Source organism: Pseudomonas sp. MWU318 (genome assembly GCF_016756945.1).
Classification (GTDB): Bacteria; Pseudomonadota; Gammaproteobacteria; order Pseudomonadales; family Pseudomonadaceae; genus Aquipseudomonas; species Aquipseudomonas putida_A.
The window spans coordinates 57,672-114,014 of record NZ_JAESJL010000008.1 but is presented as its reverse complement, the minus strand read 5'-3'; the positions used below and the strand labels follow the sequence as shown (position 1 = coordinate 114,014).

Sequence of the window (56,343 nt, the reverse complement as noted above, 5' to 3'; positions counted from 1 at the left end):
CATGGCCGGGGCGTTCCCTCTGCCACTGTCGGCGCGGGAAATCTCCGATTGGCTGGAATCGCATCCGTCGCCGCTGCCGCGCGATGAGGTTGACGATGTGATGTTTGCGTTGGATGCGGCGTGCCTTGCGACTGAGGATGAATGAGATGGGGCGTGAAATTAAGCAGAGTGAAATGGTGGTTTCGTTCTTAAGCGGCAGGGTAGGCGCGGCGTCCACCGAAATGTTTTTGAGCATCGTTGACGCGAATGAGCCAACGTTATTCCTCGACCTATGGAACAAAAGCTCCGGACGCATTGGTGTCGCAGAGCTGCGCCTGTGCGGGAGCGAGCCTTTCAGCTCTGGACGTACTGCAGGGCTTTATGAATTAGTGAGACTGCGCGGGGAGCATTTTCAAGCCCCAGGTCCAACAGTTTCTCTGAAAGGTGTTTTATGGCCTCGCCGGGAAGTTCTTTCACAGTTTGAAGAAGGCTGTTCTTCTCTTCCGCAGGTAGGTCGGAAGCCTGAATCTTCGACGTGATGAGTTGACGCAAGGTGTCTTCGTGAAGCTTTACCGTAACCACGCCCAAGATAGCGCTGAGACCTCCGTCATCAGCCAAAAAGTCCAAGCCATGATGGGTTATGCGTGCTTCCGCAGGGCGTTGGATTTTCTGCCCGAGCTCCTTGCTGAATACAACATTAATCAGCCCATGATCGGCTAAATAGTAGATATTCTTCAGCACCACATTTTCTGCAGTTTCTGTCTCTGTTCCTATCACCCAGTGTGGTGCCGAAACTGAGGCTGGATATTCCAACTCGAGGCGTCTGAGAATCTGATGTTGCAAGGCGCGATCAAGAGACATTGCCATTCCTTGGGCTTGAGTGGGTATTTGAGACTACTATCGGTGAGCGGAATGGCGTTACTGAGGATTCGTACAGTCGAGACTGTGTGCCTGACGTACAATGGCGAGAGAAATTTAAGGATGAAACCAATTGACCTACGTCGTAGCAATTTCCACGATTTTGATTCTTGCAGTATCTATTGCCCTGGGATTCTTAGATGACAACTGGTTCATCGCATTTGGATTGGCGATTGTAGTTGTATCCGCAGTCACATCGATGATCCTGGCTTTCAACGGCGGGCGCAAAGCAGCCAAAGCCGAGAAAATTTCATATGAGTCGTATGCGCCTGTGATTGATGATAAGACGTCACACTTCATCAAGTTTTCCGCGGGCATCATGGGGGTAGATACGCGAAACCCCACCAAGCACCTTCAAGATCAAATCGATGAACTCAAAAAAGCTTCGTTTCAAGATGAGAAGACATTTCGCTCTTTTAACAAGCTCGCGAATTACCGCATCGACATCTGCCTGGCACAGATCCGCTATCACGAAGATGTGACCCTTCCGAAAATTCTTGGACAGGGCTCTGGGGCAATCATCCTTGCTGGTATCCTAACCATCATAGGCTCTGCATACCTCGCTGTGCCGAGTTCGATGTACGACATTTTCTCGGGTATCGCGACCGTCCTGCGAGCGCTACTGATCAAGCAGTAGGGTTTTGGCGCTTCCTGCGGATGGTGGTAGATTGCTGCCATTACTCAGGGAGGGCGCATGAAGAAAATCTACGTAATCACAGCTGGTGCGTTTTTTTGTTCTGCTGCGATCGCTGCGGATCCGGTTACCACTGCCTATGACGAGGCATTTGCGTCTGCGAGGGTAACGTTAGATCTGCAGAAGGAATGTGAGGCGTCAGTCAAAAAGAACGATATCGGCCCATGTAAAACAGCGCTTAAAGCCTATGAAAATTTCCGTACCAAAGCGAAAAAATTTACGGCATCGGTTGATTCAAAAGATCTTTTCAACCATGTGACGCCGCAACAAATGGAAAACCTCACCGCGATGAATCAGAAAATTGGTGAGTCTATGGATTATGTGAACCAGTATTTAGAGGCAAGCAAGTAGCTCGCTTAGCCTAAGAACCACAGTGCAGACCGCCTTTCTTGGGCGGTTTTTTTCGTCTGGAGAAAATAATGACTCAGACATCCCGCCTAGTTTTGGAGATCGACAGTCGGGACGCCGAGCAAAAGGCTGCCGACACTCGAAAAGCACTTGAGGCGCTCGAGGGGGCAGGCCTTCGTGCAAAGCCGGTGATGGACAAGTTGGCCGACGGAATCGACAGCGTAGGTCAGTCCTCGGAACAACGGGCAAGAAGGTCAAAACGCAAAAAGAGCAGTTGGAAGAGCTGCTGGGCAGTATTGATCCTGTCACCCGAAAGCTGGGCGAGCTGGACAAGCAAGAGAAGGAACTGGCTAAAAACCGGAAGCTTGGATTGATCGACGCGGATACCTTTTCCGAGTATCAAGCGAAGATCAATACCACGCGAGCAGATCTGGGGCGATTCAACTCAGACCTTGGCAAAACCGGCATGACGGCGAAGGCAACCGCTGCTGCATTGCGGGGAGTTCCTGCGCAGTTCACTGATATCGCCGTATCGCTGCAGGGCGGTCAGGCGCCACTCACCGTTTTCCTACAGCAAGGTGGGCAGCTTAAAGATATGTTCGGGGGTGTTGGGCCGGCAGCAAAAGCGCTGGGCGGCTATGTCCTCGGCCTGGTCAATCCTTTCACCGTGGCTGCGGCAGCGGTAGGTGTGCTCGGTCTGGCCTACTACCAAGGCTCGAAAGAGCAGGATGCCTACCGCCTTTCCCTCGTAACAACCGGTAATGCTGCCGGCACCACAACGCTCGCGCTGTCTGAAATGGCCAAGCGCGTCAGTGGCACCGTCGGCACTACGGCGGATGCTGCCGCGGCGCTTGCGCAGCTCGCCGGTACAGGGAAGATCGCCAGTTCCAGCTTCGAGCAAATCGCAACTTCCGCCATCGCCTACGAGAAGGCGACCGGGAAGGCAGTATCAGAAACCGTCGCAGAGTTTGTGCGGCTGGCGGACGACCCAGTGAAAGCGGTCGCTGAACTCAACAACAAGTACAACTTCCTGACCGCTTCGGTCTATGAGCAGGTTCGTGCTGCGCAAGAAATGGGGGAGAAAGAGGCCGCAGCAGCGATAGCTCAAGAAGCTTATGCCAAGGCGCTGGGAGAGCGCTCGGCGACGATGAAGGCAAATCTCGGCAGCTTGGAAAGGGCCTGGAACGACCTTGCAGGCGCAGCAAAAAGCGGCTGGGATGCGATCCTGAACGTTGGCAGGGAGTCTAACCAAGGCCCAGATCTCACAAAGCTCCGTCAGGAACTGGCCTACAGGAAAAGCTTGCTTGATACCGGATTCGAGGACAACGATACCCGAGATCGAATAAAGGCTATCGAAACTGAAATCTCAACCTACGAAAAGAAAACGAAGGCTGAGCAGGATGCAGCTGATGTATCCGCCCGAGCAGCTCAAGTTCAGCGTGATGGGCAGGTGGCTTACGAGGCTTTTGAAAAGAGCCTTGAGCAGAACTTCACCAAGCGCCAGAAAATGAACAAGGCGCTTGAGGATGAGGAAAAACGTATCAGCGCTGCCCGCGCAGCCGGCTATTCGATTACAGCTGAGCAGGAAGCGGCAGCGCTCAAGGCAATTCGCGAGAACTCCATCTACAAGGAAGCCGCAGAGAAGAAACCGAAGGCTTATACCGAAAACGCCGGAATAAAGGCGCTCGATCAGGCCAAACAGCAATACGCCGTCCTTCAGCAGCAGACCTCACTGATCGGCGTGCAAAAGGGCGAGGTCGACAGGCTCGGAGCTGCCGGCCAGGCGCTTGTGAAGTGGGAGCAGGAACTCGCTGACATCAAGGGCAAGCAGACTCTCACGGCCGACCAGAAGTCGTTGTTGGCCAATCAGGAGCTGATCACCGCTCAACTGAAGAAGAACGCAGCGCTCGAAAAGGAAAACGCGCTGCGTAAGATCGCATCCGACGAGACGCAAAAGCTCGCCGTATTCCAGACCAACCTTGCGAGCCAGTTGGCGAAGGCCCAGTCCGGGCTGGACAACAATCTGGCCGGCATGGGAATGGGTGATCAGCAGCGGCAGCGTCTGCAGGAGCAACTCAACATCCAGCAGCAGTACCAGTCTCAGATGGACGCACTGGAGCAGCAGCACAACGAAGGACGGATCAGCGACAACCTTTACAACCAGGAGACTGAAGCCCTGCGTTCGGCGCTGCAAACTCGCCTCGCGATGCAGCAGCAGTATTACTCGGACGTAGACAAAGCCCAGTCGGACTGGTCGCTCGGCGCTTCGTCGGCGTTTCAGACCTACTTTGAGCAGGCCCGCGACGTTGCCGGCCAAACCCGCAACCTGTTCACCAATGCCTTCAGCAACATGGAAGACGGCATCATCCAGTTCGTGAAGACCGGGAAGCTGTCGTTCAAGGATCTGGCGGACGGCATCATCGCCGACCTGATCCGCATCCAGGTTCGCCAGGCTGCGGTGGGAATCTTCGGCACGCTGTTCAGCGGTCTTGCTGGTGCTGGTGCATCTGCTGCTGGCAACGGTTTTGCTGCCGGATCTGCTGCGGCGACATCTTCGAGCCTGGGAGCATCGGCGGCCGGTTACAGCTCGAAGTACGGCTTCTCCGATGGCGGTTACACCGGCGACGGCGGCAAGTTCGAGCCGAAGGGTGTGGTACACGGCGGTGAGTTCGTGGTGCGCAAGGATGTGGTCAGCCAGCCAGGCGCTCGGGAATTCCTCGAGCGCATGAACGCGAACTCGAAAGGGTACGCGGATGGCGGTTACGTCGGATCGGCTGCCGTAACCACGAAGTCCAATGTCGTGCCGATCTCCTCGGCGTCACCCGCTGCCCCGGTCATCCAGCAAAGCTTCAGCTTTCAAGGCACTCCAGATGACGCCACCGTCAACATGGTCAAGGAGGCCGCGATGCAGGGGGCTAAGGGCGGCTACGAGCTGGTCGTGCGCGACCTGAAACAAAACGGAACCATCCGCCAGCTGATCGCGCGGCGATAAGCCTTTAAGGAGTACCGCATGGCTCTCACGTGGCCGGCTTCGTTGCGCCCGTCAGAAATGACGTGGGGCATCGTCAACAACAGCAGGGCGTTCACGTCGACACTTTCGAACGCCCAGCAAATCATCGGCTACCCGGGCGCCTACTGGCAGTGCACGCTGACCTTCGGGCTATTGACGAGGGCTCAGGAGCGCGAGCTGTCGGCGTTCCTTGGGAGACTCGACGGCATGATGGGCACCTTCAACCTTCCGGCGTTCACCAGACGCCGGACGAACAGCGTCGGCGCACTGACGGTGGTCACCGGTAACGCTCAGGCGCGGTCGATGGTCATCGGCGGCGCAACGGCGAACGCCCCGGCTTTCAGCGCCGGCGACTACATCACCATCGCCGGTGAGATGTTCGAGGTCACTGATCCTGCATCAGCAAATGCGCAGGGTAGGGTGACCGTGCTGCTCAACAAGCGGATCCGCAAGACGCTCACGGCCGGTACCGCTGTCGAGTACCTCAACCCGTACTCGGAAATGCGGATGACCTCTGACACCTGGTCCATGTCCGTGCGCCCCGTGGTCGCGAATGGCAGCTATCAATTCAGGGAGGCTTTCTGATGCCCTCAGCATTCCCGTTCAGCCAAAACGTGGTGAACATCATTGCCACCGGCCGGTTCATGCCGGTGTACGCCGTGCAGCTCGATTTCGTCGACGGCATGGTCTTCGCGCACACCGGTACCGGCGACCTGGTGGTTGACGGCATTACCTATCAGGGGGTTGGCAATTTCGGCCAGGTCAGCCAGTCGCAGGAAAGCGACAACTCCGGTTCGCCGATGTCGGTCGAGCTGACCCTCAGCGGCCTGGATGCCTACATCCTCTCCGAGACGAACGTACGCGGTTGCCGCGGCCGGATGGCCAAGGTCCTGTTCGTGGTGTTCGACGAGGCTGGCAACTACGCGGCAGACATACTGTTTTCCGGCCGGATGGACGCAGCCAAATTCTCGTTCGCCGGCAACGGCCAGGACGGCAACAGCATCACTGTGCCTGTGGTCGACCGGATGGCCGAGTGGAGCCGCACCGGTACCGAACGCTTCACCGACGAAAACCACCGCGCGCGCCACGACGGCGACCGGTTCTTCTACGCCATCGCCCAGATGTCCGAGTGGCCCATTTACTGGGGCTCGAAGAAGGACGCGCCGACATTCACCTATGGAAGTTAGCCATGCGCTACCGAGACTGGACAACCCGTCTAAACGACGTGATCAAGGCCGCCCAAGAGCGGCCTTTTTCATGGGGCGAATTTGACTGCTGCCTGTTCGCTGCTGACTGCACGGCGGCGATTTGCGGCGTCGACCCGGCCGAGAACTACCGCGGCAAATACACCACGGAAACCGGCGCCAAGCGGCAGCTGAAAAAGCAGCACGGCAGCCTTGAAGCTGCATGGGACGCCCATTTTGTGAGGGTCCCGCTGACGTTCATCCAGCGCGGTGACGTGGTGCTGTACGACGCGCCCGGCGGCCGAAGCATGGCTGTTTTCTGGGCTGGCGATTATTGGGCAACAACCGACGACGGCGCAGCCCGTGTCGTATGCGAGCCACTGGCCGCGTGGAGGGTTGAATGAGCGGCGGCGTCAGAAAACTTGCCTCGGTCGTGGTTGGTGCGGTTGTTGGTTTTGCCCAAGGTGGCCCGTGGGGTGCGGTCGCCGGCGCTGCACTGGCCTTCTACGCATCGGAGCAGCAGGAAAAGCTCAACACCAAGTCGCCATTGCGCGACAACGAGCCGTCGGCGCAGACCGTTCGGTCGTCGAAGGCGCCTGTCCGTTTCATCCTCGGCCGCGTTTCCACCGGTGGCGTGCTGGTCTGGGCGCAGGAGCAGGCCGGCGCGCAGGGTGAGGGCGAATGGCTGCACCTGGTGTACGTGTTGTGCGAGGGCCCGATCACCGCGCTCGAAAATATTTACCTGGGCGAAGAAGAGATCGGCAGCTACGGTGCGCAGGCGACGTATGAGCTGGTGGTCAACCCGACCCAGGTGAACGCTTTCCTGAAGGCCAACTGCCCGGACTGGAAGGATAGCCAGATCGGCCGGGGCCTGTCGTTCGTTCGGGTATCGCTGCAATACAGCGCAGAGAAATTCCCGTCAGGCATCCCGGACACCCGTTTCGTGGTGCGCGGTCGCAATGACGTTTACGACCCTCGCACCGGTACCGCCGTCTACAGCGCCAATACCGCGTTGCATCTGCTTTGGTTCCTGCGCGCGCGTTGCGGTGTGCCGGACGACGAGATCGTGTTCGAAACCTTCGCCAGTGCTGCCAACGTGTGCGACGAGGCCCTGACCAATGCCGATGGCTCGACCAGCCAGCGCTATCGCAGCGGCTGCGTAATCGGCGCAGACGAGCAGCGCACGGGAGTGCTGCAGAAGCTTGAAGCGGCCTGCGGTGGCCACCTGATCCGTGTTGGCGGTCGCTGGATGCTTCAGGCGGGCGCGTACTACGGCCCGTATGACTTCGAGATTACCGAAGACATGGTGATCGGCACTGTCACCGGCAGCACCGAGCCGACCAACGACTCGGCGATCAACACTGTCCGGGGCACGTTCATTGACCCGGCGCAGTCGTGGACGGAAACCGACTACCCGGAGGTCAGTGTCGCCGAATGGATCGTTGAGGACGGCGGCGAGGCGGCAGAAACGCTGACCTATTCCTACGTCACCGATCCGTATCAGGCTCAGCGCCTGGCGAACATGGAGTTGCGCCGTCGGCGCGCGGGTGGGGCAATCAGCATTCCGATGAGCTTCGCCGGCTACAACTGCCGGCCGGGGCGCGTGGTGCGGGTAAACCTGCCGTCGCTGAACATCTTGGGCGAGTTCATCGTTTCGGACTGGTCCATGGGCGACAGTGAGGGCTGCACCGTCCAGGTCAAACAATACGAAGCGGCGATCTTCGATGATGCCGTGGGACAGCCGTACAACCCGATTGGCTTCATCAATCTGCCAGCCGGCGGTCTCGGCACACCGAGTGCGGTCACATGGACGCAAGACACCACCGCCGAGGTTACTCAGGGCGTGCTGTCGTGGCTGCCGCCGACGGGCATCGTCAAGGAATACATCGTCATCGTCCGACAGGGCGCTACCGCAGTTCAGTCGCACAACGTGCCGGCCACCTCGACGGAAATCGCCATCAACGGCCTGCCATCCGGCAATTACACAATGAGCGTGGCCGCGGTCGGGCCAATGGCGCGTTCCGGCGAGGCGACGATCACCGTCAGCATCAACGGGCCGCCCATTCCAGAAAGCTGCGTGGTGCAGTCCTCGATCGACAGCATCGTGCTGATCCCAAGCAATTCGCAAAATGGCCTGAACGGGGGAACCTACGAGTATTTCTTCAGCACTTCGCCAACGGCAACGTCTGCGGATGCCGAATATCTAGGGCAAGGCCTGACCTTCACCCACAACGGGCTGGGGTTCTGGACCAACTACTACTACTTCATCCGCTCATCGAACGCCTACGGGAAAAGCTCGTTCCTCTACGTTCCCGCGCAGACGTCAAACGACGTTTCCGCATATCTTGCAGCCTTGGCTGGAAAGATAAGTAAAACGGAACTTGGGCAGGATCTGGTAACCGAGATCGACAAGATCCCGGGCCTTCAGGATCAGATTGATGCGCTGGATGGCTTGAAAGGGTACGAGCCGGATCAGGTTTATCTGAAAGGGCAGATGATCGTCGATGACGGCCAGATCTATCTAGCGCTGCAGCCGGTGCCGGTCAACACCCCACCGCCTAACCCTCTCTACTGGGAGGATGTTGGAGATTTATTGGAAACGGCCAATGGCTTGGCCGAGCAGGTGGCCACGCATACAAGCGAGATCAGCGAACTCGACGGAGAGGTGACGGCTACCTCAACTGCGTTTAACGCTCTGCGCGCGTCTTGGCGTGATGATGACGGGCAGGGGGATTTGAATGGCGCGCTAAAGGAATGGGCAAGTACATCAGCCATTGCGAACGAAGATCGAGTCAGATCCTCCGAGAACCTGGCCAGCGCACAAAAGCTCACCACCCTTGACTCCAAGGTTGGTGAGAACGAAGCGAATGTGATTGATCTGCGCCGCACAGTGGCAACAGACAAGGAAGCAACGGCTCAGGCGATCACTCAGGTAAACGTCAAGGTCGGTGAGAACGCTGCTGCCATTCAGGAGACCTCGACCGCGTACGCGGATACCAGCGGCAAGCTGTCCACAATGTGGTCGGTGAAGATGCAGGTGACTCAGGATGGCAAGTACGTCGCGGCGGGTATTGGCCTCGGCATTGAAAACACGGGTGCCGGTCTCCAAAGCCAGTTCCTGGTGAGTGCTGACCGGTTCGCCATCGTCAACACGATTGCCGGCGGCGCCATCTCGGTGCCGTTTGCAGTGCAGGGTGGCCAGGTGTTCATGAACTCGGCGTTCATCCAAGACGGCAGCATCACGATGCTGAAGATCGGCCAGTACCTTCAATCCGACAACTATATCCCTGGCACACTTGGCTGGAGGCTGGATAAAGCCGGCAACCTCGAGTTCAACGGTCCAGCGCCTGGGGGAGGTCGTTTAACGATGACCAACCGAGCAATCAAGGTTTTCGACCAAAACGGGGTGAAGCGCGTGCAACTTGGAGACCTCGACGCATGACTTATGGAGCGAGAGTCTGGGACGAGAATGGCAATCTAGGGATGGACACTAACAGTTTCACCTATCAGGTGCTGTGGCAGGGCGTGATCGACTTCAGTGGTGCCACGCCCAGCTACACGCTGAACATCCCGGGGTTCAATCCAACCAACTGCGTGTTCATGATCATCCCGACGAGGGCGCAGGATGTGCAGTCATCTGAAACAGATGGGTCAGGCAACGCAAAGTCCTATCCATACGTCACTACGGCGGTGGGGCAAGTAGTGGTACGGCCCAAAAACCCTTCAGCCGGCGCTTCAACAATTCAGACGAGGATCGTCGCCAAAGGCTACGCAATCAGGTACGGGACATGAGTTACGGCTTTCAGAGCATCAATGACAACTCGTTTGTTCAAATTGATTCGGAGGCACCAAGGCTTTGTCTTCTCACCAAAGGCACCTATTCCGGCGTTGCAACCGCATCAGGAACGTTTGCCAGGGCGGTGACCAGCCAAGACCCGCCAATGGTGTTCATTCGTCCCGATCAGGGCGGCGCTATTCAGGTTCCCATTTCGGTATGGTTCACGGGAGGGCCAGGTAACTGGACGGGTTTTGCCATGAACGCCTCTCGGGTGAATGAAACTCTCAGCGGGCAGTACTTCGTGGCGGCTTGGGCTTCGATGGGCACCGCTGCGTATGGGATGCGGCTGTGGGATGGCGCTGGCGCGCTCGTTTACGACAGTGGCGCTCCGGCGGTGGTTGTGACATTCGCCGCCGGCAACTGGACGTATCTTGGAACCGAGCAGCTCAGTGTTGGGCGCCGGTACTTATGGGGTATCAACAAGAGCCTCGGGGTAGGTGAGTACGTGTCCCTCAATCCTTTCACGATGAACTGCCACAACGACGGTACCGGTGGCGGCTGCGCTCTTGGAGTCGATTACGCTGGCGGCCGCATCATGATGTACAGCCTTGCCTTTACAGCCTGGACCGATCAGGGCCATCGCCCATTTCTCTGCGCCAAATTGCTGGCCTGAGCCTCAACTTCTTCTGGAGAAATTCAATGCCCTGGTACAAAGCCGGGACGGTTTCTGTCGTCCAAAATTCCAACGTCGTGAACGGTACCAATACGGCGTTCTTTTCTAACGGCCGGGTCGGTGACGCCTTCCGCGGGCCTGATGGCGGTTGGTACGAAGTCATCAACATCCCGAGCGAGACTTCGCTCGCTATCTCGCCAAACTATCTGGGGGCAACCAATTCATCCGGCGCTTATGCTTTGGCTCCGATGCAGGGTTATGTCAAAGACTCGGCAGATGCACTGCGGGCGCTGGTCAATCAATTCGGCGGGGTGATGGCTGTACTGGGAGAAATTCCAACGCAGGCGGGCGTGCGCAACGCGCTGAATCTGACCAATACCGACGGACTGCCAGAGGGACCCACCAACAAATACATGACCGCTGCAGGTGTTCGCGGAACAACGCTGACCGGACTTGATTTGACAGTGAGGACACCGGTTGTCGCGACCGACAGCGTGCTGGCCGCCCTCGGTAAATTGCAGGCCTCCAAAGAAGACACGTCGAGCCTCACCGCGTTGATCGCTGGATTGATTCCCTCAAGGCCGGCCCCGACCTCTCTCACCTTCTCCAGCGGTACCGCCTACATCCCGGGCCTCGGCCGACGAGTTACGGTTTCCGCAGATATCACCCTGAGCGGATTGGCACTTCCTGCATCGGTTTGGTATTACGCGTATCTGTATGAGAACTCTGGCGCTGCTGCTATTGAACTGGTAACGACCGCTCCGGCGGCGCCGTATATGGGCTCCGCCAGAACGAAAGCGGGAGATACAACCCGCCGCTTCATCGGGGCTTTTCGTTCGAGCACCAATGGCGGGGTTCTTGGATTTACTGCTGGCAACGACGGGATGATCAACTATCGAGACAACCTGATCGCAGCGCCGTACCGGGTTCTTTCCAATGGAGCGGCAACTGCTCCAACCATAGTTGTTACCTCGGCCATCGTTCCAATCAACGTTACAAAAAGCGTCCGCTTGAGCATGAACAACAACGGCACCCCCGTGGCGAACCTCGCGCCCGGAAACTTCAACGTAACCATGGTTGGGGCGGAGCCGGGTGGGAAAGTGTCCTGTGACACAACCCTGGACGACTCGGGGAACCTCTGGTACTTCAACTCTGGTACCGGCGGATCGCTTTCAATCGATATTACCGGCTATGGGATGGACAGATGATGCCTTACGCAATCACAAGCTACGGCTGGCGCGCTGTTGGAGAGGGGTTCACTGATGCCGACCTGGCTGAAGGTGAAAGCCTTGTCGAGGAAATTCCCCAGTCGTTGATAGACGCAATTGCCGCTCAAGATCTGCTTCGCGAAACGATGGCCGATCTCAATGCGCGGACTCGCCTTGCGACTGCTCAGGTCACTGCTCTGCAGGGTCGGGTCGATGCGATCAACGACGCCATCGACGGCGATTACGCTTTGCCGGAGGAGGTTGAAGAAAAACCCCACCGAGTGGCAATGCTGGCCGAGTGGAAAAAGTACCGGGTGTTTCTCGGCCGCGTGACGAGTCAACCGATCTGGCCGACGGCGCCGACTTGGCCAGAACAACCGGCGCTCTATAACGATGAAACAACTGTCGCACGCGCTTAGACCGAACTGTTTTAGGGAGTCACCCCGAGGAACCCGCCATTGAGCGGGTATTTTTTTGCCTGGAGAAAACTGATGCCTGTAATCGAGAAAGACCGCGACATCCTCGCCCGCACGCTGTGGGGCGAAGCCCGCGGCGAGGGAACCGCCGGCCAGATCGCCGTGGCGTGGACGATCCGCAACCGCGTGAATGACGGCAAGTCCAATTCGTGGTGGGGCGAGGGCTACGCCGGCGTCTGCCAGAAGCCGTACCAGTTCAGTTGCTGGAACAAGACCGACCCAAACTATCAGTTCCTGATAGGCGTGAAGGAAATCCCGTTCCGCGAGCTGGCGCAATGTCGAATCGCTGCTGACCAGGTGATCGACGGCAAGGTGCCGGATCCCACCGGCGGCGCCACGCACTACTACGCCACCAGCATCAAGGCGCCGGCCTGGACCGCAAAGGCCAAGCAGACACTCAAGCTGGGCGGTCACGTCTTCTTCAAGGATGTGCCGTGATGGCCGTTCCGTGGAAAACGGTGGGCGTGGTGGCGCTGGTGCTGATCGGCGCCGGCTGCGCCTGGCAGTTTCAGGACTGGCGCTACGGCAAGCAGTTGGCCGAGCAGTCCCGGCAGCACGCCGAAACCCTCAATCAACTGACCCAGGCCGCGGCTACTGCACAGCAGGCTGAGCAGGACAAACGTCTGGCGCTCGAGCAGCGGCTGGCGGACAGCGAGCAAACCCACTTCAGGAAAATGACCGATGTTCAAAAGAACCAAGATCGCCTGCGCGATCGCCTTGCCACTTCTGATTTGCGGCTGTCAGTCCTCCTCGACGCAACCGACGCAACCGACGCAACCGACGCAACCAAAGGCTGCGGTGTGCCAGCCACCGCCGGCGCCGGCGGCGTGGATCATGCAGCCGTACGAGCCCGACTTGACCCAGCGCATGCTCAACGAATTATCGCCATCACCGACACCGGCGACCGGGGGCTGATCGCGTTGCAGGCATGTCAGGCCTACGTTCGTGCGCTAAATGATGGCTCGGCGCTATCGTTGCGAGGTCAGCACCGGTAAACCATCATTTATGTTCGATCTGGATGATGCGGGCACATGGACAAGCAACTGGCTGGTTACTCAATTGTGATGACGATTATCTGGGTTTCAGTCGTTCTTTCTGTCATTTATTGGATGTCGTAGTGAAGGTAATAGGTGGCTGATGTGGAAGGCGTGGTGCTGAGCGAGAAGCAGAAACGAGAGGCGGATCGGTTGCTGGCGCAAATCGTTCGTGCTGATTCGATGATCATCGCTGTGAAGGCGGGAGCACGGGCGGATGGCTTCGTGCTTGGACTGGAAACCGGAGGGGTTTTGCGCGCCGGCGATGCGGAAAGGCTGTACATCATTTTCGAAGCCGCCTTGGTGGAGCGGCTGAAAACGCTGACGCACAGTTGATCAATCGACGGGCTTTATCAGATCCGGGCCCTGATTTCGGACATTCCCCACGGCCCGGTCAACCTTGAACCACTCGAACACCTCTGTCGGTTCCCCCTGGTGCAGCACCATCTGTTCGGCGCGTTCTTTCGGCGTGGCCGGATCCAACCATTCCCGTGCGAGTTCAGGCGATAACGCGACCGGCCGCCGGTCGTGGATATCGACCATTCCCCCGGCGCTGTCGGCTGTAATGATCACAAAGCCGTCGTGCTCGCCCGGGTCGTGCTTTTCGTTCGGATATTGGCCGATGGCGGCACACAGGATTGGTGACTGGTCCCGGTGCCTGATCAAATAGGGCTGCTTTTTCGGCCCGCCTTCGTCGACCCACTCGAACCAGTTGTTGATCGCGATGATTGCCCGGTGTGGCCAAATCGCGCGGAAGAACGGGCCGTGGGCGACTTTCTCAACGCGAGCATTGATCGGCGCGGCGCGGTCTTTTGCCCAGTGCGGTCGCCATCCCCACCGAACCATGTCGGCGTGCAGGAACTGACCTTCCTGATGGAAGAGGGCGAGTTGCGCGGTCGGCGCGGCGTTGTAACGCTCGAAAGGCTGCTCCCCGGTCGAGTTGACCAGGGCGTTCGGCATGCTCAGCGCTGCCACGAAGTCGTGAATGCCACTGTACTGGGATAGTCGTCCGCACATTGCCCGATCCTCGCATGGTTTCTTCAGCGTAGACCCGCGGGCGCGGGCTTCGTCACAAAACCTTTTCCGGAGCAGGTTGGGCAGTCTTCCCGGGCGCCAAACTGATCGAGGCAGGCAGGGCACATGCAGAAGGCCGCCGACTCAATGTGAGGTCGCACCTTTTCAAAAGCGCGTAGGTCTCGCTCTTCTTTGGCGATTTGAGCCGCATCAACCAGAGCGCGGTAAGCGTCTGGATCATCCATTGGCTTGTAATCAACCCCGCGAACAACCCGCTCGGTTTCAACGAGCTGGTACCGGCGCCCATTCAGTTCCAGAAACAGGCCCGAGATTGTCCCGATCTTTCGGGAAAGCCCCAAGGTCAGCCGCACTCCGTCCGCGCCAGAGTAAACCTTGCCGTCATAGGGAAACGAGGCGCCGCGTGGTTCGTCGCTTTCGAAGTTGAATATCGACCGGTTTATTTTGCCAAGCAGCCTACCGGTGTCGACCTGCACGACATCGTAGGTCGACGCTCCGCGGTACTGGCCCGGCGAGTTTTGCAGCTCTTCTACAGAATGCCAGTAGGCGGCGTCTGCCATCTCGTTCATATCGAATTGCTCAAGCTGATCGATCAGTCCCTCTGTATGTAGCGCACCAGCCATTTGATGAAGCGTTTCCCGATGTGCCTCCGGGTTTTGCATGCGAAAGTCTTGGTCGTCGAGAGTCGAGCGCCATTGCTGGAGCCGGAGAGATCTGGCTTGGTCGAAATTCATGGAGGGAGGTTCGCTGTACAAGTGCTGTATGCATGTACAGTAATCGAGGTGCGCCGAGCAGGCGAGGGAAAGGCGACGAGCTGTCAGTCGGGCGCCATCAAAACCGCCAGGGTCATTTTGATGAACTCCTCGTTCTTGTCGATCGTCCAGAGTGCGCCGCGGATGTTCTCAGCGACATCTGCCGATCCACGCTGCTCGACCCAGTTGGACAGCTCCATGATGGCGGCTTCGAGGGCGAGCTGGTTTTCGTTGATCTTGAAGAGCAGGGAAGGGAGCAAATCGGAATTGGGCATTTTGGTTTCCTCCATAGACGAAACCAGCGTAGCAGGGGGAATTATTCATACGGCAGAACGCCGTGGAGATGGTGCGCAAAACCTCCTCTGGAGGCCGCGCGTTTCTGTTTGCATAATCACAAAAAACTGGATGTTTTGCTATAGCTAAAAAAGCATTTTGTTCATATAAAACAATAGTTTATGCCGCTACAGTCCCCAGCATGGGGTGCTAGGGGTCGAGTGTTCGAATCACTCCGTCCCGACCATATAATTCAATGACTTAGGCCAATGTTCACAGCATTGGCCTTTTTCATGCGAGTGAGCTTTGCGGGACCACTGAGCAGCCAGCGGCCACGCCTCAATGCAGAACCCTACGGCTCTCACCAATCCTGATCCGGTCCAGCGCCCGGTTCAATGCATCCAGTGCATCGAGAAGCGCCTTGGCTTCTGCCTCTCGGCCATCGCCCCATAAACGTTCCGCCATTTTGTTCAGGGCCTGGATCGAGCGTTCGATGTCAGCGGCGGTCGCTGATGTCTGGGGTTGCTCTTCTTTGCTGGGCATACGGTCATTCATCTGAGGGTATTGGCAATCCCCAGCATGATCGGCGTTCACTGCCGTTCAATCCAGTGGTTACTGTTTCGGCTTGGTCTGAATATCTTCCGAGTCGCTGGAGGTTGCCGCGTCTTTCTCGGTTTCTTTCGATTCTGCGCCCGAGTTCGAACCAGAAGCCTCTTCACCTTTCTTGTTGGCTTTTTCTTCGTTGGATTCGGATTTGTTGCTGGATTGATTCACGCCCGGGATGGCAGTGGGCGGGGCGGCGGAGCCGGCTTTTTCAGCGGCCAGTGAGAGACCCGAGCCAGTCAGCATCAGGCTTGCCAGCGCCAGGGTTGCAATTTTCTTGTTCATGTCCAGGCCTTCCGTACGGGGGATGTACCGCATTGGAGGCGTGGCCGGCGTCAAGGTGCAGGCCGCTGGACGAGCGGTATGCCCTCACACTGTGCGGCAAATTGCTGGCCCCCAGATTTTTCCTTACCGGGCAAAATCGCTTTTTTTCAAAAGGTTAGGTTGGCTATATGCGGACGATTGTCATAACCGTTGCAACGCTTTCCCTGGCTGCTTTCGCTTCGGCCATTGAAGCGAGGGAGTTGAGCAAGAGTCACCGGTTTGCCTGTACCTGGGGCTCGGACATCGCCGCCGGCGCACAACAGTCGAAGCTCTCGGGGATCTCGTTGTACGGCGCGCGCAAGCAGTTGCAGGTGCGCAAGTTCCAGCAACCGTGGATGCGCATGACGGCAATGGGGATTACCGAGCAGACCTACAACAGCACGTCGAAGCTCAAACCTGCAGCGGTCAAGCAGACCTATTACGAACAATGCGTGCGGCATGAGCTGGCCCAGCGATAAATCAAAAAGCCCAACCTGAAGAGGTTGGGCTTTTTCATGCCTGAAGAAACGTCGGCGTTACTTGTCAGTCTCGCAATTGATCATCCACGACACCCCAAAGCGATCGACCAGCATGCCGAACCGGGCGGCCCAGAACGTGGTTTGCAGCGGCATGTCGACGCGAGCGTCCTTGGCCAGCGCGTTAAACACTCGCTCGGCTTCGGCAATGCTGTCGACGTTGAGGGAAATCGAGCAGCCGCTCATTCCCCCGGTCGGGCGATCAGGTGTGGTGTCCGAGGCCATGATCATCTGGTCGCCAACCTTCAGGCAGGTATGGTTGACGAGGTTGTGGTGCTCTTTCGGTACGTGTTCGGCGGCGGGTGTTTCGCCGTAGGTCATCATTGCTTCGAGTTTGCCCTGCAAGGCTTGTTCGTAAAAGTTGAAAGCCTCGCGGCAGTTGCCGTTGAAGATCAGGTAGGGATTGATTCGCATGATGGCGTTCCTGGCAGTAGGCGCGGAGAGAGGCGATGTTCGCCAGGTTCCGCGAAAGGCGGTTAAACCATAGCAAAGCATTGGACGCCGCAACGGCCAGAGTTTTTCCAGATGTTTTTCTTCTGAAAACGCCGCGCTTCAGCACGGATAAAACCTGCGGAGTACCATGACACCCTGTATGACCTATCGAGCTTGTTCTGCCATGCCTTTGATTTCCCGCTTCAACGCCTTGATCGATCAGGCCCGGCGCGCCCTGTTGCTGGTCTGGGCGACTTCACGCGGTTTATTTCTGGGCCTGGTGCTGGCGACCCTGATTGCCGGCGTTCTGCCGGCGTTGGCAGCGTGGCTGGGCCAGCGCATTGTCGATGCGGTGGTGACGGCGATGCAGTTGCACGCGCAGCAGGGCGATGCACCGCTGTGGCCGGTGTTGCGTTATGTGCTGATGGAGGCGGGCGTGCTGGCGTTGTTGTCCGGTACACAACGGGCGCTCTCGGTGCAGCAGTCGTTGTTGCGGGTGCAGTTGGGGCAGAAGGTCAACACGCTGATTCTGGAAAAGGCGCAGACCCTGTCGCTGGTGCAGTTCGAGAACTCCGAGTTCTACGACAAGCTGGTGCGCGTGCGCCGCGAAGCCTCGACCCGGCCGCTGGCGTTGGTGATGAAGTCGCTGGGGTTGATCCAGAACCTGATCATGCTGATCAGCTTCGGTGTGCTGCTGGTGCATTTTTCGCCGTGGGCGCTGTTGTTGCTGGTGATTGGCGCGTTGCCGGTGTTCTTTGCCGAGGCGCATTTCTCCGGCGACGCGTTCCGCCTGTTCACCCGCCGGGCCCCGGAGAGTCGGCAGCAAAATTACATCGAAACCTTGCTGTCCCATGAGGCCTATATCAAAGAGGTCAAGCTGTTCGGCTTTGCGCCGTTGCTGTTGCAGCGCTATCGGGACACCTTCGCCAAGCTCTACGCCGAGGATCGGCGTCTGACATTGCGTCGTGATGGCTGGGGTTTCGGTCTCGGCTTGCTCGGTACAGGGGCGTTCTATCTGGCTTATGCCTGGGTGGTGATCGATGCGGTGCACGGCAATATCAGTCTCGGTCAGATGACCATGTACCTGGTGTTGTTCAAGCAGGGCCAGAGTGCGGTCAGCAGCAGCCTGAGTGCGATCAGCGGTTTGTATGAGGACGGTCTGTACCTGTCGAGCCTGTATGAGTATCTGGCCGAACCGGTGTTGGCTGATTGCGGTTATCTCACCGTTGGCGCGTATCCGGGTGATGGCCTGCGTTTTGAAAACGTCGGTTTCCGTTATCCGGGGGCCAGCCGTGCCGCACTGGAAGGCATCGACCTGCACCTGGTGCCGGGCAAGAGCGTGGCGCTGGTGGGGGAGAACGGCTCAGGTAAAACCACGCTGATCAAATTGCTGACGCGCCTGTATCGGCCCGATCAGGGTCGGATTCTGCTTGATGGCAGCGATTTGCAGGATTGGGAAGAGAACACCTTGCGGCGGCGTATCGGCGTGATTTTTCAGGACTACATTCGCTACCAGTTCACTGTGGGCGAAAACATCGGCGTGGGGGATACCTCGGCGTTCAACGATGAATCGCGCTGGCAGGCCGCAGCGGCCGAAGGCATGGCCGCGCCGTTCATTGAAGGCCTCGACCGTGGCTATGCCACGCAGTTGGGCCGCTGGTTTGCTGGCGGTCAGGAGTTATCGGGCGGGCAATGGCAGAAGATTGCCTTGTCCCGGGCCTATATGCGCCGCGATGCCGACATCCTGATTCTCGACGAGCCGACCTCGGCGCTGGATCCGGCAGCGGAAGCGGCAGTGTTCGAGCATTTCAGTCAGCACACTGAAGGGCGCATGACCCTGCTGATCTCCCATCGCTTTTCCAGCGTGCGCAACGCCGATCAGATCATGGTGCTGGAGGGCGGACGGATATTGGAACAGGGCGATCACGACAGCTTGATCGCCGCCAACGGACACTACGCCAAACTGTTCGATCTGCAGGCGCGCGGCTATCGCTAGGAGTCCTGCGCGCTGCGCACCAATGCTGGGCCGGCCACGCGCGGCGCGGGTTTGGACTGCATCAGCGCATCGATCGCCTTGCGATAATTCTGACCGCCCAACGCCATGCTGTTGTTGTGGGTGGCACCCGGCACCAACAGCAGTCGTTTCGGTTGTTGGGCAGCGTTGAACAGCTGCTCGCTGAAGCGCGGCGGCACGAACGCGTCGGCCATGCCGTGCACCACCAGCAATGGCATGTGAATCTCGGCGATCTTGTCGATGGAGTCGAATTTCTGCGACAGCAGCCAGCGCACCGGCAGCGAAGTGTTGGCCACCGCCGCCGCCACATCGGCGAGAGAGGTGAAGGTCGACTCGATCACCAGGCCCTTGACCGGCAGCGGGGTATGATCCCGAGCAGCGTCCTGGCCGAGTTCGGCGGCCAGATCAATCGCCACGGCGCCGCCCAGAGAGTGACCGTAGATCAGGCGCTTGCTTGGGTCGGGCTGCAGCAGTTTGAAGCGCTCCCACGCCACACGGGCATCTTCGTACACGCTGCTTTCCGAAGGCAGGTCACCCTTGCTCTGGCCGAAACCACGGTAGTCGATGGCCAGTACCGAGTAGCCGGCCGCGCGCAACTGCTCGATGCGGAACAGCTGTCCGGTGAGGTTCCAGCGCACGCCATGCAGATAGAGAATCGCCGGAGCGTTCGGTCGTTCCGCGGGCCACCACCAGGCATGAATATTCTGCCCGGCCTTGAAGCTCTTGGGCTGCAAGTCGAGTTCCTGCACGCTGCCCGGCAAGCCGTGATACCAGCCGGCCGTGCCCGGTTCGATGCGAAACAGCAGTTTGCGCTCGGTGTGCTCGAGCACCGCACAACTCGTCGGCACGCCAATGATCAGCGCAGCCATGCAGGCGAACGCCAGACGGCGACGACGCAAACGGGTCATGAAGGACAGGAACATTAAACGGTTCACCACAGCGCAGACAAAGAAGGCTTTTTACCAGAAGGCTCGGTCTGCGCGTGACTTTTTCGACCACCGTCTACTCGCAACGATTACAAAATGCTGCGGCTCACTCCACCCGCAGCACAATTTTGCCGATGTGGTCGCCACCTTCCATGCGCGCATGCGCCTGGGCGGCATCGTTCAGCGAATAAACCTTATCGATGATCGGCAGGCAGCGTCCGGCGTTAAGCGCCGGCCACACGTGTTCACGCAGTTGCTCGGCAATTTCGGCCTTTTCCTCTGCGGTGCGCGCTCGCAGCAAGGAGCCAGTGATCACCGCACGCTTGGCCATGATCGCCAGCAGGTCGATGTCGTTGGCCTTGCCGCCACCAAGAAAGCCCAGCATCACCAGCCGGCCATCCATCGCCAGCGCGCTGACATTTCCGTTGAGGTACGAGGCGCCCATGATGTCGAGAATCGCGTTCACCCCTTGGCCTGCAGTTTTTTCGGCGATGACCGTGGCGAAATCCTGCTCGCGATAATTGATCGGCTGCCCACCCAGTTTGCTGATTGCCGCGCATTTATCGGCACTGCCGGCGGTGGCGAAGGCTTCGATGCCGAACTCGCGGCACAGCATCAGCGCGGTGGTGCCGATACCGCTGGTGCCGCCGTGAATCAGCACGCGCTGACCGCGCTGAACGTCGCCGAGGCCGAACAGGTTGGCCCACACGGTAAAGAAGGTTTCCGGGATAGCGGCGGCCTGCACCCAATCCAGTCCATCGGGGATCGGCAGGGTTTGTCCGGCCGGGACGTTGCAGTATTCGGCGTAACCGCCACCGTTGGTCAGCGCGCAGACCTTGTCCCCCACGGCAAACTGACTGATACCTGCACCCAGCGCCACCACTTCGCCGGCCACTTCCAGACCGGGGATCGGGTTCATGCCCGGCTTCATTGGATACTTGCCGGCCCGTTGCAGGGCGTCGGGACGGTTGATCCCGGCGGCATGCACGCGGATCAGCACTTCACCGGCTGCAGCGACGGGCAGGGGCACACGTTTGGCTTGCAAGACTTCCGGGCCACCGGGTTGAGTGATTTCGATCCGGGTCATTTCGTTGGGCAAAGTCATGTCGATTCCTGTTGCTTGAGGTTCTGAAGATGGGAGCGTAGCCCGCGGGCAATGATTCCCTTCAATTTTCACAGACGCGTGGTTCAGTCGCCGAGGGCAGCCATTTCAGGGCGTGCTCCAGAAGGATCGCCACGGCAATCGCCCCTGCGGCGATCACGAAGAGCATTGCGTGCTGACCGCCCGTGGCATTGAACAGCGCCGAATAGGCAAAACCGGCCAGCGCCTGAAACGTGGCAAACGATACGGTGGCGCGACTCCAGGCGATTTGCTGGCGATGGTGATCCGGCACCAGTTCATGCACGCGGGCCAAGGCCAGCGGGACGATGCCGGGCGGGAATGAACCGACGATCACTGCCAGCACGGCCAACGCCATGAAAGAGTGGGAAACCGCCAGCAGTCCCAGCGCAATCGCCTGCACCACCAATACCAGCCGAATGCCCATTCGCGCGCCAAGCCGATCCGCGAGAAAGCCATAACTTACCGGACCGACAATTGCGCCCAGGCCATACATCACCCAAACCAGGGCACCAATCTGCGCCCCGGCACCGAGCCCGCGAGCCACGTAATCCACCAGAAACACCATGGCCGGTACCAGACCTGCGGCCATGAATGCGTATTGCCCGAACAGCAAATAGACGGCGGAGGGCGTTGGCTCAATCGCCGCGCCTGCGTGAGTGGCGGTCGGTTGCGGTAGATCAGCAGGCCAGCCAAACCAGCTTATTGCGGTCAGCAACAACGACAATCCGCCCAGTCCCAACCAGGTGGCGTGCAGGCCCATATTCAACAAGGGCGGGACGATGGTTCCGGAGGCGGCGATGCCCAGGCCGATGCCGAGAAAAATCGCACCGCTGGCCAGCCCTTTGCGGGATGCCGGCACGTGGGGCAGTACAGTCGCCGCCACCAGCACCATAATTGCGCCGCCGGTAATCCCCGACAACAACCGCCAGCCAAAGAACCAGCTCACCGACAATGGAAATGCACAGGCAAAAAACGCTGCGGTGACCAGCAACATCATCAGTCGCAGGGCGTTTTTATTGCCCAGTTGCCGCGCTATCGGCCGGCCGAGCAGGGCGCCGATCAGATAGCCGACCAGATTGGCTGCGCCGAGGTAGACCACGTCGTTGGCAGAAAACCACTGCGCCTGAATCAGCGAGGGAATAAGCGGTGTATAGGCAAAACGCGCCAGACCAATGCCGACCAGGCTGGCGCAGAGTCCCGAGAAAATCGGTAACGCTGAGGTGGATGTACGCATGACAGCATTCCTGAGGAAGGTCTATGGCGCTCAGGATATCGGCTATCTTTGCTGCGGTAATGCAGCGATTTGGCTTTATAGTGATGCAAATTCGCATCGGGTGAGTAGCATGAACTGGGATGATGCGCGGGTATTTCTCGCGGTATGCAGGGAGTCGACATTACGCGGCGCAGCGCGGGTTCTGGGGGTGGATCAGGCGACTGTCGGGCGACGGATCACGGCGCTGGAAAAGTCCCTGAGCGCGACCTTGTTCCTGCGCACCTCTGACGGCTACGCATTGACCGCGGTCGGCGAAGCCGCGCTCAAAAGCGTGGAGAAAATGGAGCAGTCGGCGCTGGAACTTGAGCGGCAGATTCAGGGCCTGGATGATCGTCTGACCGGCAACGTACGCGTCAGCACCACCGATTCATTGGCCATCGACTTCCTGATCCCGGCCATTAGCCGCCTGCACGCGCTGCACCCGGACGTGCGTGTGCAACTGGACGCCTCTACGCAGATCCTCAGCCTGGCCAAGCGCGAGGCCGACATCGCTGTGCGCAATACCCGGCCTGACAATCCCGATCTGATCGCGCGGCGGATTGCGCGCTGGCCCGTGGGATTGTTCGCATCACAGGCGTATATCGACGCCCATGGCATCCCGCCTCAGGGTACCGCGTTCGAAGGCCATGATCTGGTGGTCTACCAACCGTATTTGCAGACGCACAAGGACATGACGCTGGTTTGTGAACCGCTGCATCGCGGGCGGATTGTCGCCAGCCTGAGCTCCAGTCTGCTGGTACGGCGCTCGATTGCGGCTGGCCTGGGCGTAGGAGAAATTCCGGTGTACATGGGCGAGCGCGATGGCCTGATCAGGCTTTGGCCGGAGCGCAATCGCCCGCAACCGTATGAGGTCTGGCTGGTGACCCACGCGGACTTGCGCCACACCGCACGGGTCAGGGCGGTGATTGAGCAGATTGTCGAGGCGTTTGCACTGGAGAATGAGTGACGGCTCAAAGCGCTTTGGAGAAGCTACATCGTCTGACGAAACGCCCTACATCCACAGCAGAATCAGCCGGCTTGTGGGCTTGGAGCGCCAGCCCTATGGTGGATGCAACTCGCAGCGCCAGAAAATCGGCTGGTGAGTGATGCGCCAAGGAATTTATCGGTAACCCAAGGAAGGGGATCGGATTGAAAGCCAGGGAATTCGAGCAATATCAAACCACCGACATATTGAGCAAAGGTCGTAACACACAAGCCATGAACGCTATCAGTCGTGAAGAATTCAACGCCAGGATCGAGACCATCGAGGCAAGGATGGATGCTCGGGTAGAGCGAGTGCACGCCGATATCAGAGAGTTCCTTTGCTCGCAGGCAGAGCGAGACAAGGCTAATGAGCGCATCCAGTGTGAGCGAGATAAACGCTACGACTCGATGATTCAAGGCATTGCCATCGAGTCCAGAGAGGCGCTCAAAAAGGCGGGTTCCGTGAATGCCAACGTCTGGATGGCAACGGCTGTGCATCTGTTTGGTGTGGTCAGTATTGTCGTGGGCGGGTATTTCGCCAGTCAGGCCAACCTGTATGCAGCGATACAAACAACCTTGGCGGCGGTTCAGGCGGGCAAAGAAGTCGGCGCAGCCAAGCCTGCCGAGCAGCCATCACCGGTGTTGCCAAAATAAAAAAACGGCCTTCAATCGAAGGCCGTTTTTGTTGGCTTTGGAAACCCTGCCTCATGGCATTTGCGGCAGCTCTTGCGGACGCAAGTCAAACACCAGCACTTCGGCATCCACGCCATTGCTCAGGGTCAGTGCCTGTTCTTCACGAACCCGCACGCCGTCACCTTCCTGCAGCAACTGGCCATTGAGTTCAACACTGCCGCGAGCCACATGTACGTAGGCGTAACGGTTGGCCGAAAGTTTCAGGGTGGCGCTTTCCTTGCCGTCGAACAACCCGGCGTAAACCCGCGCATCCTGGCGCACTGTCAGCGAACCATCGCTGCCGTCCGGCGAGATGATCAGTTGCAGGCGACCGCGTTTTTTCTGCGCACTGAAGTGCTCCTGTTGATAGCGCGGTTCGGCGCCGCTGATCTCCGGCACAATCCAGATTTGCAAAAAGTGCACGGGCTTGGTGGCCGAATGATTGAACTCGCTGTGCGCCACGCCGCTGCCGGCGCTCATCAGTTGTACGTCGCCAGGGCGGATCACCGAGCCGGTGCCCAACGTGTCTTTATGTTCCAGTGCGCCTTCGAGCACGTAGGAAAAGATCTCCATGTCGCGATGCGGGTGCTGGCCGAAACCTTTGCCGGCGGCAACGCGGTCATCGTTGATCACCAGCAGGTCGGAAAAACCCTGTTCACGTGGGTCGCGGTAGCTGGCAAAGGAAAAGGTGTGGAACGACTTCAACCAGCCATGATTGGCGAGGCCACGATCGGAGGCTTTGCGAAGAGTCAGCATGATGAAATCTCCTTGGGGGACGTGAATTCGTCCGAGTGAGGAGAAGGTTACTATTTACTCTTTGGAGTAATAAGTAGATAGAAATTGAAATACTGTCCCTTTCTGGTTGACAGTTGTGTGCGCTCGATCACGCATTTTTTTCCGACGACTGTGCCGCAGTTGGCCATAATGCTCAGCCAGTCTTGTCCGTCCATTTTTCATTATCAGTGATGTGTACCCCATGAAAACCGTGGCCATGGTGTTGTTCCCCGACTTTCTGCTGCTCGACATGGCCGGGCCGCTGGAAGTGTTTTCGGTGGCCAATCGCTATTTGAAACCGGAGTCGCACTATCAGCTGACCACCCTTGGCACCGAGCGCGGGCCGTTGCGTGCGTCCAACGGTGTGCTGGTACACACCGACCGGCATATCGAACAAGCCCTTGAGCGCTACGATTTGCTGCTGGTGCCAGGAGGGCCGGGGGCCTACAACGAAAAACACCCGGCGTTGCTGGCCTGGCTGAAAGCGGCCGTGCCCTGTGCCGAGCGATATGGTTCGATCTGCACCGGCGCCTTCGTGCTCGGCCATGCCGGGTTGCTCGATGGCTATCGGGTGACCACTCACTGGAACTACACCGAACGCCTGATCAAGGCATTTCCAAAGGCGAGCGTCGCCACCGACCAGATTTTCATTGAGGATCGCAATCTGATCACCTCTGGCGGGGTCACGGCCGGCATCGACCTGGCGCTGGCGCTGGTGGCGCAGGATCACGGCAAGAAGTTGGCCCAGGACGTCGCCAAAGTGCTGCTGGTGGTGATGAAACGTCAAGGCGGACAGGCGCAGTTCAGCCCCTTGATGGCGGCAGTGGCGCCTCAGGAAACCCCGATCACCCGAGTACAGAATTACGTCCTGGACCATCTCGACGAAGCGTTCAGTGTCGAGCGCATGGCTGGATTGGCCAACATGAGTGCACGGCACTTCGCGCGGACGTTTGTCCGAGACATCAATATGACGCCGATGGAGTTCCTGCAAAGTGCGCGTATCGACTGCGCACGAAATCTTTTGGAAACCACTGACCTGCCTTTGAAAACTGTGGCCTACAAGAGTGGTTTTGGCAGTGTTCGGCACATGCGTCTGTTGTTCGCGGAAAGACTCGGCCTTACGCCTGTGCAATACCGCGAACAGTTCAGCTAGAGCGGTTCTGTCCGTTGTGCGCACCCGGATGTCCGTGCTGCGCCCTGTGTGAAGGTTGTGCCGTCATCGCAGGCTGCCAAGATTGTTGGCATGAACAGCCTCAACGATTTGCACTCGGCGTCAGTCCTGTATTTCGGCCCTTACGCCTTTCATTTGCGCCAACGGCTGATCCTCCACGGGGATCAGCAACTGCGCATGGGCGGGCGAGCGCTGGACATTCTGCAGTTGTTGGTCGAGCGCGCAGGCCGAGTGGTCAGAAAGGAAGAGCTGATTGCACGGGTCTGGCCCACTTCGGTGGTCGAAGAGATCAATCTTCGCGTCCACATTGCTGCCCTGCGCCGGGCGCTCGGTGACGGTGAGAACGGCCAGCGCTACATCGTCAATGTGCCGCAATGTGGCTACAGCTTCGTTGCTCCGGTGCACGGCGACAATTTCGAGCACGTGGTCCTGGAACACCTGCAAGCGCCACAACACAACTTGCCTGTGCGGCTGACGCCGATGACCGGTCGCGATTCAGTGGTGGGCTCGATGGTGCGGCAATTGCCACTGTGCCGATTGATGACCGTGACGGGGCCTGCGGGTGTCGGCAAAACCACGGTGGCGTTGCGTGCTGCAGAGTTGCTGTTACAGCATTTTCGCGACGGGGTCTGGCTGGTGGACCTGGCGGTAGTCAACGACGCCACGCCACTGCTCGATTATCTGTTGCACACCCTCGAAACCGATCTCGTCACGCTGGCAGCGCGTCACAGCTTGCTGGTGCTGGATAACTGCGAGCATCTGCGTGAAGCCTGCAAGGCTCTGGTTGAACGTTTACTGGAGGCCGCGCCACGGTTGTCGATTCTTGCGACCAGTCGCGAAGCATTGCAGGCCAGTCAGGAGACCGTGCAGATATTGCCGCCACTGGCCATTCCCAAGTCCTCAGCGTTGGGCAGTGTCGAAGAGACCATGAGCTATTCGGCCGTGCAGTTGTTTGTCAGTCGTGCCCGAGCCAGGCAGCAGGGTTTTACCCTGCGTGAACAGGATCTCAATGCTGTGCGCGACATCTGTCGGCGGCTCGATGGGCTGCCACTGGCGATTGAACTGGCGGCGGCGCACATTGATGCGCTGGCGTTGGTCGGCTTGCAGTCACAACTCGACAATTGTTTACAGCTGCTCAGCCATGGTCGGCGTACGGCCGTGCCACGCCATCAAACCCTGAAAGCCGCGCTGGACTGGAGCTACCAGCACCTGAATGAGCAGGAACAGCGGGTGCTGCAACGCCTGTCGGTCTTCAAAACGGCGTTTGCCATTGATGCGGCGATGGGTGTCATCAGTTGCGCGCAATTACCCCCATCGACGTTGGCCCTGATGATTGATCGGTTGGCGCAGAAGTCTTTGCTGGCGGTGGAGCGGGGCAGTGCCGGGTTGCGCTATCGCATGCTCAACACCACTCGTCGATACGCCCGCGAACAACTGGAACGCAGCGGTGAATCCAACGAGTACGAGCGTCGGCATGCGCGCTTCGTCAGCCGCAGTCGTTGGGTGTCAGGCTCGCAGTTGGCGGCCCAACTCGTCGAGTAACCAGCGCACCTTGCGCAGGTCCGGGGTGGCGTAGCCCTCGGTGAAGCGTTGATAGATCGGGTTCAATAACGCCAGTGCTTCGCGGTAGCGGTTCTGCCGTTGCCACAACTGCGCCAGCGAAGTAGCACTGCGCAGTTCCCAGGCCAGGGCGCCCTGGGTTTGCGCGATCGACAGTGCCTGGAGCAAGACCTTTTCGGCTTGCCGGGTGCTGCTGTCGGGGCAAGCCGATTGTTCAAGCAACATGCGATCGGCCCGAGCCCGCAGAATCTCCGCTGTGCTCCAGCCTGCAGCTCCGCTGTGTGCCCGCTCAAGCAACGCATCATCAACAAAGCGGCTGTCCAGGGTCACCATGATTTCCCTGATCAGGCCGCTGTCATCGGTCGCTATCGGCACGGCGGCATCGGCGTCGAGGACCTGCGCGTATTGCCGTGCCCAGCGATAGAACAGCAATACGGAATGCTTCTGCGCCTGCTCCAGCAACATCTGCAGCAAAGCACGGGCGTTTTGCGGGTCACCGTTGTAATGAGCAATCAGGCAACTGGCTAGCGCCAGGGTGTAGCAGATCGAGGTGCCGTGGTTGATTTGCACGGCGATGTCCAGTGCCTGCCTGGCCGTACGCCAGGCCTGTTCAGGGAAACCTTGCAGCCACAACACCCGGGCCAGCACCGTCAGCGAGGCGACGCTCTGGTCGTACTGCACGCCGAAGCCATGGGTGAAGCGGTTGGGGTTGCCGTTTTGCGCCATGCGCTGAATCACTTGCTCGGCATGCAGGCGTGCCTGCTGCTGGTCGCCGGCGTAATGCAGCGCCAGCACCCGCAGGCGATGTGTACTCAGCGACAGCTGCGGGTCGCCGTGCAGGCCGAGCCGATCAAACTGCTCGCTCTGTTCCAGCGCCGACCGATAGTGGCCACAGCTGAGGTTGACCGCCATGTGCCCGGACACTGCACGTAGTTGGCCAGCCACGTCGTCGTAGGCTTGCGCCAGCGCATGGGCATCGACGAATGCGGCGATGGTTTCCGGGGTACCACCCCAGGTGTGGTAGCAGGCGCTGCCGAGCGCCAGTTTCAGCGCGATCTTCACCCGAGGGCAAGGTTCGGCAGCGTTTTCCAGCAGGGCCAGCGCCTGACGCACGTAACCGCCGTATTCCTTGAGCAGCGACAACTCTTGCCACAGGGGCGCCGAGGTCGCGGCCAGATAAATCCCCACATCATTGGGGCCTGCACCGTTCAGGCTCCAGTCGAGCGCCGCGCGCAGGTCTTCCAGACCGCGTGCGTAGCGTTCGATCCACAGGGCGGTTGAGGTAGTTTCCCAATCGGTCTGCGCCTGATACATCAGCGCCAGACAACGTTCAGCGTGGCGTTCGCGGTTTTCGGCGAGTTCGGCGCCTTGCTCGAGTTTTTCCAGGGCATAGCGGCGCGTGGTGTCGAGCAACCGATAGAACACTTCTTCGTCACCGACTTCGACGTTGAGCAACGATTTGGCGACCAATTGTGTGATCGAACCGAACACCTCGCCGGGCTGGATCTGCTGTCCACCGATCACCGCAGCGGCGGACTCCAGCGTGAAGCCACCCCGAAACACGCCGAGCCGGCGCAGGCAGGTCTGTTCGCAATCGGTCAGCAGGTTGAAGCTCCAGTCCAGCGTGGCACGCAGCGTCTGGTGGCGCTCCACGCTGCTCTGATTGCCGGCAGCCGATACCGGCAGACGCCCTTGCAGCTGGCTGAGCAAACCCTGCAGGCCGAGTTCTCCAACCTGCGCCGCCGCCAGCTCCAGCGCCAGTGGAATGCCGTCCAGACGCCGACAGATTTCAAGCGCATCGGGCAACTCGGCGTCGCTCAATTCGAAGCCCTCGTGCGCGGCCAGGGCGCGTTCGGCAAACAGTTGCAGTGCCGAAAAACTCAACGCCTGCGCACGATCAAGCACGGCAATCGGCGGCGGGTAATCGAGGGATTCAAGGCGTTGCACATACTCGCCTTCGGCACGCAGGCTCTCGCGGCTGGTGGCCAGAATGTGGATCTGCGGCGCACCGCGCAAAATGCTTTCGCTGAGCAATGCCATGGCGTCGATCAGGTGTTCGCAATTGTCGATCACCAGCAGCATCTGGCGCTCGCGCAGCGCATTGACGAGGTGGGTCAGCGGATCGTTGTCATGCGGCACCACATCCAGCAGGGCCGCCAGGTGCGAGCAGATCATTCGTGCGTCGTTGATCGGCGAAAGATCCAGTAGCCGGATACCGTCCCGATAGTGGCCGATCATCTGCTCGGCAACGCGCAGGGCCACGGTGGTTTTGCCGATGCCGCCGGGGCCGACCAGCGTGATGCAGCGCTGGCGTGGCAACTGCCTGATCAGGCTGTCGACCAGCGGCTGGCGGCCGATCATTCGCGTGCGGCGCAGTGGCAGGTTATGCCGGGTGCCGGTTTCGGCGCAGGTTTGCTGTTCGATCGATTGCAGCCTGATCGGTGCGACAAAACTGTAGCCGCGCTGCGCCACCGTGACGATGTATCGCTGCCCGCCCTGACCGTCGCCCAGGGCTTTGCGCAACGCCGCCATGTGCACCCGCAGATTGATGTCTTCCACGATGCTGTCCGGCCACACGCCGGCAATCAGTTGCTGCTTGCTCACGACATCGCCGGCATGCGCCAGCAGGATCAGCAGAATATCCATGGCACGTCGGCCCAGGCGTAACGGCTGCTCGCCCTCAAGTAGCAGCCGTTTGCCGGGCTGAATCCGATAGGGGCCGAAACCGAGGGCCTGATTCGGGGGAAGACTCAACAGCTCACTCCTGCGAAATTTTTATAATCCTGCCCACGGCGTGTGAAGCCTCCGTGAAGGGCAGCGCGGATCAGCGTCAGCGGCACGCAAGCCTTCTAATCCGCAGTTTTGCGGACATATTCCGCAGGTTCTGGCGTCAGTGCAACGTGCAGATTGCCGGCAATGCTCGAAAGTGATGCAGCGATCGGCATTTTTGCCCGCTGCAATGTTCAGACCAGCGCTTTGTCTCGCGGACAATTAACAACGATTAACTCGTCTGTGTTCGCTTCAAGTCCAAAAATCCGATGAAGCAGGCCTGGACCTGACGGCTGCAATGGAATGCACGCGTGCGGAGGGCGACGCAATGAGCAACGTGGTGGTGGTCTATCACAGCGGCTATGGCCACACTCGCGTCATGGCAGAAGCCGTGGCGCAGGGCGTCGAACGGCACTTGGGCAGTACCTGCCGGTTGGTGGCGGTAGAAGAAGTCGAGTTCTATTGGGATGAGTTGCACCGCGCCGACGCGATCATTTTCGGTGCGCCGACTTACATGGGCAGCGCGTCGGCGGGCTTCAAGCATTTCATGGAGGCCAGCGCGGCGTTCTATCTGGCAAAACCATGGCGCAACAAGGTTGCCGCCGGGTTCACCAATTCCGGAAGTCTGTGCGGGGACAAGCTCAATACATTGCTGCAAATGGCGGTGTTCGCCGCGCAGCATTCGATGATCTGGGTGGGTCTCGACCTGCTCCCGGCGCGCTCGGTGGCGGGCTGCTTCGATGGTCAGTTGAATCGTCTGGGCAGCTCGCTCGGGGCCATGTCGCAATCCAATGTCGAACAGCCCCCCGAGCAGGCGCCGCCGCTCGAAGACCGGCGCACGGCGGCACACCTGGGCGAGCGGGTGGCGCAAGTGGCGCAGCGGTTGAGGCAGCAATGAAGCGCAGGGAAATGAGCTTGACGCGCGACAGCGTCTAGACCGCCAGGCGTATGCCGACAGGCGCGGCCGCTGCCTGCGGTCTTTCGGGCTTCATACCCGGCACCTCACGACACCGCCAGGCGAACGGGCTGATCCCTTCGCTGCGGGTGAAGATATGGCAGAAGTGTGCCTGATCGCAGAAGCCACATTCCAGGCTGATCTGCGTCAGGCTCAAGTGAGTGAACCGGATCAACTGCTTGGCGCGAGCGATGCGCTGGGTGCGGATCCAGTCCTGTGGCGAGAGTCCGGTACTGCATTTGAACGCCCGGGAAAAATGACTGCGTGACAACGAACAGGCCTCTGCCAGTTCGGTGACTTCCAGGCTTTCACCCAGGCGATCGAGGATCAACTGTTTGGCCCGCCGTTCGCGCTGCGGACTGAGACCGCCGTTGCGCGGTGTGCGGGATTCGCTGGAGGGGGCGAGGGCGACTGTTTGTTGTAAGTGAGCCATGGCCAATGTCCGTGTCGGGGGGCAACGCACGCTCGGCACGTTTCCCTCTGGTCAAAAAAACAATGTTTCGCAGAGGGTTTCATTGTTGGACGGGGCCGGAAGACTGACGAGTTAAACGTTGTTAATTGCGCTGCAAAACGTTGAACTCAGCACATCGCCGCAAGTCGTCGCCATCGACAGACATTTCCAATGGGTGCCGGTGAAATACGGCCCATACAAACGTGCGGCCAACGTACCGTTGATCAAGTAAAGTACGGCGCTATCGCACCCGACTGAACACGACTTCCCAAGCAAGGAACACGAGCCCATGAACCGTAACGATCTGCGTCGCGTCGACATGAACCTGCTGGTGATTTTCGAAGCGCTGATGTTCGAAAAGAACCTGACTCGCGTCGCCGAAAAACTGTTCATGGGCCAACCCGCGGTCAGTGCGGCGCTGGGTCGTTTGCGCGACCTGTTCGATGATCCGTTGCTGCTGCGCAACGGTCGCAGCATGGAGCCGACCGCCCGCGCGCTGGCGATTCTGCAGGAGCTGCAACCGGCGATGGATGTGATCTCCGGCGCGGTCAGCCGGGCCAAGGAGTTCGACCCGGCCAGCAGTTGCGACGTGTTCCGCATCGGCCTGTCGGACGACGCCGAGTTCGGTCTGTTTCCGCCGCTGCTGCGACAGCTTCAGCAGGAAGCCCCGGGGATTGTCGTGGTGGTGCGACGTGCCAATTATCTGTTGATGCCGGCGCTGCTGGCGTCCGGGGAAATCTCGGTCGGCGTCAGTTACACCACCGATCTGCCGGCCAACGCCAAGCGCAAGAAACTGCGCGACATTCCCTGCAAAGTGCTACGCGGCGATGATCGGCCTGGGCCGCTGACGCTGGACGAATACTGCGAGCGCCCGCACGCGATGGTGTCGTTCTCCGGTGACCTGAGCGGCAACATCGATCTGGACCTGGCCAAGGTTGGCCGGCGTCGGCGCGTGGTGCTCGGCGTGCCGCAGTTCAGCGGTTTGCGTGCGTTGCTCGCCGGCACTGAAATGATTGCTACCGTGCCGGACTATGCCGCGTGCGCGCTGGTCGAAGGCTGCGCCTTGCGCGCCGAAGATCCACCGTTCCCGATCGACGCCGCACAGCTGTCGATGGCCTGGAGCGGGGTGCATGACAACGACCCGGCCGAGCGCTGGCTGCGCTCGCGGATCAGCCAGTTCATGGCGGCGCCGCTGGATATCCCGCCTGCCTGACATCTTCTCCGTGTAGGAGCTGCCGAAGGCTGCGATCTTTTGATTTTTTGTTGAAGATCAAAAGATCGCAGCCTTCGGCAGCTCCAACACAACGCAATCGAGTCTGTTGGTAACTGAGCACATCCATTCAATTTTCCCTCGCCCGCACCGAGCATGATTCAACCCGATAAGGATTAAAGGGTAGGGTCATGAGCGCATCACAACGCGATGAACAGGCACAGGATGTCGGTCTGCTGTTTCTGCGGGTCAGCGGCGGGCTGTTCCTGCTGTGGGTCCACGGTTTGCCCAAGCTGCTGGACTTCAACGCGCAATTGCAGCAGATCGAAGACCCGTTCCACCTCGGCGCGCACCTCACACTCTGCCTGGCGATTTTCGCTGAAGTCCTCTGTCCGCTACTGATCGTCGCCGGGGTGCTGGCGCGATTGGCCTGCTTGCCTATTCTTTTTGTTCTGCTGGTGGCGCTGCTGGTCGTGCATCCGCAATGGAGTGTGGCCGAGGGGCAATTCGGCTGGTTGCTGTTGATCCTGTTCGCCACTGTGTTTATCGCCGGGCCGGGACGCCTGGCGCTCAATGTTCGTCTGCCCGGAGTGCTGCGTTATGCCTGAAGCCCTGAGTCCAAAAGCACCGGGGGTCGGTGAAACCGTGACCCTGATCGTCAAGCACCGGGTCAAGGCCGGGTTTGAACAGCCTTACGAAGCATGGTTGCGCAATATCGTCCGGGTCGCCGGGCAGCGCGACGGTCACCTCGGGGTCGACGTGGTGCGCGGCAAACTGGCCGGTCTCGACACCTACACCTGCGTCCTGCGCTTTTCCTCCACCGAGGCCATGCAGCTGTGGCTGGAGTCGCCGCAGCGTCAGGCGCTGGTGGATGAAGCAGCGCCGATGCTCGCTGATGGCGACCAGACCGAAGTCGCGCCGGTCAACGAATTCTGGTTTGCGCCGCTGGCCGATGCCGCAAAGCCGCCACCGCGCTGGAAGCAAGCGGTCATCACCCTGCTGGTGATCCTGCCGCACACGCTGCTGGTGCCACTGATCTGGGGGCCGCTGCTCAAGCTGCATCCGCTGCTTTCCAACTACGTGGTCGCCACATTCCTGATCACCCTGACCATCGTCCTGTCGGTGGTGTACGTGTTCATGCCCCGCGTAACCCGGTTGTTCGCGCCGTGGCTGGAAGCCGGTCAGGCCCATGCTCACGTCGAACCGGCGAAACAGCCGTCACGCTGACACCCATTCATCTACTCGAAAGGAACTGCGATGAACGCCGATCTGATTCTGTTCAATGGCCAATTTCATACCGTAGACCGCAGCAAGCCGCTGGCCAGTGCGGTGGCGATCAAGGACGGGCGCTTTGTGGTCGTCGGTAACGACACCCAGGCCATGGCCCTGCGTGGTTCGGCCACGCAAGTGATCGACATGCACGGACGCTGCGTGATCCCCGGCCTCAACGACTCGCACTTGCACCTGATCCGTGGCGGCCTCAACTACAACCTCGAATTGCGTTGGGAAGGCGTGCCGTCGCTGGCCGATGCGCTGCGCATGCTCAAGGAGCAGGCCGACCGCACGCCGACCCCGCAATGGGTGCGTGTGGTCGGTGGCTGGAACGAATTCCAGTTCGCCGAAAAACGCATGCCGACTCTTGAAGAGCTCAATCAGGCCGCGCCAGACACCCCGGTGTTCGTCCTGCACCTGTACGACCGCGCGCTGCTCAACCGTGCCGCACTGCGCGTCGCCGGTTACACCCGCGACACGCCGAACCCACCGGGCGGCGAGATCGTGCGTGATGCCAACGGCAATCCGACCGGGATGCTGGTGGCAAAACCCAACGCGATGATTCTGTACTCGACGCTGGCCAAGGGGCCGAAGCTGCCGCTGGAATATCAGGTCAACTCGACCCGGCAGTTCATGCGCGAACTCAATCGCCTCGGCCTGACCAGCGCGATCGATGCCGGCGGTGGTTTCCAGAACTATCCAGATGACTATCAGGTGATCGAGCAACTGGCCAAGGATGATCAGTTGACCGTGCGCATCGCCTACAACCTGTTCACCCAGAAGCCCAAAGAAGAGCTGACTGATTTCCAGAACTGGACCGGCAGCGTCAAGTTGCATCAGGGCGACGATTACCTGCGGCACAACGGCGCTGGCGAGATGCTGGTGTTCTCCGCCGCCGACTTCGAAGACTTCCTCGAACCGCGTCCGGACCTGCCGCAGACCATGGAGCAGGAACTGGAGCCGGTGGTGCGCCATCTGGTCGAGCAGCGCTGGCCGTTCCGTTTGCACGCCACGTACAACGAATCGATCAGCCGCATGCTCGACGTGTTCGAGAAGGTCAATCGTGACATTCCGTTCAACGGTCTGCCGTGGTTCTTCGATCACGCGGAAACCATCACCCCGCAGAACATCGAGCGGGTGAGGGCGCTGGGCGGCGGCATCGCGATTCAGGATCGCATGGCGTTCCAGGGCGAATACTTCGTTGACCGTTACGGCGCGAAAGCCGCCGAAGCCACGCCGCCGATCAAACGCATGCTCGCCGAAGGCATACCGGTCGGCGCCGGCACCGATGCCACGCGGGTTTCCAGCTACAACCCATGGACATCGCTGTACTGGATGGTCAGCGGACGCACCGTCGGCGGTCTGGCCTTGTACGAAGAAGGTCTGCCGCGCACTACCGCACTGGAACTGTTCACCCACGGCAGCGCCTGGTTCTCGTCCGAGCAGGGCAAGAAGGGCCAGATCAAGGTCGGGCAACTGGCGGATCTGGCGGCGCTGAGCGCGGACTTCTTCCACGTCGAGGAAGAAGCGATCAAGTGGATTGAGTCGGTGCTGACCGTGGTCGGCGGCAAGATCGTTTACGCCGCAGGCGATTTCGAAGACCTCGGCCCACGCTCGATCCCCGTGCTGCCGGACTGGTCGCCGGTGGTCAAGGTGCCGGGCCACTGGCGCCCGAATTCGCCTTTGCAGGCGCAAGTGCACCAGTGCGTTGGTGCCTGCGCAGTGCACTCGCACAGCCATGAAAAAGCCCGACTGTCGAACGCACCGGTCAGCGACTTTGCCGGGTTCTGGGGCGCGTTCGGCTGTTCCTGTTTCGCTTTCTGATCACTACAAAAAAGCGCCGGCCAACCGGTCGGCGCCTCACGCAACAACCATCCACCGAGGAGTTTCCCATGAGCGTTCCCTACAAGCGTCTGAACAAAGATGATGCGGTCGTGCTGCTGGTCGACCACCAGACCGGTCTGATCTCGCTGGTACAGGATTTCACCCCCAACGAGTTCAAGAACAACGTGCTGGCACTGGGCGACATCGCCAAGTTCTTCAAGCTGCCGACCATCCTCACCACCAGCTTCGACGCCGGCCCGAACGGTCCGATCGTGCCTGAGTTGCGCGAGCAATTCCCCGATGCACCATTCATTCAGCGCCCTGGCCAGATCAATGCCTGGGACAACGAAGACTTCGTCAAAGCGATCAAGGCCACCGGCCGCAAGCAACTGATCATCGCCGGTGTGGTGACGGACGTCTGCGTAGCGTTCCCGACCCTGTCGGCCATCGCTGAAGGCTTCGAAGTGTTCGTGGTCACCGATTCTTCCGGCACCTTCAACACCACCGTGCAACAAGCCGCGTGGGCGCGCATGTCGGCCGCCGGTGCACACCTGCTGAACTGGTTCTCGGTGGCGTGCGAGCTGCAAGGTGACTGGCGCAACGACATGGAAGGCCTGGCGCATCTGCTGTCCGAACGCCTGCCGAACTATCGCAACCTGATCAACAGCTACACCAAGTTCACTGCCAAGTAAGAAGATCAAAAGATCGCAGCCTGCGGCAGCTCCTACAGAGGAACGCGTTCCAATGTAGGAGCTGCCGCAGGCTGCGATCTTTTGCTTTTAACGTTTCTGCAACCAGCCGAGAAAACCACCCTTGCGCACCGCCACCGGTTTGGCCATCAACGCCAGCCGGCTGTTCTGCTGTCGCACCGCCTGCAATTTGTTCAGCGCCTGGCCGACTTCGCTGCGTTGCGCCATGCACTGGCGGGTCAGGGCTTTGTCGAGGCGATAGATGATGCTCGACGTGAGCGCGGTGAACGTGGCTTGTGACGGGGTATCGGCGATGATGCTTTGCTCGCCCATGACCTCACTCGGCCCCATGCGTCCAGCCTCGGTCTGGCCGTTGCCGTCGGGCACGGTTGCACTGACCACACCAGTGGCGATGACAAACAGACTGTCGGGTACTTCATCCAGCCCCAGCACCACCTGACCGGCCGCGTATTGCTGCGCGACCATCGATTCGGCGAGGCGATCACGTTCCTCATGGCTCAGCGAGCGGAAAACTTTCACTTCATCGAGCAACGCCCGGGCGCGGGTCGAGGGCTTGATCACGCCATCGGGATGGCGGGAAATACCTGCGGCTTCGAGATGCCGGTGGGCGAGGTCGAACAGTTGATTGCGCACTTCGCCTTTCTTGCTCAGTTCACTGATGAAACCGCTGGCGACATACTCCGACATCTCCTCGCCGGCCTCTTTCAACACGGCTTTGGGCGGCGGATTGAGCAGCAGACTGCTGCTGCCTTGCAGCGTGCGGTCGAGGGCGTCGAGCACCCGTCGTGGGCGAATGTGATTCGGCACCTTGATGCTGATCGACACCCCGTGCAGGTTGGTCGGGCGACTCAGATTGACGATCTTCGCCTTGGCCGCAACCGAGTTCGGCACCACCGCCAGGGTGCCGCTGCTGGTCAACAGATGCGTGGCGCGCCAGTCGATGTCGATGACCTTGCCCTCGACACCGTCGATCACCACGAAATCGTCGACCTGATACGGCTTGGTGGTGTTGAGCACGATCCCCGAGAACACGTCGCTCAAGGTGCTTTGCAACGCCAGACCGACGACGATCGCCACCACCCCGGAGGTCGCCAGCAAGCCCTTGACCGGCAGCTCCAGCACATAGCCGGCGGCCGCGACGATCGCCGCCAGAAACACCAGTGCGCCGATCACGTCCTGCAACAGCCGACCGCTGTGGCCGATGCGCCGCATCAGCGCCAGACCGATCACCTCGGTGAGCACCCGCGCGGCGTACAGCCACCAGACAATTGCCAGCGCGGTCGAGCCCAGTTGCATCACCCGGTCATTGGCGAACAGCGGCGCCTGCAACGGGCTGATCTCGGCGTTGATGATCAGTGCGCTGAACGCCAGAAACAGCGCCAGGCGAATGCCGACTCTCGGGGCGCGATGCTTGAACGGGGCGAGGTGCCAGAGCAGCGCGTCGAGCAGCAACAGGGCGGCGCTCCAGGACAGTGGGTGGTTGAGGAGCAAGGGCATGGTCGGTATTCCGCAGTGTCAGAGAGAAAAAAGATCGCAGCCTGCGGCAGCTCCTACAGGGAAATGCATTCCAGGGTAGGAGCTGCCGCAGGCTGCGATCTTTTGCTTTTATTGATTCAAATGCGTCTTCAGCTCAGCCGCCGCCTGCCGCACGGCCGCTTTCACTTCAGGAATCTGACTCAGCGGATTGAGCAAACCAAAGTCATGAATCATCCCGTTGTAACGCACCGACGTCACCGGCACACCGGCCGCATCCAGATGCCGCGCGTAGCCTTCACCTTCATCACGCAACACGTCGAATTCGGCGGTCTGTATCAGCGCGACGGGCAGGCCCTTGAGCTGTTCGGCGCTGGCGTTCAGTGGCGAGGCGTGGATCTGTGCGCGCTCGGCCGGGTTGGTGGTGTAGTTGTCCCAGAACCATTGCATCATGCCCTTGGTGAGGAAGTGGCCCTCGGCGAATTGCTGGTACGAACCGTCGTCGAATTGCGCGTTGGTCACCGGCCACATCAGCAGCTGGAAGCGCAGGGCCGGGCTCTGCTTTTCTTTGGCCATCAGCGCCACGACCGCCGCCATGTTGCCGCCGACACTGTTGCCGGCCACCGCCAGACGCTTGCCGTCGACCCCGATCTGCTTGCCGTTTTTCGCGACCCATTGGGTCGCGGCGTAAGCCTGATTGATCGCTGTTGGATACTGCGCTTCCGGCGACGGCGTGTAATCGACGTACACCGCGACCGCTCCAGAGCCGACCACCAGATCGCGAATCAGGCGCTGGTGCGTCGGGTAATCGCCCAACACCCAACCGCCGCCGTGGAAGAACATGAACACCGGCAATTCACCTTTGACCTTGGCCGGCCGCACCACTTTGAGGTTGATCGTCTGGCCATCGACCTTGATTGCCTTGTCGCTGACTTCAACTCCGGACAGGTCAACCTTTACCGAGGCCTGAGCGCCGGTCAGCACCGCACGGGCATCCTTCGGGCTGAGTTGCTCCAGCGGTTTGCCACCGCCGGCGGCGAGGGCTTCGAGGAACGCCTGGGTGTTGTATTCGACACCCGGGCTGCCAGCGGCGAACGCGTTGCCGATGGACAGGGCGAGGAGGGATGCGGTCAGGGTTTTTTTGATGTTCATGCTCAATTCCATTTTCGAAAGTTATTGGTGTTGTGTCGGGCTGTTTTCAAACCGTGAGCACAGATTAATGAGCTGTCGAAAAGTGAAAAAGCGGCTATAAAGCGTTTGACTGTCTACCAGAGAGTGACAATGAACCCGTTCGAAGACATGCGTATTTTTTGCCAGGTCATGGACTCCGGCAGCTTCACCGCCGCGGCCGATCAGTTGGGCCTGTCCAAGCAGTTCGTCAGCCGCCGTTTGATGCAGCTTGAAGAGCGCCTCGGTGTGCGGCTGTTGAACCGTTCCACCCGACGCCTCGACGTCACGCCACTGGGCCAGAGCTACTACGAATCGGCGCTGCGTCTGCTGGGCGAAGTGGAACAGGTCGAGCAGGGCATCGCCGGGCAGACCGCCGAGCCGCGCGGGACCATTCGCGTCAGTGCGCCGCTGTCGTTTGCCGTCGCGCATCTGGGGTGTCTGCTGCCGCTGTTCCTGCAGCGCTATCGCGATGTCACCGTGGAGGTGGATTTGAGCGACCGCCCGGTGGATCTGCTTGGCGAAGGTTATGACCTGGCGCTGCGCATTGGTGTGCTGGAAGACTCGACGTTGATTGCGCGGCGCATCGCCGCCATCGAACGGGTGTACTGCGCCAGCCCGGCGTATCTGGCCGAACGCGGCACTCCGCTCAACCCCGAAGACCTGCACAGCCACGACTGCCTGCCTTACGGCCATGGGCGTTCGGTGCAGTGGCGCTTCAACGCGGGGCAGGGCAAGCCGCTGCTGGTCAACGTCACCGGGCGCATGCGGGTGAACAACGGCGAGTTGCTGCGCGATGCGGCGGTGCAGGGGATGGGGATTACCTATCTGCCGACGTTCATTGTCGGCGCGGCGCTGAAGGACGGGCGTCTGGTACCTGTCCTCGACGATTACCGCCCTGAACCGCTGACCCTGTCGGCGGTGTACCCGCAACATCGCCAGGCGTCGCGCCCGGTGCAGGCACTGGTCGAGTTTTTGCGCGAACGCCTGAATCAGATGTAAGCGTTCCGAACTGTAGGAGCGAGCCTGCTCGCGAAAGCGGTGGTTCAGGCAATGAAGATGTTGGCTGGACCGACGCCTTCGCGAGCAAGCTCGCTCCCACAGTGGAACGGCGGTGTGGCTTACAAAGTCGCAACAACCGTACTGATCGGGCTGTTCTAGACTCGGGTCCGCTCAATCACGAGCATCGCCCGGAGTGCGCCATGGAAGTGCCCAACAATAAAACCGCCATCGACAGCAATCGACAGGCGTGGAACGATTCTGCTCGTCATCACCGTGAGTCGGCGGAATGGCAAGCGCTGTTGAACGAGGTGTCAAAGTCTGATTTTTCTTGCCTCGACGACACCTTGCGTGGCGTGCTGGAACAGGTCGGCGTCGATGGCAAAGCGCTGATTCAACTCGGTTGCAACAATGGTCGCGAAAGCCTGTCGCTGTTCGCCCTCGGTGCGTGCAGTGTGGTCGGCGTCGATCAATCGGAGGCGTTTCTCGAACAGGCCCGTGAGTTGAACCAGCGCTCGCCACACAACGCCGAATTCATCGAAAGTGATATCCATCACCTGCCGGCTGCGTTGCACAGCCGCTTCGACGTGGCGCTGATCACCATCGGCGTGCTGAACTGGATGCCTGACATCGGCGAGTTCTTTCGCCATGTCGCGCTGACTCTCAAACCGGGCGGCAAACTGGTGATCTACGAAACCCATCCGTTTCTGGAAATGGTCGACCCCGACGCCGAAGACCCGTACCGCCTCGCCAGTTCCTACTTCCGCGCCGAGCCATTCGTGCAGGAAGAACCGATCGTCTACGTCGGCAAGGTCGAACAGCAGGCTGCCAAGTCCTACTGGTTCGTGCACACCCTCGGCGCGATCTTCAGCGGTGCCATCGCGGCCGGGCTGAACATCGCGCACTTCAAGGAGTATGCGCACTCGAATCGGGAGGAGGTGTATGACCAGTATCTGAATCGCGAGGCGCAGATGCCGTTGTGCTTCACCTTGGTCGCTCGCAAAACCTGAGAATTTGTTGCTCCATCTGGCCTCATCGTGAGCAGGCTCACTCCTACACATGATCGGTGTCGTACACAAATCCACTGTGGGAGCGAGCCTGCTCGCGATGGCGGCCAAATGGCCGCCATGCCTCTAACGATTGATCACGCCTGCGCCGCCGCACTCACTACTGGCCGCCCAGGTTTGCGCAGGGGTTCCAGGCGTGAGCCTTGATAGCGGCTTTCGCGGTAGAAGCGCCAGCGGCCGAACAGGCCGTAGACGTGGGTGATGCGCCCTTGTTCGTGGTAGCCCATGCGGATGTGCAGTTTCATTGCCGGAATATTGCGCGTTTCGCAGGTGTCCACGACGGTATGACAGCCCTGGGCGGCCATGGCTTCCCAGAGGGCGACTTGCACGTCCACCGACAGGCTGGTGCCGAAGTAAGGCCGGGCCATTTCGCCGCCGAATTCGAAGAACTCGCCGGGTTTGACCGGGAACCAGCAGCCGTAATAGTGGCGGTCGTGGTAGTCGCGAATGCTGCCCCAGATGAATGCCACCGCGTGGCCGTCGGCATCGAGGTACATGTGCCCGGTGTGGCCTTCGGCGGCGAGTTCGGCCATGGTTTCCACGCGGTCACCGAAATGCTTGGCGAAGGCCCCGGTGTTGTGCGGTGTGATATCGACTTTGCGCACTCCCTCGTATGGCCGCAGCTTGTGTGGCGGCACCGGGGTCACCAGATCGCGCTCCATCCACAGCAGCTCCCAGTGGAAGAACACGTAGCGCTTCCACAGACTGGCGAAGAAGTTACGAAAGCCTTTTTGACGAATCCGGTCACGCAGTTTTCCGATGAAGTTCATGTTGCCCTCCGTGGCCGAAGCCCGGTGTGGTGGATGTTGCTGTTGTGGGGATGAATCAATCGAGTGCCGCGGCACCGCGTAAAAAATCCTTGTGCAGATCGGCATAGGACACCCGTGGCACACCCGGCAGCCGCTGCTCCAGCACGTGGCTCAGGGACTCTTCGGGGTTGAGGTAGGCATCACCGAAATCGCTGCCAAGCTGATTCGGGTGGGCAACGACTTCCAGCACGCCGTCGCTCGGCGCGGGGTCGTTACGCAGATCCACCGGCGTGCACACATAGTCCGCCGTGGCTCCGGCCAGACTCTGCAAGCGCCAGTTGAGCAAGCCTTTGAACACGCGTTTCGGCAGGCTGAGGTTCTGCCCCAGGTTGCGCGCCAGGCGAATCGGCACGCCTTGATGGGCAGCAAAGCGCGCGACGATTTCGCCGATCGGCCAGATGTTGTGTACGTGCTGATGCGAGTCGATATGGCTAGGTCGCACGCCATGTTCGACACAGCGCTGCCACTGCGCCTGCAACTCTTCACGCACCGCGTCGCGATCTTCGCGACTCAGCCAAAAGCTGTGCCGTGGCAGGCTCAGATCGAACACGCCGTGGCCGTCGCAGAAGGTGCGACTGCGCAGGATCGAGCTGCTCAGCGGCCGCCCGTAGGTCAGGTTGAAGTGCAAGCCGATCCGACCTTGCAGCGACGGATGCCGGGCCATTGCGCAGGCCGCTTCGAAGGCCGGCATGTTGGCCATGGCCGTGGCCGAGCTGATGACCCCGGCCTGAAACGCGGCGAAGATCGTCGCGTTTTCGTTCGGGCTCAAACCGAAATCGTCAGCGTTGACTATGACTTGGCGAGGCATGATCGCCCTCCGTGGTGATGGCGACAGGTGTGGGTGCCGGCGCCGGTCTGGCCGCACGTCGCGCGCGCCATTGCTGCACCGTCGGTTTCAAGCGCTGCCAGAGGCGCAACCCCAGCCCCAGCAACATCCCGCTGGGGCGCCAGGAATAGAAACTCCAGCGCCAGTGTTCCAGTTGTCCGGTCATGCGTTCGTGCAGTTGGTGGCTGGAGTTTTCCAGGCTGACCCGCGAGGCATCGATCCAGCGCCAATGCTCGTCCAGCCCCCAGCGAATCCATTCCTCCAGCAGCACCCGGCCGCTGCCCAGATCGGCGTATTGCGGCAGGAACGCGAGGTTGTAATCGTAGAGTCGGCCCTGCTCCAGCAAGCCGAGGCGATAGCTGATGCAACGCCCGTTGAGTTCCAGCGTCACCACCCGCACCAGGCCCTGGCCGGCGAGGGCGGTGAAGGCGCGTTCGATCCATTGCCGACTGCGTTCGCTGGCAAAGATCCCCACGCCTTCGTCACCTTTCCAGCTCACCGCTTCGACTTCGCTGATCGCCCGCAACAGCGGACCCATGCTCAGCGCGTCGGGGCAGATGCGTCGCATCTGGGCGCCACACGCGGCAATCCGTTTGCGCGCCCGCCGCAGCTTGTAGCGCGGGTCGCCGGAGACCTCCTGGTGATCCGCGTCGCTGATCAGATGCACCGGCACCCGGCAACTGAGACGGCGTTCGCCAGCAGAACTGTGAGCCATCCATTCGGTCAGGGCGCTTTCCTCACCCGCCGGCTCGGACAATTCGTTGAGTTGCAGCAGGGCGTGCGGCAGTTGTCGCCGGATCAGGTGCAAGGCTTCGCGCATGTTTTCGCCCTTGAGCAATGACAGCAGCGCCAGCCGGTCCGCCAGCGGATAGCCCAAGTGGTGCAATACACGAAACGGCACGCCGGCAAAGCGCTCACGGCCCGCTACCAGAGGCAGGCACAGGCGTAATTCGTCCGCTTCCCAACCGAGCAGGATGTGCAGGCGCTCACCCGCGCCCAGTGCCTGCTCCGCCGCGCACAACCAGCCCAAGCGGTTGAACGGCGTGTGATCCGTCACCTGCAGGCGCAGCGCTTCATAGGCGGCTGCCGGGAAGTCGGCGGCGCACAGTGAAGTGCGCCATTCGAATCGCGCCTTCATAGGCTCAGACCGCCGTGGCTGTGACAGGTGGACGGGACGGTTTGCGCAGGGCATCCAGGCGCGAACCGCTGTAGCGGGTTTCGCGGTAGAAGCGCCAGCGACCGAACAGGGTGTAGACATTCATGATCCGGCCTTGCTCGGTGTAACCCATGCGCAGGTGCAGTTTCAGCGCCGGGACGTTGTGGAACTCGCAGACGTCCACCACCTTGTCGCAGCCCTGGGCCGCCATGGCTTTCCACAGTTCCAGTTGCAGGTCCACCGAGAGTTCGCTGCCCCAGTAGGCACGGGTCAGCTCGCCACCGAATTCGAAGAACTCGCCGGGTTTCACCGGGAACAGGCAGCCGTAGTAATGCCGGTCGAAGTAGTCCCGTGCGCTGCCCCAGATGAACGCCACGGCATCGCCCTGATCGTCCAGGTGCATGTGTCCGGTGTGGCCTTCGTTGGCCAGCTCGGCCATGGTCCCGACGCGATCGCCGAAGTAGCGGGCAAAGGCGCTGGCGTTGTCGGCGGTGATCTTCACCACCCGCAGCGGCGGATACGGTTTGAGGCTGTGCGGTGGCACCGGACTGACCAGATCGCGCTCCATCCACAGCAGTTCCTGATGAAAAAACACGTAGTGCTTCCACGCCTTGGCGAGGGTGGCGCGCAGGCCTTTTTGTTTGATGTGCTGGCTGAGTTTGCTGACGGTACCCATGTTCTGTACTCCTGAACTCTTTGGCACGGCGAACCCTTGTGGTGAGGGAATTCCTGTGGTGAGGGAATCCTGTGGCGAGGGGATTTATCCCCGATCGGCTGCGCAGCAGTCGCCGCGTTTCAATTTGAAAAACCGGGGCCGCTTCGCAGCCCATCGGGGATAAATCCCCTCGCTACAGGTTGTGTTCGCCTTGCGTTTTGCAATATTCGGGATTGGGTTCATGACGCGCTCCAGCTCAGGGCGAACAGGGTCTCCCCTGGCAAGTCGAAGCTGACGCGTCCATCGCGGCAGGCAAACGGCGCATCGCGGCTGCGGTTGTCCGCGCCGAAGTAACGCAACGCACCGTTGTTCAGCGGGCACTTGGCGCCACTCAGGTCAACACGCTGCAAACGCGTGCCCTTGTTCACACCGAGCAGACCCCGCTGCTCGTCGCCGGCCATCGCCAGCACATCGACTTCAAAGCCATCGTTCTCCAGCCTCAGCACTTGGTGCAGCCAATGCTGCGCGATGAACTGCTGGGCCAGACCCACCGGTTTCAGCTCGAAACGCTCAGCGCCCAAGACCCGGATCATGCCCTTGGGGTACTGCGGTTCATCGGCGGCCTGAAACCAGTTGAGCATCGTCAGCAAACCGTCCTGCGAGGCATTGATCACCACCGAGGCCCACCACAGCGAGGCGTAGTGCGTCTCCTGATCGTAGGGGCTGAGGCTGGAACCGCTGGACATATTGGTCTGATCCAGCAGCAAGGCTTTGCGCGGCTGACCGTGGGCGTCGAGGCCGACCAGTTCGGCGGCGCGGTGCACGCTGTCGCGGTAGACCCGGGTAGCGAGCAGGTCGCGGATCATCCATTCGTGCCACGCCAGTGCGTCGATCTGCTCGGCGGATTCGTCGAGCAAGCGCCGCGCCCAGTCGATGCCGCGCTTGTCTGCCGCGTTGTCGGCAAACGGCCCGTTGACCAGCCGTGAACTGGCCGGTATGGCGATGCGCACGCCAGCCCTGGCATTCGCCGGATCGCTGCGCACTTGTCTGGCCATGCTGGCGAAAATCGCCCGGTATTGCTCGAAGCTCGAATAGTTGAGGTTCGGCTCATCGGCAAAACCGATGTAGTGCGTGCCCGTGCCGCCCAAGGCGCGGGTGCCGGCGAGCCATGCGTCGAGCCCGCCATTGCTTTGCACGTCGGCGCGCAGATCGGCCTGACGCTGGCTGCCGGCGAGCAGGGTGATGTCCTGACGGATGCCGAAGCGCTCCTGATAAGCCTTGCGGAACGCGTCTTCGAAGTGCGGATTCTTCGCCGTGATATCGACAAAACTGTAGTAACTGGCGGCGGTCGGTTTCAGCGCATCCAGCACGGCATGACTACTGGCGGGCGGCATCACGTAGGGCAGGGCGATGCCCAGATCCGGCGTGCGCCCGAGGATTTTGTTGTGCAGGGTCAGGTGGATCTGGCCGGTCTCTTCGCGCACGGGTTTGAGTTGCTGCGGAGTCTGCGCAAACCGATTGGCCGTGCCGTCGAGCCAGAACGCCGCTTTGCCGCTGCCTTGCAGGCGCAGGCGCCAGACCTGTTCGCGCTCGCTGACCGGCAACGCCAGTTGATCGAACTGCCAATAGGCGCGATAGGGTTTCAGTGTCAGCGTCAGTAACTGGTTATCGCCAACCCGTTGTGCCTGCAGCGCATTGACCCCGCCATGGAACTTGCCGGCGAGTACCGCGTGTTCCCCCGGCGCGACCTTGAAATACAACTCGTCGCCGTTCTGCGTCTGGGCGCTGAAATGCACCTTGGCCGGCTCGAACAGCGCTACGGTGCGGTCGTCGTGTTCGACCCGGTAATTGCGGAAGCTGTAGCCGGGAATTTCCAGGCGATAACTGGCAGCGCCGGGCAGTAATGGCCAGCTCTGGTTGCCGCGGGTTTCGCTGGCCTTGATCACGCGCTCGCCCTGTAATTTGCCCTGGCCGTCGAGCAGGTACAGGTGCTCTTCGTTGGCCTCGGCCTGCCACGCCGGGGTCCAGCGCACGGTCACGGTGTCCGGACGGTCGGTTTGCAGGTACAGGCTGCCGTCGCGGATCTCGCCCCAGCGCATCGACGCGGCAAAGGCGTCCAGCGACAGGCCGAGACCGAGCAGCAGGACCAGGCCTTTCATGCGGCCTTCCGTTGCAGCATCTGCCACATCGGCGCGATGTCACTGGGCAGGATGATCAAAGTTTGCCAGAACGCCACGCCGCTCAAACGGCAGTACAACACCAGCATCGCCACGGTGACGGCCAGATAGGCAATCGATGAAGCCGCTGCCGCGCCGACGATGCCGTAGGCCGGAATCAACACCAGGTTCAGCGCCAGATTGAGCAGGGCGCCGAGGCCCATCAGCAGCGACACCGTACCGGGGCGGTTTTTCCCCAGCAGATCCAGACGCAGGATGCTCGCGTAGCACAGGCCGAGCAGCCCCGGCAGCAAGGCGAGCAGCGCCGGATACGCCGGTTGGTAAGCGATGCCGAACAGGGTGACGATCAGCCAGTTGCCGATCACGGCCATGCTCAGGCACGCGCCGAGCATCACCGTGGCGGTCAGGCGCAGGGCCAGCGGGGTGACCTTGTCCATGCCTTCGTCCTGTTGCAACAGGCGTTTCATCAGCGGCGTGGTCACCGCTTCCGGCACGATCAGCAGCAGTTCGGCGGCGGCGCTGGCCATCGCGTAATGACCCAGTGCGGTGCTGCCGAGCAGGGCGCCGATGAACAGGTAGTCCGAGCGCAGAATCACTTGCTGGAACAGCAGGTCCGGATGGCTGCGCGCGCTGTAGCGCAGCAGTTCGTTCTGGCTGGCACGATCCCACTGCAACTGCAGCGGTTGCGCGCGTTTCAGCCAGACCCAACCGGCCAGCACTACCAGGCTGATCCCGGCCAGCCAACTGATCAGCGCCGCTTCCAGTGCCGCGCTTTTCCACATCCAGAACAGCGCGAGAAACAGCAGCAGCGGCGCCAGCGATTCGGTCAGGCGCAAGGCGTTGAACGCGACCACGCCGCCGGAGGCGTTGTGCAGGGTCAGCAGGCCGCTTTTCAGCACGGTCAGCGGCACCGCCAGCAGCAACAGCCAGGCCAGCAGACCGAGCTGCACAGTCACATCCAGTTCACTGCCGAACTCACGGACCAGCGCCACGACCAGCAGGGTCAGCAGACCCGCGAGCAAGCACCCGAACACCAGCACCTGACTCAGCAGCAGGCCCATCGGCCGTTGTTTGGCGGCCTGATAACCGACGGCTGAATTCAACCCGCCACTGGTGGCAGCGCTGATCAGATCGGGCAAGGTGCTGAGCAACGCGAACAACCCGCGTTCACTCGGCCCGAGGATCCGCGCCAGTAACACGTTGCGCAGCAGGCGCAGGGCGATCATCGCCAGTTTGGTGCCCATGCTCAGCGCCAGGTGTTTGAGATAGTGGCTGCGGCTCATGGGCGGTTGCCACGAAAGATGCGCCACGACAGCAACTCCGGGTTGCGCGCAGTACGCTGGCTGACACCGAAACGCGGCAGGTTCAGCGGATCGCCTTCACCGCGATAGATGCCGGTGCCGGTGCCCAGCGCGAACGGGTAATCGTGGGCAGCAATCTGCTTGCGCACCCGCTCGTCGTTGTTGCCGTTGGGGTAGCAATACACCGGCAACGGCCGGTTGCAGCCGTTGTTCAAGGCGTCGCGGCTGCGGCTGATTTCTTCGCTCAGGCGCACATCGTCCAGTTCCGTGAGGATCGCGTGGCTGGCGCCGTGCGGGCCGAAACGCACCAATCCCGAGGCTTCCAGCGCCCGTACCTGATGCCAGTCCAGCGCTTGCGGCTGCGCTTCGGGCGGGCATTCGTCGGTGAGGCGTTCGAGCATCGCCGGCTCAAGGTTTTTCAGGCCTTGCAGGTAATGCAGCAGCGACAGGCTGCGGCGATCAACGTCGATGTCGTCGACCAGCACCGGCACCGGGTGATGGATCATGTGCAGGCATTCGATCAGATGCATGCGGGCCTTTTCGCCGTGGCTGCCCCACAGGGTTTCGCCGAGGGTTTCCCACCAGAAGCGCTGACGGCTGCCGATGAAATCGGTGGAGAGGAAAATGCTCGCCGGCACCTGGTGTTTTTGCAGCAACGGGAACGCATTGACCGCGTTGTCGCGCCAGCCATCGTCGAAGGTCAGCGCCACCCGTGGGCGTTCGCTGCGCAATGCGGTGGGCGTGAGGATGTCCATCAGCGGCACGCAATCGAAGTGCCGGCGCAGCCACACCAGCAGGTGCTCGAACGCCTTGGGCCCGACACACAGCTCATTGCGGTGCGGCAAGTCGGCGGCGCGGTCGTTGGCCAGCACCCGATGCAGCATCAGAATCACCCCGGCGCCGTGCAACTGGTTTCGTCCCACGGGCGAGTTGAGGTAAAGCCAGCCACTGGTGCGTTTTATTAATTGTTTGATCGCCATGGCTTCGGTCCTCTCAACGGTTCTGTTCAGGGTTCCACTGGGCATATCGGTGGCCGCGCAGGAACTGCCACAGGCCGAGACTCATCCCGGCGAGGGTGACCAGCAGGAACGCGGCCAGACGAAACGGTTTGGGCAAGCGATGTTGCGAGTCCAGCAGTCCGGCCAGCGCAATGGCGTAGCCGAACAGTTGGGCGATCAGGGCCAGTCGATAGAAACCGTGGTCATCCCACAGCCAGAAGTTGCTCAGCAGCAGCGGCAGCAGGAGGATCGGTGCCAGGCGGCGGATCAGTTTGTGGCTGATCAGCGCAATCGAATACAGGCCATGTTTGAGCGGGTTGAGCAGCTCACTGCGCTGGGCGAGGCTTTGCAGGCCACCGACGGTGACGCGTTGACGGCGGCGGAACTGTTTGTCCGCTTCGTCGACACCGTGGTCGATCACTTGCGCCTCGGGCACGTACACAATGCGCTTGAAGGCCACCGGTGCACAGGTGCTGAGAAAGAAGTCGTCGTTGACCTCCGCCGGCACGCTCTGGAACAGCTCGCGGCGCAGGGCGAGCAGGGCGCCGTCGGCCGAGACCATGCAGCCGGTGCGGTTCTCCACCCGACGCAGCCAGCCCTCGTAATGCCGGTACAGACTGTCGCCGACGCTGAGGCCGCCGCCGGTCACCGGAATCACCATGTGCCCGGCGCAGGCCCCGACATTCGGGTCGCTGAGTGGCGCGAGCAGGTAGCCAAGGGTTTCCCGCGACCATTGGTTGTCGGCGTCGGTGAACACTAGAATATCGCCAGTCGCCAGGGCTACGCCGGCATTCAGCGTCGCGGCTTTGCCCTGGCGCGGCAGGTCGAGGACAGTGATGCGCGAATCAACCACTTTGTGCGCGCAAGCCACGGTGTCGTCGGTCGAGCCATCGCTGGCGAGAATGATCTGCAGCGTGGCCGGCTGGTAGTCCTGCGCCAGTAGCGTGCGCAACTTGTGCTCGATGTGCCGCGCCTCATTGTGCGCGGCAATCACGATGCTGATGTTCAGCGGCGGCGCCGGGCTGTGGCGCCAGGCCGGGAACAGCGGCGCCAGTACAGTCAGCAGCAGCGGGTAGCCAAGGTAGGCGTATACCGGCAGCAGCAGGCACATCCAGAAAATGAATTCAGCCACGGGCAGGCCTCCTGGCGTTCCAATGACACAGACTGAGAATCAACGCCGCCCCGGCCAGGTGCAGCCGCACCCAGTGCAGGCCCCACAGTTGCAGGGTCAGGCCCACATCGTGATGGCGTGAACTCTGGCGAATGCTCAGCACCAGCGCCGGTATCGTGGTCAGCATCACCATGACGGCCGCGTGGTGCGGAAAACCGTTGAGCAATGCGGAAATCGCCAGCAAGTCGAGCAGCCACGCGCCAAGCGAGAGCAGCGGAAAGCGCAGCAGGCGCAGGCTGAAACCGTGAGTGCGCAGCAGTTGCAGATGACTGCCCTGACGCCACATTTCCTTGCCCATCCACTCGCGCCAGTTCATCTCGTAGCCCCAATGCAGGGCCACGCTGCTGTTCACCGACAGCAGCCGCGCGCCCTGTTCGTGCAGGCGCAGGGTAAATTCCTTGTCTTCGCCGGTACGCAGGTGTTCGTTGAAGCCGCCGACCTTGTCGAACCAGCGCCGGCGCATCAGCAGGTTGGAACTGGGCAGCCAGTCCACCGGGTGCGATGCCTGACTCGACGGGCGCAGCGTGCGCCGTTGCCAGGCGGCGGCGTACCACGGCGCAGTGGCGGGGGTATGCAGGTCGAGACCGAAGACGTCGGCCTGACCCTCGGCTTGCAGCTCGAACAAGGGCTTGAGCCAGTCTTCGGGCATTTCGACGTCGGCATCAATGAACGCGATCCACTCGCCGCTTGCCAGCAGCGCACCGCGATTGCGCAGCGCGCCGATCAGCAGGCCCGGCAGCACCAGCACCTGTGCACCGAACTGGCGGGCGATGTGCGGGCCGTCGTCGCTCGAACCGTTGTCGACCACAATCAACTCGCACTCGACATCGGCCGCATGTGCGGCTTTTTGCGCGGCCAGCAGCGTGCGGCCGATGTGCCGGGCCTCGTTGTACATCGGGATGATGATGCTGATCCGGCTCATGTCCTGGCCTCGGTCAGTGGCGCCTGTTCGGCCTTGAGGCGCAGGACGCTGGTCAGCGCGAGCATGATCCACAGGTATTTCTGGTTCGGTGCGCTGAGGAACATCAGGAACAGGGTCAGCGACAGAAAGCTCACCCCGAGGTGAGTCATCAGGTCTGCCTGCTGCCAGTCGCGTCGCAGCATCCACGCGGCGCGGGCGCGGATCAGGTTGTACAGGCCCAGGCCGAGCATGCCGACAAACAGCAGGCCGGCGGGAATCCCCAGTTCACTGAAAATTTCCAGGTAGGTGTTGTGGGCACGGCGATACAGGTCGCCGATCTTGCGGTTGGCGGAAAACGCCTTGGCGTAGCCGGTGGTCGCGTAGTGCAGCGGGAAGGTGCCGGGACCGGAGCCGAGCAGCGGGTTCTCGCGGATCATCTGCCCGCCGACCACGATATACGAGGCGCGCCGGCCGAGGGATTCGTCGTCGTGCCCCTTGGCCCCGGCGCTCAACACGCTCAGGGACTGAATGCGCGCGAGGTAACCGGCGGGCATGGCGTAGATCGCCAGCGGAATCACGATCGCCGCGCCGAGCATCGCGAACCCCAGGTGCCGTGGGCGAATGCGGGTCAGTTGCGCGCGGTAGTGCCAGCAGCCGATCAACAGACTCAACGCCACCACCACCAGCCCGGAGCGCGATTCGGTCTTGGTCATGCCGCCGAGCAGCAACAGGCAGCAAGCGCCCCAGAACAACCGATGCAACAGATTCGGCCCGCGAATCACCAGCAGCAGCGCCAACGGAATGGCGAAGGCGATCAGCAGGGCGAAGGCGTTGGGGTCTTCCAGCAGACCGGCAGCGCGGCCCTGATCCTGGAATTTGACTGAAAACATCGCCATAGCACAGGTGGCGCTGACACTCAGGGTCACCAGTCGGGCGAACAGGTCGAGGTTCAGTTCACGGCCGATCAGCAGGGTGATGACAAACAGGATCAGGCCGACGCTGAGTTCACGCAGATGCCCCAGCGACATGCCCATGTCGTCGGTGTTGAGCAGGCTGAGGAAATACAGCGCCAGAAACCACAGCAGAAACCTCCAGATATTGCTGCGCAGGCGCTCGGAAGGAATCTGGTGCATGGCCAGTTGCAGCATCAGAATCACCGCCAGCGAGGCACCGATCAGTTTGCTCCCGGACAGCGCGCTGTCCTTGAAGAAACCTTCGAACGGCACCAGCGCGGCAATGCCCAGCAGACCCCAGGCCGGCTTGCGATACAACACCGTGAAACCCACCAGGCCAATGACCGCGCCGGGTGCGAGAAACGGATAAGGGCTGGCGAGCAGACCGATGCACACCATCCCGAGCAGGGTGACGATCGAGAGCGGGAAAATCATGCGCGTGCCTCCCGTGCCGTGCGGATGTACAGCTGCGACCAGCGTTCGGCAAGGGCCTTGAGGTCGTAGCGATCCTGTTGCGTACGCTTTGCGTTGTCGCACAAATGCCGGGCCAGTTTCGGCTCGCTCAGCAGGTTGTCGAGCTGACGGGCGAGGTCGGCGCTGTCGGCAGGTGTCGCCAGCAGACCGTTGTGCCGGTGCTCGAGCACATCGGGAATGCCACCGACGGCGAACGCCACCACCGGCACGCCGCTCTGCATCGCTTCGAGCAGAATCATCGGCGTGCCTTCGGTGCGCGAGCTGATCACCAGCGCATCCAGGCGCTGCCACCACGGTTGCATGGCGGTCTGGTAACCGGGCAGACGAATCCGCTGCTGCAAACCTGCGGCGTCGATCCGCGCCTGCAGCGCCTCGCGTTCCGGGCCGTCGCCGAGCATCACCGCGTCCAGTTGCGGATGCTGGTGACACAGCGGAATCAGCGCATCGAGAAACAGGTCCGGGCCTTTCTCGCTGCTCAGGCGCCCGACGTAACCGGCGAGCCAGCGCTGGCGGTCAACGGTGCTGACCAGCGCGTCGGCGGCGGGCAATCCGTTGGGGATCACCTGGAGTTTTTCCGCCTGCACGCTGGCCTGACGATGCAATACGGCGATGCTCTCGGCCACGCACACCACCCGATCCACCGACGCCGTGCGGCACAACTGCAGACTCAGCCAGGTGTAGAACTTCTGCTTGCGGCTGCGCGGGGTGAAGCCGTGTTGGGTAATGACCAGCGGCAAACGCAACAGCGTCGCCGCGACCCAGCCGAACAACAGCCCTTTGAAATTGTGCGTATTGATCAGCGGCCGTTCGCTGCGCCGGGCCCGCAGGTGGCGCAACAGCTCACCCAGCCCGGCACAGCCACGGCAGTCCACCCCGGCCTCGCGAAAGCGCGCGATCAACGCCGGCGGTGCATCGAGGAACAGCACCTGGTGCTGCCCCGGTGTCGCCAGGCAGTGATCGAGCAGCATGCGCTCGGCCCCATAGAAGCCGCCGCTGCTGAGCAAGTGAATGATCGGCAGCGCGGCGTTCGGGGTGGACAGCGTGTTCAATTGCGCACCCAGTGCACGAAGCTTGGCACGGTCCAGTTCTTGTGCGGATTGCTCGGCAGCACGTTTTCGTCGTTGATCACCAGCAACACCGGCAGGCCCAGTTCGTGGGTGATTTGCGCCGGGTGTTTGAAACGGTGATCGAAGAACTCACGCACATAGACCAGGGCAATCGCCAGCAGCAGACCGGTGAACAGCCCGAACGGAATGATCAGCAGCGGTTTGGGGAACGCCGGCTCGGTCGGCTCGAACGGCGGGCTGAGCACCTTGGCGTTCGACAGGTCGTCGTTGAGCGAACCGGCGGTGCTGCTTTCGGCAAAGCGTTGCGCGTAGGTCGAGAACGCCGTGTGCAGCGCGTCGATTTCCGTATCCATCTGCCGCAGCTTGCTCTGGGTCTGCTGCAAGGTGTGGATGCGGTTCTTGAACTCGGCGATGCGCGCGGTTTTCTGATCGATCACCTGTTGCACCACGGCCAGATCGTTGGTGCGCTCCTGAATGCGGTTGCTCACCACTTTGAGGAACTGCTGGCGGGTGCGGGCGATCTGTTCGCGGGTCAGCAGCATCGGCTCGCTGCCGGGCTGGAACACCGCGAGGTCATTCATGTAGCGGCTGACCTGAGTGGTCAGTTGCTCGCCCAACTGTTTGATTTCCCGATCCTCGAACGCCACGTTATCGACGGTGGTGGTGAAGGTGAAGGGGAAGGTGTAGTCGTTGAGCTTGTTGCTGCTGGCGGCCGTCAGCGCGGTTTTCAGGTATTCGAGCCAGCGCTGGCTCTGCAACAGGCGATCCTGATACAGGTTCAGGGCCTGCTCTTCGGTATTGATCGCGTTCAGGCGGAAGGTGATTTCTTCCTTCGGATCGGACGATGCAACACTTTCCAGCAGCGCTTGCCGATTACCTTCCAGCCCGTCGAGACGCACCTGATACAGGTGCTTCTTGGTTTCATAGAAGGATTGCGGCAGGTCGATCGATTGCAGCGCCTGACGGCTGCCCAGATAGTTCTGCAGCAGAGTGGCGACGAACGTCGTGCCCTGATGCGGATCGGGGAAGCTGTAGACGATCGAGATCACGTTGGAGCCTGGCAGGGTCTCGATTTTCAGGCTGTTGATCGCATCTTGCGTCAGGCCGTCGAGCACGGTGTCACGCACCGGATCGGTTTGCAGCCCGAGCATGTTGCGCAGCGGATTGATCACGTACTCACGCAGCGGCGAAGAGACATAGCGGCGGAACGGGTCGCTCACCAGTTTGGCGAAGATGCCCGCCGGCGGGCTGTACTCGCCCTTGTCGCGCAGCTCGCTGATGGTCTGGCGGATCAGCGCCGGGGACCGCAGGATGTTGCTTTCGGTTTCCATGTCCGCCAGCGACGGCGGAATGAAGGTGGCGTTATCGACCGTCAGTGACGTGGTGGCGTCACCCTGGGAGAGTTTTTTCGACTGCACGATCACCTGAGCGGTGATATCGAAGCTCTGTTTGAGCACCAGCGGCAGTACCAACGCGATGACTGCAAAGATCAGGAAGACCCGTTTCACCAGTTGCTTGTTGGCGAAGAAGATCCTGAAGAACTCATGCAGGTAGTTTTCCTTTGGATTCATGATCGGTCACCTGAGAGTCAGTTACTGCTGCTGCTTTTGTTGTCGACGCGGTAGCCGAAGCTGAAGCCCACGCCCTGGAACAACACCACGTCGGCCAGTTGCCGGGCGAGATCGCCGGCACTCGCCAGTTTGGTTTTTGGTACGAACAGCATGTCGTCCGGTTGCAGGTAGGCGATCTGCGACGCATCGCCCGACAGGGCTTTTTCCACGTCGTAGTGCACGGCCTGCACCTGGTTGCCGTTGCGCCGCATGATCACCACCGAGTCCAGCCGCGCCTTGACGTTGGTACCGCGCGCCAGGGTCAGCGCTTCAAGCACCGAGACCGGACGGCGGATCGGGTAGGAACCCGGTTGGCCGACTTCGCCGAGTACGTAGATCTCATTGCCGGCGGTGGACTTGAGCATCACATCGACGCTCATCCGCCCGGGCAATTGCGCGTATTTCTGGTTAAGGAAGGTTTCCAGTTGGTTGATGGTCATGCCTTGCAGCGGCACCGCGCCGATTTCCGGAAAGCTCGCATAACCGTCATTGCCCACGGTGATCTCGCGGCTCATGCCGGTGGCCGGGTGATTCAGTGCGCTTTTCAGGTTCTGCTCATTGGTCAGCGGGCTGATGACTTGCACCGTCAGCTGATTACGGTTGGGCTGGAACAGCTGTTTGCGCTGGTAGGCACGCTGG

Annotated in this window: 57 protein-coding genes (2 of these 57 running past the window's edge); 29 read left to right on the top strand and 28 right to left on the bottom strand. The window is 60.6% G+C overall.

The genetic code is table 11. The annotated features are described in order from the left end of the window. Positions 1 to 145 carry the 3' portion of a hypothetical protein gene (locus JN524_RS19115; RefSeq protein ID WP_202370489.1) on the top strand. Its footprint begins 95 nt before the window's first position, so 145 of the gene's 240 nt are visible here — the last part of the coding sequence; its start codon lies beyond the left edge, outside the window; it ends in the stop codon at positions 143 to 145. A 188-nt stretch (positions 146 to 333) separates the two neighbouring features. On the opposite strand, the gene JN524_RS19110 is transcribed toward JN524_RS19115, so the two are convergent. After that, entirely contained in the window at positions 334 to 840 is a 507-nt protein-coding gene (locus JN524_RS19110) for a hypothetical protein (protein WP_202370348.1), read from the bottom strand. Between the two features lie 130 nt (positions 841 to 970). Between JN524_RS19110 and JN524_RS19105 the strand changes: the two genes are divergently transcribed. From JN524_RS19105 to JN524_RS19040, 14 genes are all read left to right on the top strand, one after another. Further along, entirely contained in the window at positions 971 to 1,534 is a 564-nt protein-coding gene (locus tag JN524_RS19105; protein WP_202370347.1) for a hypothetical protein, read from the top strand. Positions 1,535 to 1,591: 57 nt separating this feature from the next. Then, on the top strand, positions 1,592 to 1,942 hold the full coding sequence (locus JN524_RS19100) for a hypothetical protein (protein WP_202370346.1): 351 nt from the start codon (positions 1,592 to 1,594) through the stop codon (positions 1,940 to 1,942). Positions 1,943 to 2,213: 271 nt separating this feature from the next. Beyond that, positions 2,214 to 4,931, top strand: a complete 2,718-nt coding sequence (locus JN524_RS19095) for a phage tail tape measure protein (protein ID WP_202370345.1) — start codon at positions 2,214 to 2,216, stop codon at positions 4,929 to 4,931. 18 nt (positions 4,932 to 4,949) lie between these two features. After that, positions 4,950 to 5,534, top strand: coding sequence for a hypothetical protein (locus JN524_RS19090; RefSeq protein WP_202370344.1), 585 nt, complete (start codon positions 4,950 to 4,952; stop codon positions 5,532 to 5,534). Beyond that, on the top strand, positions 5,534 to 6,136 hold the full coding sequence (locus JN524_RS19085; RefSeq protein ID WP_097090050.1) for a hypothetical protein: 603 nt from the start codon (positions 5,534 to 5,536) through the stop codon (positions 6,134 to 6,136). The genes JN524_RS19090 and JN524_RS19085 overlap by 1 nt, the downstream gene beginning before the upstream one ends. Before the next feature lie 2 nt (positions 6,137 to 6,138). Continuing rightward, complete coding sequence (locus tag JN524_RS19080) at positions 6,139 to 6,537, top strand: DUF6950 family protein (RefSeq protein WP_202370343.1); 399 nt, start codon at positions 6,139 to 6,141, stop codon at positions 6,535 to 6,537. Continuing rightward, positions 6,534 to 9,575, top strand: coding sequence for a phage tail tip fiber protein (locus tag JN524_RS19075; RefSeq protein WP_202370342.1), 3,042 nt, complete (start codon positions 6,534 to 6,536; stop codon positions 9,573 to 9,575). Before JN524_RS19080 ends, JN524_RS19075 begins: the two co-directional genes overlap by 4 nt. 41 nt (positions 9,576 to 9,616) lie before the next feature. After that, the gene (locus JN524_RS19070; protein ID WP_237403122.1) at positions 9,617 to 9,925 is read left to right on the top strand and encodes a hypothetical protein; all 309 of its coding nucleotides are present in this window, start codon (positions 9,617 to 9,619) and stop codon (positions 9,923 to 9,925) included. Continuing rightward, on the top strand, positions 9,922 to 10,584 hold the full coding sequence (locus JN524_RS19065; protein WP_121184008.1) for a hypothetical protein: 663 nt from the start codon (positions 9,922 to 9,924) through the stop codon (positions 10,582 to 10,584). Before JN524_RS19070 ends, JN524_RS19065 begins: the two co-directional genes overlap by 4 nt. 26 nt (positions 10,585 to 10,610) lie before the next feature. After that, positions 10,611 to 11,792, top strand: a complete 1,182-nt coding sequence (locus tag JN524_RS27270) for a hypothetical protein (RefSeq protein WP_237403121.1) — start codon at positions 10,611 to 10,613, stop codon at positions 11,790 to 11,792. Then, positions 11,792 to 12,211 (top strand): hypothetical protein, encoded by a 420-nt coding sequence (locus JN524_RS19055; protein ID WP_202370340.1) that lies wholly within the window; start codon positions 11,792 to 11,794, stop codon positions 12,209 to 12,211. Before JN524_RS27270 ends, JN524_RS19055 begins: the two co-directional genes overlap by 1 nt. A 72-nt stretch (positions 12,212 to 12,283) precedes the next feature. Then, positions 12,284 to 12,706, top strand: coding sequence for a cell wall hydrolase (locus JN524_RS19050; RefSeq protein WP_202370339.1), 423 nt, complete (start codon positions 12,284 to 12,286; stop codon positions 12,704 to 12,706). Continuing rightward, positions 12,706 to 13,263, top strand: coding sequence for a lysis system i-spanin subunit Rz (locus tag JN524_RS19045; RefSeq protein ID WP_202370338.1), 558 nt, complete (start codon positions 12,706 to 12,708; stop codon positions 13,261 to 13,263). Before JN524_RS19050 ends, JN524_RS19045 begins: the two co-directional genes overlap by 1 nt. Positions 13,264 to 13,407: 144 nt before the next feature. Then, the gene (locus tag JN524_RS19040) at positions 13,408 to 13,638 is read left to right on the top strand and encodes a hypothetical protein (protein WP_202370488.1); all 231 of its coding nucleotides are present in this window, start codon (positions 13,408 to 13,410) and stop codon (positions 13,636 to 13,638) included. Here JN524_RS19040 and JN524_RS19035 read toward each other — a convergent pair whose 3' ends face one another. The 5 genes from JN524_RS19035 to JN524_RS19015 all read right to left on the bottom strand — a co-directional run bounded on the left by JN524_RS19035 (position 13,639) and on the right by JN524_RS19015 (position 16,247). Beyond that, entirely contained in the window at positions 13,639 to 14,319 is a 681-nt protein-coding gene (locus tag JN524_RS19035) for an SOS response-associated peptidase family protein (RefSeq protein WP_202370337.1), read from the bottom strand. Positions 14,320 to 14,342: 23 nt separating this feature from the next. Next, entirely contained in the window at positions 14,343 to 15,068 is a 726-nt protein-coding gene (locus JN524_RS19030; protein WP_202370336.1) for a hypothetical protein, read from the bottom strand. Positions 15,069 to 15,151: 83 nt separating this feature from the next. Then, on the bottom strand, positions 15,152 to 15,361 hold the full coding sequence (locus JN524_RS19025; RefSeq protein WP_103519845.1) for a hypothetical protein: 210 nt from the start codon (positions 15,359 to 15,361) through the stop codon (positions 15,152 to 15,154). Positions 15,362 to 15,698: 337 nt separating this feature from the next. Beyond that, on the bottom strand, positions 15,699 to 15,902 hold the full coding sequence (locus JN524_RS19020; RefSeq protein ID WP_202370335.1) for a hypothetical protein: 204 nt from the start codon (positions 15,900 to 15,902) through the stop codon (positions 15,699 to 15,701). Positions 15,903 to 15,971: 69 nt separating this feature from the next. Further along, entirely contained in the window at positions 15,972 to 16,247 is a 276-nt protein-coding gene (locus JN524_RS19015) for a hypothetical protein (RefSeq protein ID WP_202370334.1), read from the bottom strand. A gap of 167 nt (positions 16,248 to 16,414) precedes the next feature. Here JN524_RS19015 and JN524_RS19010 point away from each other — a divergent pair, with 167 nt between their 5' ends. Continuing rightward, positions 16,415 to 16,744 (top strand): hypothetical protein, encoded by a 330-nt coding sequence (locus tag JN524_RS19010; protein WP_007961262.1) that lies wholly within the window; start codon positions 16,415 to 16,417, stop codon positions 16,742 to 16,744. Between the two features lie 57 nt (positions 16,745 to 16,801). Here JN524_RS19010 and JN524_RS19005 read toward each other — a convergent pair whose 3' ends face one another. Further along, positions 16,802 to 17,215, bottom strand: a complete 414-nt coding sequence (locus JN524_RS19005) for a VOC family protein (protein WP_202370333.1) — start codon at positions 17,213 to 17,215, stop codon at positions 16,802 to 16,804. Between the two features lie 202 nt (positions 17,216 to 17,417). Between JN524_RS19005 and JN524_RS19000 the strand changes: the two genes are divergently transcribed. Then, entirely contained in the window at positions 17,418 to 19,229 is a 1,812-nt protein-coding gene (locus JN524_RS19000) for an ABC transporter ATP-binding protein (RefSeq protein WP_202370332.1), read from the top strand. On the opposite strand, the gene JN524_RS18995 is transcribed toward JN524_RS19000, so the two are convergent. The 3 genes from JN524_RS18995 to JN524_RS18985 form a co-directional block, all read right to left on the bottom strand. Continuing rightward, positions 19,226 to 20,170: an alpha/beta hydrolase gene (locus tag JN524_RS18995; RefSeq protein ID WP_027611577.1), complete on the bottom strand. Its 945-nt coding sequence runs from the start codon at positions 20,168 to 20,170 to the stop codon at positions 19,226 to 19,228. The two genes, JN524_RS19000 and JN524_RS18995, sit on opposite strands and share 4 nt — an antisense overlap. 109 nt (positions 20,171 to 20,279) lie before the next feature. After that, positions 20,280 to 21,278 (bottom strand): NAD(P)H-quinone oxidoreductase, encoded by a 999-nt coding sequence (locus JN524_RS18990; protein WP_202370331.1) that lies wholly within the window; start codon positions 21,276 to 21,278, stop codon positions 20,280 to 20,282. Between the two features lie 61 nt (positions 21,279 to 21,339). Further along, entirely contained in the window at positions 21,340 to 22,530 is a 1,191-nt protein-coding gene (locus JN524_RS18985; protein ID WP_202370330.1) for a YbfB/YjiJ family MFS transporter, read from the bottom strand. 109 nt (positions 22,531 to 22,639) lie between these two features. On the opposite strand from JN524_RS18985, the gene JN524_RS18980 reads away from it, so the two are divergent. Together JN524_RS18980 and JN524_RS18975 are read left to right on the top strand one after the other, a co-directional pair. Further along, positions 22,640 to 23,515, top strand: coding sequence for a LysR family transcriptional regulator (locus JN524_RS18980; RefSeq protein ID WP_202370329.1), 876 nt, complete (start codon positions 22,640 to 22,642; stop codon positions 23,513 to 23,515). 182 nt (positions 23,516 to 23,697) lie between these two features. After that, positions 23,698 to 24,186 (top strand): hypothetical protein, encoded by a 489-nt coding sequence (locus JN524_RS18975; protein ID WP_237403120.1) that lies wholly within the window; start codon positions 23,698 to 23,700, stop codon positions 24,184 to 24,186. Positions 24,187 to 24,237: 51 nt separating this feature from the next. Here JN524_RS18975 and JN524_RS18970 read toward each other — a convergent pair whose 3' ends face one another. After that, the gene (locus JN524_RS18970) at positions 24,238 to 24,960 is read right to left on the bottom strand and encodes a pirin family protein (protein WP_202370328.1); all 723 of its coding nucleotides are present in this window, start codon (positions 24,958 to 24,960) and stop codon (positions 24,238 to 24,240) included. Positions 24,961 to 25,180: 220 nt separating this feature from the next. Here JN524_RS18970 and JN524_RS18965 point away from each other — a divergent pair, with 220 nt between their 5' ends. Both JN524_RS18965 and JN524_RS18960 read left to right on the top strand, forming a co-directional pair. Continuing rightward, positions 25,181 to 26,131 (top strand): GlxA family transcriptional regulator, encoded by a 951-nt coding sequence (locus JN524_RS18965; RefSeq protein ID WP_202370327.1) that lies wholly within the window; start codon positions 25,181 to 25,183, stop codon positions 26,129 to 26,131. A gap of 90 nt (positions 26,132 to 26,221) precedes the next feature. Then, positions 26,222 to 27,691, top strand: coding sequence for an ATP-binding protein (locus JN524_RS18960; protein WP_202370326.1), 1,470 nt, complete (start codon positions 26,222 to 26,224; stop codon positions 27,689 to 27,691). Here JN524_RS18960 and JN524_RS18955 read toward each other — a convergent pair. Then, on the bottom strand, positions 27,656 to 30,463 hold the full coding sequence (locus JN524_RS18955; protein ID WP_202370325.1) for an ATP-binding protein: 2,808 nt from the start codon (positions 30,461 to 30,463) through the stop codon (positions 27,656 to 27,658). The two genes, JN524_RS18960 and JN524_RS18955, sit on opposite strands and share 36 nt — an antisense overlap. Positions 30,464 to 30,806: 343 nt before the next feature. On the opposite strand from JN524_RS18955, the gene JN524_RS18950 reads away from it, so the two are divergent. Further along, a complete protein-coding gene (locus JN524_RS18950) occupies positions 30,807 to 31,376 on the top strand; it encodes a flavodoxin family protein (RefSeq protein WP_095136686.1) in 570 nt (189 codons plus the stop codon). A 34-nt stretch (positions 31,377 to 31,410) separates the two neighbouring features. On the opposite strand, the gene JN524_RS18945 is transcribed toward JN524_RS18950, so the two are convergent. Then, entirely contained in the window at positions 31,411 to 31,866 is a 456-nt protein-coding gene (locus JN524_RS18945) for a helix-turn-helix domain-containing protein (RefSeq protein ID WP_202370324.1), read from the bottom strand. Positions 31,867 to 32,173: 307 nt separating this feature from the next. Here JN524_RS18945 and JN524_RS18940 point away from each other — a divergent pair, with 307 nt between their 5' ends. From JN524_RS18940 to ycaC, 5 genes are all read left to right on the top strand, one after another. Then, positions 32,174 to 33,097: a LysR family transcriptional regulator gene (locus JN524_RS18940; RefSeq protein WP_096796195.1), complete on the top strand. Its 924-nt coding sequence runs from the start codon at positions 32,174 to 32,176 to the stop codon at positions 33,095 to 33,097. A 188-nt stretch (positions 33,098 to 33,285) separates the two neighbouring features. Next, the gene (locus JN524_RS18935; protein ID WP_202370323.1) at positions 33,286 to 33,702 is read left to right on the top strand and encodes a DoxX family protein; all 417 of its coding nucleotides are present in this window, start codon (positions 33,286 to 33,288) and stop codon (positions 33,700 to 33,702) included. Further along, a complete protein-coding gene (locus JN524_RS18930; protein ID WP_095136682.1) occupies positions 33,695 to 34,321 on the top strand; it encodes an antibiotic biosynthesis monooxygenase in 627 nt (208 codons plus the stop codon). The genes JN524_RS18935 and JN524_RS18930 overlap by 8 nt, the downstream gene beginning before the upstream one ends. 30 nt (positions 34,322 to 34,351) lie before the next feature. Further along, positions 34,352 to 36,190: an amidohydrolase gene (locus tag JN524_RS18925; RefSeq protein ID WP_202370322.1), complete on the top strand. Its 1,839-nt coding sequence runs from the start codon at positions 34,352 to 34,354 to the stop codon at positions 36,188 to 36,190. A 68-nt stretch (positions 36,191 to 36,258) separates the two neighbouring features. Continuing rightward, positions 36,259 to 36,882, top strand: a complete 624-nt coding sequence (gene ycaC / locus JN524_RS18920) for an isochorismate family cysteine hydrolase YcaC (RefSeq protein ID WP_007961287.1) — start codon at positions 36,259 to 36,261, stop codon at positions 36,880 to 36,882. An 87-nt stretch (positions 36,883 to 36,969) separates the two neighbouring features. Here the strand turns inward: ycaC and JN524_RS18915 are convergent, their stop codons facing one another. Further along, positions 36,970 to 38,397 (bottom strand): mechanosensitive ion channel family protein, encoded by a 1,428-nt coding sequence (locus JN524_RS18915; RefSeq protein WP_202370321.1) that lies wholly within the window; start codon positions 38,395 to 38,397, stop codon positions 36,970 to 36,972. A gap of 108 nt (positions 38,398 to 38,505) precedes the next feature. Beyond that, positions 38,506 to 39,525 (bottom strand): alpha/beta hydrolase, encoded by a 1,020-nt coding sequence (locus tag JN524_RS18910; protein ID WP_202370320.1) that lies wholly within the window; start codon positions 39,523 to 39,525, stop codon positions 38,506 to 38,508. 129 nt (positions 39,526 to 39,654) lie between these two features. On the opposite strand from JN524_RS18910, the gene JN524_RS18905 reads away from it, so the two are divergent. Both JN524_RS18905 and JN524_RS18900 read left to right on the top strand, forming a co-directional pair. Further along, the gene (locus tag JN524_RS18905; RefSeq protein ID WP_007961294.1) at positions 39,655 to 40,542 is read left to right on the top strand and encodes a LysR family transcriptional regulator; all 888 of its coding nucleotides are present in this window, start codon (positions 39,655 to 39,657) and stop codon (positions 40,540 to 40,542) included. 200 nt (positions 40,543 to 40,742) lie between these two features. Further along, positions 40,743 to 41,549 carry a class I SAM-dependent methyltransferase gene (locus tag JN524_RS18900; protein WP_202370319.1) on the top strand — a complete coding sequence of 269 codons (807 nt, stop codon included), beginning with the start codon at positions 40,743 to 40,745 and terminating at the stop codon, positions 41,547 to 41,549. Between the two features lie 134 nt (positions 41,550 to 41,683). Here JN524_RS18900 and JN524_RS18895 read toward each other — a convergent pair whose 3' ends face one another. The 13 genes from JN524_RS18895 to JN524_RS18835 all read right to left on the bottom strand — a co-directional run. Further along, on the bottom strand, positions 41,684 to 42,376 hold the full coding sequence (locus tag JN524_RS18895; RefSeq protein WP_202370318.1) for a GNAT family N-acetyltransferase: 693 nt from the start codon (positions 42,374 to 42,376) through the stop codon (positions 41,684 to 41,686). 55 nt (positions 42,377 to 42,431) lie between these two features. After that, the gene (locus JN524_RS18890; RefSeq protein ID WP_202370317.1) at positions 42,432 to 43,223 is read right to left on the bottom strand and encodes a ChbG/HpnK family deacetylase; all 792 of its coding nucleotides are present in this window, start codon (positions 43,221 to 43,223) and stop codon (positions 42,432 to 42,434) included. Next, entirely contained in the window at positions 43,195 to 44,379 is a 1,185-nt protein-coding gene (locus JN524_RS18885; protein WP_202370316.1) for a GNAT family N-acetyltransferase, read from the bottom strand. Before JN524_RS18885 ends, JN524_RS18890 begins: the two co-directional genes overlap by 29 nt. A gap of 4 nt (positions 44,380 to 44,383) precedes the next feature. Then, entirely contained in the window at positions 44,384 to 45,073 is a 690-nt protein-coding gene (locus JN524_RS18880; protein ID WP_027611599.1) for a GNAT family N-acetyltransferase, read from the bottom strand. Positions 45,074 to 45,291: 218 nt separating this feature from the next. Then, complete coding sequence (locus tag JN524_RS18875) at positions 45,292 to 47,211, bottom strand: hypothetical protein (protein ID WP_202370315.1); 1,920 nt, start codon at positions 47,209 to 47,211, stop codon at positions 45,292 to 45,294. Further along, positions 47,208 to 48,512 carry a lipopolysaccharide biosynthesis protein gene (locus JN524_RS18870; RefSeq protein WP_027611601.1) on the bottom strand — a complete coding sequence of 435 codons (1,305 nt, stop codon included), beginning with the start codon at positions 48,510 to 48,512 and terminating at the stop codon, positions 47,208 to 47,210. The genes JN524_RS18875 and JN524_RS18870 overlap by 4 nt, the downstream gene beginning before the upstream one ends. Beyond that, positions 48,509 to 49,510, bottom strand: coding sequence for a polysaccharide deacetylase family protein (locus JN524_RS18865; protein WP_202370314.1), 1,002 nt, complete (start codon positions 49,508 to 49,510; stop codon positions 48,509 to 48,511). Before JN524_RS18865 ends, JN524_RS18870 begins: the two co-directional genes overlap by 4 nt. A 13-nt stretch (positions 49,511 to 49,523) precedes the next feature. Next, positions 49,524 to 50,660 carry a glycosyltransferase gene (locus JN524_RS18860; protein WP_202370313.1) on the bottom strand — a complete coding sequence of 379 codons (1,137 nt, stop codon included), beginning with the start codon at positions 50,658 to 50,660 and terminating at the stop codon, positions 49,524 to 49,526. Continuing rightward, a complete protein-coding gene (locus tag JN524_RS18855) occupies positions 50,653 to 51,621 on the bottom strand; it encodes a glycosyltransferase (RefSeq protein ID WP_098964579.1) in 969 nt (322 codons plus the stop codon). The genes JN524_RS18860 and JN524_RS18855 overlap by 8 nt, the downstream gene beginning before the upstream one ends. Next, complete coding sequence (locus JN524_RS18850; protein ID WP_202370312.1) at positions 51,618 to 52,988, bottom strand: O-antigen ligase family protein; 1,371 nt, start codon at positions 52,986 to 52,988, stop codon at positions 51,618 to 51,620. The genes JN524_RS18855 and JN524_RS18850 overlap by 4 nt, the downstream gene beginning before the upstream one ends. Next, complete coding sequence (locus JN524_RS18845; RefSeq protein WP_202370311.1) at positions 52,985 to 54,076, bottom strand: glycosyltransferase family 4 protein; 1,092 nt, start codon at positions 54,074 to 54,076, stop codon at positions 52,985 to 52,987. Before JN524_RS18845 ends, JN524_RS18850 begins: the two co-directional genes overlap by 4 nt. Next, positions 54,073 to 55,665 carry a GumC family protein gene (locus JN524_RS18840; protein WP_202370310.1) on the bottom strand — a complete coding sequence of 531 codons (1,593 nt, stop codon included), beginning with the start codon at positions 55,663 to 55,665 and terminating at the stop codon, positions 54,073 to 54,075. Before JN524_RS18840 ends, JN524_RS18845 begins: the two co-directional genes overlap by 4 nt. 17 nt (positions 55,666 to 55,682) lie before the next feature. Then, positions 55,683 to 56,343 carry the 3' portion of a polysaccharide biosynthesis/export family protein gene (locus tag JN524_RS18835; protein WP_098964572.1) on the bottom strand. 365 nt of this gene lie beyond the right edge of the window, so the window shows 661 of its 1,026 coding nt (coding positions 366-1,026); the start codon falls outside the window, past its right edge — the gene reads right to left on this strand; the stop codon is at positions 55,683 to 55,685.

Bases quoted from the DNA above. Each gene is read 5' to 3' on its own strand.
- JN524_RS18930 (WP_095136682.1), top strand. From the start codon at position 33,695: ATGCCTGAAGCCCTGAGTCCAAAAGCACCGGGGGTCGGTGAAACCGTG.
- JN524_RS19065 (WP_121184008.1), top strand. From the start codon at position 9,922: ATGAGTTACGGCTTTCAGAGCATCAATGACAACTCGTTTGTTCAAATT.
- JN524_RS19005 (WP_202370333.1), bottom strand. From the start codon at position 17,215: ATGCGAATCAATCCCTACCTGATCTTCAACGGCAACTGCCGCGAGGCT.
- JN524_RS19000 (WP_202370332.1), top strand. From the start codon at position 17,418: ATGCCTTTGATTTCCCGCTTCAACGCCTTGATCGATCAGGCCCGGCGC.
- JN524_RS18890 (WP_202370317.1), bottom strand. From the start codon at position 43,223: ATGCCTCGCCAAGTCATAGTCAACGCTGACGATTTCGGTTTGAGCCCG.
- JN524_RS18875 (WP_202370315.1), bottom strand. From the start codon at position 47,211: ATGAAAGGCCTGGTCCTGCTGCTCGGTCTCGGCCTGTCGCTGGACGCC.
- JN524_RS18945 (WP_202370324.1), bottom strand. From the start codon at position 31,866: ATGGCTCACTTACAACAAACAGTCGCCCTCGCCCCCTCCAGCGAATCC.
- JN524_RS18905 (WP_007961294.1), top strand. From the start codon at position 39,655: ATGAACCCGTTCGAAGACATGCGTATTTTTTGCCAGGTCATGGACTCC.
- JN524_RS19045 (WP_202370338.1), top strand. From the start codon at position 12,706: ATGGCCGTTCCGTGGAAAACGGTGGGCGTGGTGGCGCTGGTGCTGATC.
- JN524_RS19085 (WP_097090050.1), top strand. From the start codon at position 5,534: ATGCCCTCAGCATTCCCGTTCAGCCAAAACGTGGTGAACATCATTGCC.
- JN524_RS19010 (WP_007961262.1), top strand. From the start codon at position 16,415: ATGCGGACGATTGTCATAACCGTTGCAACGCTTTCCCTGGCTGCTTTC.
- JN524_RS18990 (WP_202370331.1), bottom strand. From the start codon at position 21,278: ATGACTTTGCCCAACGAAATGACCCGGATCGAAATCACTCAACCCGGT.
- JN524_RS18965 (WP_202370327.1), top strand. From the start codon at position 25,181: ATGAAAACCGTGGCCATGGTGTTGTTCCCCGACTTTCTGCTGCTCGAC.
- JN524_RS18970 (WP_202370328.1), bottom strand. From the start codon at position 24,960: ATGCTGACTCTTCGCAAAGCCTCCGATCGTGGCCTCGCCAATCATGGC.
- JN524_RS19100 (WP_202370346.1), top strand. From the start codon at position 1,592: ATGAAGAAAATCTACGTAATCACAGCTGGTGCGTTTTTTTGTTCTGCT.
- JN524_RS18980 (WP_202370329.1), top strand. From the start codon at position 22,640: ATGAACTGGGATGATGCGCGGGTATTTCTCGCGGTATGCAGGGAGTCG.
- JN524_RS19055 (WP_202370340.1), top strand. From the start codon at position 11,792: ATGCCTTACGCAATCACAAGCTACGGCTGGCGCGCTGTTGGAGAGGGG.
- JN524_RS19020 (WP_202370335.1), bottom strand. From the start codon at position 15,902: ATGCCCAGCAAAGAAGAGCAACCCCAGACATCAGCGACCGCCGCTGAC.
- JN524_RS18935 (WP_202370323.1), top strand. From the start codon at position 33,286: ATGAGCGCATCACAACGCGATGAACAGGCACAGGATGTCGGTCTGCTG.
- JN524_RS18995 (WP_027611577.1), bottom strand. From the start codon at position 20,170: ATGTTCCTGTCCTTCATGACCCGTTTGCGTCGTCGCCGTCTGGCGTTC.
- JN524_RS18855 (WP_098964579.1), bottom strand. From the start codon at position 51,621: ATGAGCCGGATCAGCATCATCATCCCGATGTACAACGAGGCCCGGCAC.
- JN524_RS19080 (WP_202370343.1), top strand. From the start codon at position 6,139: ATGCGCTACCGAGACTGGACAACCCGTCTAAACGACGTGATCAAGGCC.
- JN524_RS18940 (WP_096796195.1), top strand. From the start codon at position 32,174: ATGAACCGTAACGATCTGCGTCGCGTCGACATGAACCTGCTGGTGATT.
- JN524_RS19015 (WP_202370334.1), bottom strand. From the start codon at position 16,247: ATGAACAAGAAAATTGCAACCCTGGCGCTGGCAAGCCTGATGCTGACT.
- JN524_RS27270 (WP_237403121.1), top strand. From the start codon at position 10,611: ATGCCCTGGTACAAAGCCGGGACGGTTTCTGTCGTCCAAAATTCCAAC.
- JN524_RS19025 (WP_103519845.1), bottom strand. From the start codon at position 15,361: ATGCCCAATTCCGATTTGCTCCCTTCCCTGCTCTTCAAGATCAACGAA.
- JN524_RS18895 (WP_202370318.1), bottom strand. From the start codon at position 42,376: ATGAACTTCATCGGAAAACTGCGTGACCGGATTCGTCAAAAAGGCTTT.
- JN524_RS18865 (WP_202370314.1), bottom strand. From the start codon at position 49,510: ATGGCGATCAAACAATTAATAAAACGCACCAGTGGCTGGCTTTACCTC.
- JN524_RS19050 (WP_202370339.1), top strand. From the start codon at position 12,284: ATGCCTGTAATCGAGAAAGACCGCGACATCCTCGCCCGCACGCTGTGG.
- JN524_RS18960 (WP_202370326.1), top strand. From the start codon at position 26,222: ATGAACAGCCTCAACGATTTGCACTCGGCGTCAGTCCTGTATTTCGGC.
- JN524_RS18985 (WP_202370330.1), bottom strand. From the start codon at position 22,530: ATGCGTACATCCACCTCAGCGTTACCGATTTTCTCGGGACTCTGCGCC.
- JN524_RS19075 (WP_202370342.1), top strand. From the start codon at position 6,534: ATGAGCGGCGGCGTCAGAAAACTTGCCTCGGTCGTGGTTGGTGCGGTT.
- JN524_RS19090 (WP_202370344.1), top strand. From the start codon at position 4,950: ATGGCTCTCACGTGGCCGGCTTCGTTGCGCCCGTCAGAAATGACGTGG.
- ycaC (WP_007961287.1), top strand. From the start codon at position 36,259: ATGAGCGTTCCCTACAAGCGTCTGAACAAAGATGATGCGGTCGTGCTG.
- JN524_RS19030 (WP_202370336.1), bottom strand. From the start codon at position 15,068: ATGAATTTCGACCAAGCCAGATCTCTCCGGCTCCAGCAATGGCGCTCG.
- JN524_RS18925 (WP_202370322.1), top strand. From the start codon at position 34,352: ATGAACGCCGATCTGATTCTGTTCAATGGCCAATTTCATACCGTAGAC.
- JN524_RS18900 (WP_202370319.1), top strand. From the start codon at position 40,743: ATGGAAGTGCCCAACAATAAAACCGCCATCGACAGCAATCGACAGGCG.
- JN524_RS19070 (WP_237403122.1), top strand. From the start codon at position 9,617: ATGGACACTAACAGTTTCACCTATCAGGTGCTGTGGCAGGGCGTGATC.
- JN524_RS18885 (WP_202370316.1), bottom strand. From the start codon at position 44,379: ATGAAGGCGCGATTCGAATGGCGCACTTCACTGTGCGCCGCCGACTTC.
- JN524_RS18915 (WP_202370321.1), bottom strand. From the start codon at position 38,397: ATGCCCTTGCTCCTCAACCACCCACTGTCCTGGAGCGCCGCCCTGTTG.
- JN524_RS18870 (WP_027611601.1), bottom strand. From the start codon at position 48,512: ATGAGCCGCAGCCACTATCTCAAACACCTGGCGCTGAGCATGGGCACC.
- JN524_RS18910 (WP_202370320.1), bottom strand. From the start codon at position 39,525: ATGAACATCAAAAAAACCCTGACCGCATCCCTCCTCGCCCTGTCCATC.
- JN524_RS19110 (WP_202370348.1), bottom strand. From the start codon at position 840: ATGTCTCTTGATCGCGCCTTGCAACATCAGATTCTCAGACGCCTCGAG.
- JN524_RS18850 (WP_202370312.1), bottom strand. From the start codon at position 52,988: ATGATTTTCCCGCTCTCGATCGTCACCCTGCTCGGGATGGTGTGCATC.
- JN524_RS18950 (WP_095136686.1), top strand. From the start codon at position 30,807: ATGAGCAACGTGGTGGTGGTCTATCACAGCGGCTATGGCCACACTCGC.
- JN524_RS18840 (WP_202370310.1), bottom strand. From the start codon at position 55,665: ATGAATCCAAAGGAAAACTACCTGCATGAGTTCTTCAGGATCTTCTTC.
- JN524_RS18880 (WP_027611599.1), bottom strand. From the start codon at position 45,073: ATGGGTACCGTCAGCAAACTCAGCCAGCACATCAAACAAAAAGGCCTG.
- JN524_RS19035 (WP_202370337.1), bottom strand. From the start codon at position 14,319: ATGTGCGGACGACTATCCCAGTACAGTGGCATTCACGACTTCGTGGCA.